Raw genomic sequence first — 57,671 nt, forward strand, 5'->3', positions numbered from 1 at the left:
GTGCGGATAGCCGCGTTCAGGTCGGCTGCTGAATCGGAAGGGTCATGGCGGGACATCACCGCCGAGTGTATGCGCCTGCGACGACGCCGTTTGGGGGCGACCCGCTGCGTCCGGTCAGGTGGCCGGACCGACTCCAGGTTGCTTGGGCTTGGCAGCGCCGGGCGCCGCGCCCGACGGGCCGGCGGGCTTGGGCGCCGGTGCGGCTTGCGAGGGTGCGGCGGCCGGGGGCGCCGGCGGGGGACCCGCATCCGGGGGCGGCGCCCCGAACGGTGGTGGCGCGACCGGCCGCGGGGGTGCGGCCGGGGGCGGCGGCGCGAACGGCGGGGGCGGCGCCCCGAAGGGCGGCGGGGGACCGGCGGCCGGCGTGCTCTGGGAGCTGATGCAGATCACCGTGCAGCCGGGGATCTGAGCCGGGGCCTGCTGGGGCGTGGGCGTCATCCACGGGAACATCGGCTGGGGACTGCCGAGCGCCGGGCTGCTCAAATCGATCAGCGGGACGCGAGCGAGCGGGTCGTCGAGCGGCAGGCCGTTGATGTTCATCGGCAGGTTGGGCCCGAGCCCTTCGGGGTGCTCGAGGTGCGCGTCGCCCAGCGGCGGCGGTGGACCCGTCATCGGCGGCAGGTCGACCGGCACGACGCCCGTGGCGTAGGCCGCCGCCCAGCCCAACACGTTCTGCGCGTAGGGCATCGAGTTGTTGTAGCGCAGGATCGCGGTCAAGACCTGCGACTGATCGCGCAGGTTGAGTCCGCCGCTGCACAGATACCGGGCGGCCGCCAGCGTTGCGTCGAAGATGTTCTGCGGATCCGCCACGCCGTCGCCCTTGCCGTCGGAGGCGTAGCGGGCCCAGGTCCCCGGCAGGAACTGCATCGGTCCCATCGCGCGGGCGTAGGTGACCCGGTTTCCGGCGCTGCTTTGGATGATGGTTTCGTTGCCGGGCAGCGTGCCGTCCAGGGACGGGCCGTAAATCGGGGTGATCGCGGTGCCGCGCGCGTCCACCGCGCCGCCGCCCGCGTGCCCCGATTCGATGCGCCCGATCCCCGCCAACAGGTTCCAGCTGACGCCGCAGCCGGGGACGGCGACGGCCATCTTCTGTTCCGCGCTGCGGTAGGCGGCCAGCGCGATACTTGGAATGCCAAGGGCGCCAGGCGCATTCACGATCATCGCGGGCGGCGGAGCCGACAACGCGGGCTCGGCGACGTGAAAGAGCGTGGGACCGCGGTCGATCGCGACGACGGCGGGCCCGGTGAGGTCGGGGAAAGTCGGGGACACGGCGGCCACCGGGGTGACGGCGGCGTGGACCGGGGGCATTCGCATCGGAAGCGAGGGGGCCGTTGCGCTGACCGCCCCCGCGAAAACCAGTGGAGTAATCATTGCCACGCCGAAAATCGGCTTGCGCGTGTTCCGAAGTGCTCGCTGCCGCACAGTCGCGGCGGCGGGGCTTTCACCCCGGCTTCCCCCAATGCGCACTCGACCGTCCTAGTTATGTGAGCTGGGTCCACTTTCTGTTAGCTCGGTGAACCAGATCACCATACATAACTCTTGTGACACGAGTGGCGCAATGGTGCAAACGGTTCTCACCTGGATTTCTTAGCCGTTCGATCGAGGCCGTCGCCGCCCTGAACCGGCTCGGCATCCGCGGTGCCCGGCTGCAGGTTTGCCAGGAGTTCGCGCAGGTCATCGAGCTCGTGGCGCAGGTATTCACGGGTCACCACCTCGCCCACGGCCAGCCGCACCGCGGCCAGTTCGCGGGCCAGGTACTCGGTGTCGGCCTTGGTCTGCGCCGCCCGACGGCGGTCGTCTTCGAGCGCCACCCGATCCCGGTTCTCCTGACGGTTCTGGGCCAGCAGGATCAGCGGCGCCGCGTAGGCGGCCTGGGTCGAGAAGGCCAGGTTCAGCAGGATGAACGGGTAGGGATCCCAGCGCAGTCCCACGGCGAACAGGTTCAGCGCGATCCACACGAAGACCACGATCGTCTGCAGCAGGAGGTACCGGCCGGTGCCGAAGAAGCGGGCGATCGACTCGGTGAACTGTCCGACGGTTTCGGGATCCAGCCGCGGCGAGTACCTGCGCGATGTCCGCGGGGTGTAGAGGCCTCGCGGAGCGGTGGACTTGCTCACGCGGATCCTCCCAGTCCTTCGAGGCGGCCTGCGGTGTCGAGGTCTTGCATGTCCACCCGCCAGTCGTGCGGCAGCAGGTGATCGAGCAGGTCGTCGACGGTGACCGCCCCCACCAGATGGTTCTGGTCGTCGACGACGGGCCCGCACACCAGGTTGTAGGCGGCGAGGTAGCGGGTCACCGAGACCAGCGGTGTCTCGGGCGTCAGCGTCAGCAGGTCGCTGTCGACGATCCCGCCGACCAGCTCGGCCGGCGGCTCGCGCAGCAGGCGCTGCAGCGCCACACACCCCAGGTAGCGGCCGGTGGGGGTGGCCGTGGGCGGACGCACCACAAACACCATGGACGACAGCGCGGCGGACAGGTCGGGGTCGCGGACGCGGGCCAGCGCCTCGGCGACCGAGGTGTCCGGCGTCAGCACCACCGGGTCCGAGGTCATCAGCCCGCCCGCGGTGTCGGGCGAGTGGGTGAGCAGCCGTCGCACCGTGGCGGAATCCCCGGGATCCATCCGCGTCAGCAGCATCTCGGCGTCGGTCGGATTCAGCACGCCCAGAAGGTCGGCCGCGTCGTCGGGATCCATCTCCTCGAGCACGTCGGCGGAACGCTCGGTGCCCAGCTGCGACAGCACGTCGGCCTGATCCAACTCGGGCAGCTCCTGCAGGATGTCGGCCAGCCGGTCGTCGTTGAGCGCCTTGAGCACCTCGTAGCGGCGCTTGGCCGGTAGCCCGCGGATGGCGTCGGCAACGTCGACGGGTTTGCGGCCCTCGAACTGATCCAGCAGCTGAGCCACGCCTTGGCCCGGCAGCGCCAGGGCCGACGGGGTCAAGCCCTGCACGTTGTGCCAGTCGACGACGTGCACGGGGCCGCGCCGCCCCAGCCGGCGCTGGCTGCGCACGGCGACCCGGCTGATCATCCAGTCCCGCGTTCGGGTCTGCTCGATTCCCAGGTCGGTGACCACCACGTCCAGCCCGGCCAGTTCCGGCAACTCGGGATCGTTGACCTTGACGACGGTGTCGAGCACCTGGCCGATCGCCAGCACCTCGCCGGGCCGCTGCACGAAATGGCGCAAGGAGACGTTGCCGGTACTCAGCGTCACGGCGTTGGGCTCGATGGAGGCGACCCGCAAGATCGGGATGAAGATGCTGCGCCGCGTGGCCAGGTCGACGACCAACCCCAGCACGCGCGGTTGCTGGCGCACGATGCTGATGCTGATGACGACATCGCGCACCCGGCCGACGGATTCACCGAGCGGGCCCAGCACCAGCATGCGCGACAGGCGCGCGATGTACACCCTGTTGACCGATCCCATGGAAGTAGAGCCTAGGCAGCCGCGGGTCTCATGGCAGACAGCCCGGCCCCGGCGCGCTTGACTAATGCGTGCGCATCGCGAAGAGCACGATCACAAAAGTCACCAGCAGCGTGGCGATTCCGATGACGATGCCGGCGACCGCCAGGCCGAAGCCGTCCTGACGGGTCCGCTTGATCTGATCCAGTGCGATCGCGCCCAGCACCATGGCAACGATCGAGCCGAGGCAGCACAGCAGGCCCGTGAAGGAGGCGACGAGCGAGGCGATCGCCAGCCCGTTCGTCCCGGGCTGCGCTGCCGTAGGTCCATAGCCGCCCTGGTAGTCCGGCGTCGGGTAATAGCCGCCCGGATATGCGGGCGGGCCGTAGGTGGGTGGGCCGCCGAAGGCCGGGGGCGGATAGGCCGGGCCGGCATAACCGGGCGGTTGCTCGTATCCGGGTGGGGGAGGAACGGGCGGCGGGTAGGACGGCGCATACCCGGATGAATAGTCGGACGAGTAACCCGGCCCGGGGTACGGCGGCGGTGCCGCTTCGGGCGGCGCGGCGGGCGGCTCCCAGGGCGCGGTCGGTTCAGGCTGCTCCGGGCGTCCGCCGTCGGCCGGCGCCGAGCCGGCCTTGTCGTCGTGGGCGCCCTCGTCGAAGCCACCCCCGGGAGCTGTCATGGTGTTCAACCTAACCCATGCGCAGGTGGTGGGTGCCGCCGCGAATCGCCGCCGGATCAACGCGGATGCCGCACCGCTTTCGGGGCGCACCGGAGCGAAATCCCCGGCCCGTCGCGCCGCCGGGGCGGGTTGGCGCCGCCGAACGCATGGCGTTTCCGCAGGTGACCAAACGTCGATAGGGTGAAGAAGCCCTGAGATGAAACCATGGCCGAGGCGGAGGACAATGAGCGGCGATGACTAATCCTTTCCAGCCCGGGCAGGTTCCCGGCGCGACGCCTGCGGGCGCGGCGGGGCGCCGCGGGGCGCCCGGCCTCCCGACGCCGCCGCGGGGCTGGCCGGTCGGGTCCTACCCCACCTACGCCGAGGCGCAGCGCGCCGTGGACTACCTGTCCGACCAGCAGTTCCCCGTGCAGCAGGTGACCATCGTCGGCGTCGACCTGATGCAGGTGGAGCGGGTCACCGGCAGGCTGACGTGGCCGAAGGTGCTCGGCGGCGGCGTGCTCAGTGGGGCGTGGCTGGGCCTGTTCATCGGCCTGGTGCTGGGCTTCTTCAGCCCGAACCCGTGGGGGGCGCTGGCCACGGGTCTGGTCGCCGGTGTGTTCTTCGGGTTGATCACGTCCGCTGTTCCGTATTCGATGGCCCGCGGTACCAGGGATTTCAGTTCGACCATGCAGCTGGTAGCCGGCCGCTACGACGTGCTCTGTGATCCGCAGAACGCAGAAAAGGCGCGGGATCTGTTGGCGCGCTTGGCGATCTGAGCCGCGCGCGAGAGGTGTGAATTGGTGATTCGTCGCGGGCGGGCGCGCCGGATAGGCGCGATCGCGCTCGCGACGGTGGTCATCGCCACGGCGGTATCGGCGTGCGGTCCCGGTAGCCATGGTGTCGTCATCAGCTTCTACACCACGGCCGCCGACAGCGCGACCTTCACGACGGTCGCCCAGGACTGCACGAGGCAATTCGATGGCCGCTTCGCCATCCAGCAGATCAGCCTGCCCCGCGCCCCCGGCGAACAGCGTCTGCAGCTGGCGCGACGGCTCACCGGTCGCGACCGGACGCTGGACGTGATGTCGCTGGACGTGGTGTGGACGGCCGAGTTCGCCGAAGCGGGTTGGGCGTTGCCGCTGTCCGACGATCCCGAGGGGCGCGCCGAGTCCGACGCCACGGTGGACACCCTGCCGGGCCCGCTGGCGACAGCGCGCTGGCGGGGCAAGCTGTACGGCGCTCCCGTCACGACCAACACCGAATTGCTGTGGTACCGGCCTGATCTGGTGCCCCAGCCGCCGCGTACCTGGGACGCCATGGTGTCCGAGGCCGGCAGGTTGCACGCCACGGGACAGCCCAGCTGGATCGGCGTGCAGGCCAACGAGGGCGAAGGTCTGGTGGTCTGGTTCAACACACTGCTGGCGAGCGGGGGCGGTCAGGTGCTCTCCGAGGACGGCCGCCGGGTCACGCTGACCGACACGCCCGCGCACCGGGCGGCCACCGTCGCTGCGCTGCGGGTGCTCAAGTCGGTGGCCGTCGCGCCCGGAGCCGATCCCTCGATCAGCCGGACCGACGAGAGCACCGCGCGCTTGGCGGTCGAACAAGGCCGGGCCGCGCTCGCCGTCAACTGGCCGTACGCACTGGCATCCCTGCTGGAGAACGCGGTCAAGGGCGGGGTGCCCTTCCTGCCGCTCAACCGGAATCCCATGCTGGCCGGCAGCATCAACGACACCGGCACCTTCGTGCCCGATGACGAACAATTCCGGATCGCGTATGAGGCCAGCCAGAAGGTGTTCGGGTTCGCGCCGTATCCCGGTGTCGCACCGGGCCGGCCGGCCAAGGTGACGATCGGCGGGGCGAACCTGGCGGTGGCCAGCACCTCGCGTCATCGCGCCGAAGCCTTCGAAGCGATCCGCTGCTTACGAAATCTGGTGCACCAGAAGCATGTTGCGATCGAAGGTGGGTTGCCGCCGGTGCGCGCGTCGCTGTATTCGGACTCGCAATTCCAGGCCAAATATCCGATGTACACCATCATCCGCCGGCAACTCACCGACGCCGCGGTGCGCCCGGCGACGCCGGCTTACCAGGGTGTGGCGATTCGGCTCGCCGCGACGCTGAGCCCGATCGCCCAGATCGACCCCGAACGCACCGCCGACGAACTCAGCGCTCAGGTGCAGAAGGCGATCGACGGGAAGGGACTGCTGCCGTGACCGCCGCAGTCTCCGAATCCCGCACCGCGCCAGCGTCTTCGGTGACGCGGCGGGGCCGGCCCTCGGAACGCAGATTGGCGTTTCTTCTGGTCGCCCCGGCGGGGGTTCTGATGCTGCTGGTGACGGCGTATCCGATCGGGTACGCCGTGTGGTTGAGCTTGCAGCGCAACAACCTTGCCGTCCCCAACGACACCGCGTTCGTCGGCCTGAACAATTACGTGACGGTCCTGACCGACCGCTACTGGTGGACCGCGCTGGCGGTGACCCTGGCCATCACGGTGGTCTCGGTCTGCATCGAATTCGTGCTGGGGCTGGCGCTGGCACTGGTGATGCACCGCACCGTGATCGGCAAAGGCCTGGTGCGCACCGCGGTCCTGATCCCGTACGGCATCGTCACCGCGGTCGCGTCCTACAGCTGGTATTACGCGTGGACGCCGGGGACCGGTTATCTGGCCAACCTGCTACCGCGGGGCAGCGCACCGCTGACCGACCAGATCCCGTCGCTGGCGATCGTCATCGTCGCCGAGGTATGGAAGACAACACCTTTCATGTCGTTGTTGTTGCTGGCCGGTTTGGCGCTGGTCCCCGAGGATCTGCTGAAGGCCGCCCAGGTCGACGGCGCCGGCCCGTGGCGGCGGCTGACCAGGGTCACCCTGCCAATCATCAAGCCGGCGGTGGTGGTCGCGCTGTTGTTCCGGACGCTGGACGCGTTCCGCATTTTCGACAACATCTACGTGATCACCAACGGCGCCAACAACACCGGATCGGTGTCGATGCTGGGCTACGACAACCTGTTCAAGGGCTTCAACCTCGGGCTCGGGTCGGCGATCAGCGTGCTGATCTTCGGATGTGTGGGTCTCATCGCGTTGCTGTTCATCAAGGTGTTCGGCGCGGCGGCCCCCGGGGGTGATGTCGATGGCCGCTGACCGGGCGGGCCTGTCGATCGGCGCGCGGCGCACCGCGGTCTGGGCCGTCATCGACACCCTGGTAGCGGTGTATGCGCTGCTGCCCGTGCTGTGGATCTTCAGCCTGTCGCTCAAGCCGAGCTCAACGATCAAGGACGGCAAGCTGATTCCGTCGTCGATATCGCTGGACAACTATCGCGGCATCTTTCGCGGTGACTTCTTCTCCTCGGCGCTGATCAACTCCGTCGGAATCGCCTTGATCACCACCGCGATCGCCGTGGTGCTCGGTGCCATGGCGGCGTACGCGATTGCCCGGCTGGACTTTCCGGGCAAGCGAGTGCTGGTGGGCGCCACTCTGTTGATCACCATGTTCCCCGCGATCTCGCTGGTGACTCCGTTGTTCAACATCGAACGCTTCGTGGGCTTGTTCGACACGTGGCCCGGGTTGATCCTGCCGTACATCACGTTCGGGCTGCCGCTCGCGATCTACACGTTGTCCGCCTTCTTCCGCGAGATCCCCTGGGATCTGGAGAAGGCGGCGACAATGGACGGCGCGACACCGGCTCAGGCGTTCCGCAAGGTGATCGTGCCGCTCGCCGCCCCCGGGGTGGTGACGGCGGCGATCCTGGTGTTCATCTTCGCCTGGAACGATCTGCTGCTGGCGTTGACCCTGACCGCCACCAAGGCGGCCATCACCGCGCCGGTGGCGATCGTGAACTTCAGCGGCAGTTCACAGTTCGAGGAGCCGACCGGGTCGATCGCGGCCGGCGCCGTGGTGATCACCGTACCCATCATCGTTTTTGTTCTAATCTTCCAACGACGAATCGTCGCCGGGCTGACCTCTGGCGCTGTGAAGGGATAACTCGATGGCCGAGATTGTGCTGGATCATGTCAGCAAGAGTTACCCGGACGGCGCGACGGCGGTGCACGACCTGAATCTCACGATCGCCGACGGCGAATTCCTGATCCTGGTGGGCCCGTCGGGCTGCGGCAAGACGACGACTCTGAATATGATTGCCGGGCTTGAAGACATCTCATCCGGTGAGCTGCGCATCGGCGGAGAACGGGTGAACGAGAGGGCGCCCAAGGACCGCGACATCGCGATGGTGTTCCAGTCCTACGCGCTGTACCCGCACATGACGGTGCGGCAGAACATCGCCTTTCCGCTGACGCTGGCCAAGATGAAGAAGTCCGAGATCGCACAGAAGGTCGAGGAGACGGCGAAAACCCTTGACCTGACCGAACTTCTGGATCGCAAGCCGTCGCAGTTGTCGGGTGGGCAGCGTCAGCGGGTGGCGATGGGCCGGGCCATCGTGCGTCATCCCAAGGCGTTCCTGATGGACGAGCCGCTGTCGAACCTGGACGCGAAGCTTCGGGTGCAGATGCGCGGCGAGATCGCCAGGCTGCAGAAACGGCTGGGCACCACGACCGTCTACGTCACCCACGACCAGACCGAGGCCATGACGCTGGGCGATCGTGTGGTGGTGATGCATTCCGGTGTCGCGCAACAAATCGGCACGCCGGACGAGCTGTACGAGCACCCCGCCAACCTGTTCGTCGCCGGGTTCATCGGCTCGCCCGCAATGAACTTCTTTCCCGCCACGCTGGTGCCCGTTGGACTCAAACTGCCGTTCGGCGAGGTCATGCTGACCCCGGAAATCCAAGACGTGATCGCCCGGCATCCGCAGCCCGCGAACGTCATCGTCGGGGTGCGACCCGAGCACCTGTCCGACGCCGCGCTGATCGACGGCTATCAGCGCATCAGGGCGCTGACCTTCGAGGTGAAGGTCGACCTGGTCGAGTCGCTGGGTGCGGACAAGTACGTCTACTTCTCCACCGCGGCGTGGGCGGCGCATTCCGCCCAGTTGGACGAATTGGCCGCCGAATCGGATGCTCACGAAAATCAGTTCGTGGCAAGGGTTCCCGCCGAATCGACGGCGGCCATCGGGCAGTCGATCGAATTGGCGTTGGACACCGGCAAGCTGGCGGTCTTCGATGCGGACACCGGCGCCAATCTGACCATCGCACCGGCCGGGGCGCCGTGACACAGCATGGGGATCGCGTGCGCGCGCATCTACGGGCGCACTTCAGCGACGCCGAGCCCGATGCGGCCAGCGTGACATTCCTGGGCACCGAGACCATCGAGGTGCTGCGTTTCCGCGAGCCGGACACCACGGTGCACTACGTCACCCTGGGCTGCTCCCGCCACCCGATGACCGAACCGACGCTGGATATCGCCGACCCGTTGCGCGGACCGCGGGCCGAGATCGTGCTGCAGCTGCGCGATCCCGGGCCGATCACCGGCATCGCGCGCAGCCTGGCCATCCTGGCCGCGGCACCGGCCGTCGACGGTGTGGTGCTGTGCGCCGACGCGCTGGTCGATCTCGGCACGCCGCTGTGGACGTCCCCGTCGGCGCGGGTGCCGTTCACCGCGGTGCTGTTGGGCCGCAGCGAGATTGGCGATCTGCCGCTGGATCCGCCCCGCGACCCCGTGCAGTTCCTGTCGGCGACCCCGATCACCGCGACCGAAGCCGCCTGGGTGCGGCTCAAGGGAGCCGAGGCGATGCGCCAAGCGTGGGACAACGACGGCGTCGACGTGCTGGACCCGAATCGCCCTGCCGCACAACCCGGTTGACGAGCCCGCGCCGCGCTAGAGCCAATTGTTGCGCCGGAACTGGAAGTACAGTCCCACGCAGGCGACGGTCATCACGGCCATGATCCCCGGGTACCCCCAGGTCCAGTTCAGCTCCGGCATGAAATGGAAGTTCATCCCGTAGATGGCGGCGACCATGGTGGGCACCGCCAAGATACCGGCCCAGGCCGCCATCTTGCGCATGTCGTTGTTCTGCTGCATCCCGACCCGGGCCAGCGCCGCCTGGATCAGCGAGTTGAGCATGTCGTCGTAGCTGGCGATCTGGTCGGCGGCCTCGGAGTGATGGTCGGCGACGTCGCGCAGGTAGCGGCGCACCTCTTTGGAGATGACGTCCTTGTTGTCCATCTGGATGCGATGGAACGCGGCCGACAACGGATTGACGCACCGGCGCAGTTCGACCACTTCGCGCTTGAGCAAATAGATCGGTTCGACGTCGATCTTGCTGCCGGGCGCGAACGCCAGCCCTTCGATGCCGTCGATGTCGGACAGCATCAAACTGCTCACCTCGAGGTAGTGGTCCACCACGTGGTCGGCGATCGCGTGCATCACCGCGTAGGGGCCCAGCCGCATCTGCTCGGGGTCGCCGTCCATCCGCTTGCGCACCTCGGACAGTCCGCCGTGTTCGCCGTGGCGGACCGTGACCACGAAATCCCTGCCGACGAAGACCATGATCTCGCCGGTCTCGACGATCTCGCGGGCCAGCACCACCGATTCGTGCGGGACATAGTTGACGGTCTTGAGCACGAGGAACAGGGTGTCGTCGTAGCGCTCCACCTTGGGCCGCTGATGGGCGCACACCGCGTCTTCCACCGCCAGCGGGTGCAGCCCGAACACGTCGGCCACTTCCTGCATCTCGGACTGGCTGGGCTCGCGCAGGCCGACCCAGACGAATCCCTCCTGCCCCTGCGTTTCGATCTCGCGCACCTTGTCCAGCGCGGCCGCGTAGCCGAGCTTGCCCGGCAACCGCTCGCCGTCGGCGTAGACGGCGCAGTCGACCAGCGTCTGCGTGGGCGGCTCGGGGGCCGGGGTCGGCTTCGGTTGCGGTTCGTGCGCCAGCGGGCGCAGCGCTTCGGGCAGTGCGTCAAAACCTTGGAACACATCCACCTCCCACCAAGCGCAGGTCCGACTCAGGCGGTGCTCCATGCTACGCGTCCCGGCTGTTCAAAGCGCGACGATCAGGTGTCGGGAAAGCCCTGGTAGTGGACCGGAGATCGGCGGCCGAGGAGAGTGCGCTAGTTTCGAGCCGAAACCCGAATCTGCACGAACTTCTCCACAAGGAGTACATCGAAGTGAGCGCAAGTCCTCTCAAGGTCGCTGTCACCGGCGCCGCCGGCCAGATCGGCTACAGCCTGTTGTTCCGCCTGGCGAGCGGCTCGTTGCTGGGCCCCGACCGCCCGATCGAGCTGCGACTCCTTGAGATCGAGCCCGCGCTCAAGGCGCTCGAGGGCGTCGTGATGGAGCTCGACGACTGCGCGTTCCCGTTGCTGTCCAACGTGGAGATCGGAGCGGACGCGAACAAGATCTTCGACGGCGTCAACCTGGCCCTGCTGGTCGGCGCGCGGCCGCGCGGCCCGGGCATGGAGCGCAGCGACCTGCTCGAGGCCAACGGCGCGATCTTCACCGCGCAGGGCAAGGCGCTCAACTCCGTCGCCGCCGACGACGTCCGCATCGGCGTGACCGGCAACCCGGCCAACACCAACGCGCTGATCGCGCTGAGCAACGCCCCCGACATCCCCAAGGAGCGGTTCTCCGCGCTGACCCGCCTGGACCACAACCGGGCGATCTCGCAGCTGGCCAAGAAGACCGGCGCCGCGGTGACCGACATCAAGAAGGTGACCATCTGGGGTAACCACTCGGCCACCCAGTACCCCGACATCTTCCACGCCGAGGTCGGCGGCAAGAACGCGGCCGAAGTCGTCAACGACCAGAACTGGATCGAGAACGACTTCATCCCGACCGTCGCCAAGCGCGGCGCGGCCATCATCGACGCGCGCGGCGCGTCCTCGGCCGCCTCGGCCGCTTCGGCGACCGTGGACGCCGCCCGCTCCTGGCTGCTGGGCAGCCCGGAGGGTGACTGGGTGTCGATGGCGGTGTACTCCGACGGCTCCTACGGCGTGCCCGAAGGGATCGTGTCGTCGTTCCCGGTGACCACCAAGGACGGCAACTGGTCGATCGTGCAGGGGCTGGAGATCGACGAGTTCTCCCGCGGCCGCATCGACAAGACCACCGCCGAGCTGGTCGACGAACGCAGCGCCGTCACCGAACTGAAGCTGATTTAGCGTGGTCTGGGTCGTCCTTGTATGACCCACATCACCAATTAGGCCTACTAATGGGTAGTCAGTACCCTGAAGCGCGTGTCCGAATTGCTTGAATCGATACAGACGCACGCCGAGCAGGGCGTGATCACCGACGCGGAGATCTTCGAGGCACACGTAGGCGGCAAGCTTTCGGTAGGCCTCACGTCGCCTCTGGACACCCAGCGCGCGTTGTCGATCGCCTACACGCCCGGCGTCGCACAGGTCAGCCGGGCGATCGCCGCCGACCACACTCAGGCGGCCCGCTACACCTGGGCGAACCGGCTGGTGGCCGTGGTCAGCGACGGCAGCGCGGTGCTGGGCCTCGGTGACATCGGGCCCGCCGCGTCGCTGCCGGTGATGGAAGGCAAGTGCGCCCTGTTCCAGGCGTACGGCGGGCTCAACGCCATCCCGATCGTGCTGGACACCAAGGATCCCGACGAGATCGTGGAAACCCTGGTGCGGCTGCGCCCGACGTTCGGCGCCGTCAACCTCGAGGACATCTCCGCCCCGCGCTGCTTCGACATCGAGCGTCGCCTCATCGAGGCGCTGGACTGCCCGGTGATGCACGACGACCAGCACGGCACGGCGATCGTGGTGCTGGCCGCGCTGATGGGTGCCAGCAAGCTGCTCGGCCGCGACATGACCTCGCTGAAGGTGGTGGTCTCCGGGGCCGGCGCGGCCGGTGTCGCGTGCACCAATCTCCTTATGGTGATGGGTGTTTCGGACATCACCGTGCTCGACTCGCGCGGGATCCTGCATCCGGGTCGCGACGACATGAACGACGTCAAGGTGGCGCTGGCGCAGCGCACCAACCCCGCCGGCCTGACCGGCAGCCTGGCCGAAGCCGTCCGGGACGCCGACGTGTTCCTCGGATTGTCGGGGGGCGTGGTGCCCGAAGAGATGATCGCCACCATGGCGCCGGGCGGGATCGTGTTCGCGCTGTCCAACCCCGACCCCGAGATCCACCCGCAGATCGCCGCCAAGTACGCCTCGGTGGTCGCCACCGGCCGCAGCGATTTCCCGAACCAGATCAACAACGTGCTGGCCTTCCCCGGGGTGTTCCGCGGCGCGCTGGACGCCGGCGCCCGCCGGATCACCGAAAAGATGATGGTCGCCGCGGCCGAGGCGATCTTCTCCGTCGTCAGCGACGACCTGGCGCTCGACCGGATCGTCCCCAGCCCGCTGGACACCCGGGTCGGCGACGCGGTCGCCACCGCGGTGGCACTGGCCACGGAAGCCGCAGACACGGCCGTCGCCGCGGGGTGAGAATCGGCAGGCTGGCGGTGCCGCTGCTCGCCGCCGTACTCGCCGTCGCCGGTTGTGCGACCGACACCGGTGACCGTCGCGCCCGCACCGAAGTGGTGGTCGGTTCCCGGCCCGACCCCGACTCGGCGCTGCTGGCCGGCGTCTACGTCGCCGCCTTGCGGTCCTACGGATTCGGTGCGCGCTTCCAGCCGACCGCCGACCCGAAGTCCCAATTGGATTCGGGCGCAGTCACCGTCGTTCCCGCCTTCACCGGCCGCGTGCTGCAAGCGCTGCAACCCGGCGCGACGGCGATGTCGGACAAGGACGTCTACCGCGCGATGATCGCCGCGCTGCCCGAGGGCGTCGCGGCGGGCGACTACACCACCGCGGCGGAGGACAAGCCCGTGTTGGTGGTGAGCCAGCCCACCGCCAAGGCCTGGGGCGGCAGCGATGTCAGCGCGGACCTGGCCACGCTGCCGCGCCACTGCGACGGCCTCGTCGTCGGCACCGTGGGCGGACACCGGGAACCGTCGACCATCGGCCCCTGCCGGCTCGCCGCGCCGCGTGAATATCCCGATGGCGCAACGATGTTCGCCGCTATTCGGGCCGGTCAGCTGACCGCGGGGTGGACCACTACGGCCGACCCCGGCGCTCCCGGCGACCTGATCGCGCTGGCCGACGGCAAGCCCGCACTGATCCGCGCGGAGAACGTGGTGCCGCTGTATCGACGCAACGCGCTCAGCGAACGACAGTTGCTGGCGATCAACGAGGTGGCCGGCGTGCTGGACACCGCCGCCCTGGTCGAGATGCGCCGCCAGGTGCGCGCCGGTGCCGACCCGCAGGCGGTGGCGGGCGGCTGGCTGGCCGAACACCCGCTCGGCCGCGGATAGTCGCCAGTCAGCGCTTGGGCAGCAACCGGGTGACGAAGTCCCGGACCCGGCTCATCACGGGGCCGCCGACCAGTCGCTCGTAGTTCGGTCCGGCAAGCCGCACCAGCAGGTCCATCGCCTTGACGTCCGGACCGACCAGCACCCGCGCCTTGTTCTTGCGCACGCCGTCGAGGATGAGCTGGGCGGCTCGCTGCGGGGTGGTCTTGGCCTGCTGCTCCTCGAACACGGTGGCCAACTCGGCGTGGTCGAGGCCCTCGACACCGGTCGCGTTGCGGGCGAACGCGGTCTTGATGCCGCCCGGATGCACCGTCGTCACCCGCACCGGGTGACCGGCGTGCGCCATCTCCTGGTGCAGCGCCTCGGTGAAACCGCGGACGGCGAACTTCGCCGAGACGTAGGCCGCCTGGCCGGGCGCCGAGAACAGGCCCAGCGCGCTCGAGATGTTGATGACGTGCCCGTCGCCGGAGGCGATCAGGTGGGGCAGGAAGGCCTTCGTGCCGTTGACCACACCCCAGAAGTCGACGTCGATCACCCGCTCGATGTCCTTGAACCGGCTGTCCTCGATGGAACCGATGAAGGTGATGCCGGCGTTGTTGTAGATCTGGTTGACCTGACCGAAGTGCTCGTTGACGGCGTCGGCGTAGGCCAGGAAGGCTCCGCGTTCGGTCACGTCGAGCCGATCCGACTTGAAGGCCGCGCCGATCGCCGCCAGCTGTTCGGCGGTCTTCGCCAGTCCCTCGGTGTCGACGTCGCTGATCGCCACCTTGGCACCCGCCCGGCCCAGCTCGACCGCCAACGCCTGGCCGATACCGGAACCCGCCCCCGTGACCACGGCGACCTTGCCGGCGAACGTATCCATGCAAACTCCCTTGACCAGGCTTGACCGCTTGACGCTAATCGTTACCAGCGATGCTGGCTACAGCAGGGCGAAACGCTGAATCAGCGGCCCTCGACACTGAGAGATCGATCACTGCTTGGGCATCAGCCGGCCCATCACGGGGCCGAAGAGCTGCTGGTAATACGGGCCCGCCAACCGCACCATCACGTCCAGGAGTTTGGCGTCCGTGCCGACCAGAACCCGCGCCTTCTTCTTGCGGACCGCGTCGAGGATGATCGTGGCGGCGCGCTGCGGGGTGGTCCTGGCGAGCCGCTTGTCGAACAGCTTGGCCAGTTGCTCGGGGTCGAGGCCCTCGGCCGCGGTGGCGTTGCGGGCGATCGCCGTCTTGATGCCGCCGGGATGCACCGTGGTGACCGCCACCGGGTGGCCGGCCGCCGCCATCTCCTGGCGCAGCGCCTCGGTGAAACCCCGCACGGCGAACTTCGCGGAGTTGTAGGCCGCCTGCCCGGGCACCGCGAAGAGCCCGAACACGCTGGACACGTTGACGACGTGCCCGTCGCCGGAGGCGATCAGGTGCGGCAGGAACGCCTTGGTGCCGTTGACGACACCCCAGAAGTCGACGTCCATCACCCGCTCGATGTCCTTGAACTGGCTGACCTCCACGTCGCCGGTGAAGGCGATGCCGGCGTTGTTGTAGACCTGGTTGACCTTGCCGAAGTGCTCCTTGACCGCGTCGGCGTAGGCCAGGAAGGCCTCACGCTCGGTCACGTCGAGCCGATCCGACTTGAAGGCCGCGCCGATCGCCTTCAGCTGCTCCTCGGTCTGGCCTAGACCCTCGAGGTCGACGTCGCTGATCGCCACCTTCGCCCCCGAGCGGGCCAGTTCCAGGGCGAGCGCCTGCCCGATACCCGAACCCGCGCCCGTCACCACCGCGACCTTGCCGGCGAACCCTTGCATGAGCACCCTTCCTTCTCGGCACGTTTGCGTCGAGGCTAGCCGGTACCAGCGGTCCCTGATACCCGCGGGTGGCCGAAGCCCGTCAGGCGAAGGCCGTGTCGAGGATCTCCTGCTGCTCGACGGCGTGCACCTTCGATGAGCCCGACGACGGCGCCGACATCGCCCGGCGCGAGATGCGCTTGAGCCCGGTCAGCTTGTCGGGCAGCAGCTCGGGCAGCTCCAGCCCGAACCGCGGCCAGGCGCCCTGGTTGGCCGGCTCCTCCTGGACCCAGAAGTACTGCTGCACGTTGGGGTAGCGGTCCAGCGTTTCGCCCAGCCGGCGTTTGGGCAGCGGGGCCAGTTGCTCGATCCGCACGATCGCCACGTCGTCACGGCTGTCCTTGGCCTTGCGGGCCACCAACTCGTAGTAGAGCTTGCCGCTGGTCAGCAGGACCCGGGTGACCTTGCTGCGGTCGCCGATGCCGTCCTCGTAGGTCGGCTCTTCGAGCACCGAGCGGAACTTGATCTCGGTGAAGTCCCTGACGTCGCTGACCGCCGCCTTGTTGCGCAGCATCGACTTCGGGGTGAACACGATCAGCGGACGCTGCACGCCGTCGAGCGCGTGCCGCCGCAACAGGTGGAAGTAGTTGGACGGCGTCGAGGGCACCGCGATCGTCATCGAGCCCTCTGCCCACAGCTGCAGGAAGCGCTCGATGCGGCCCGAGGTGTGGTCGGGGCCCTGACCCTCGTGGCCGTGCGGCAGCAGCAGCACGACGTTGGACAGCTGGCCCCACTTGGCCTCACCGGAGCTGATGAACTCGTCGATGATCGACTGCGCGCCGTTGACGAAGTCCCCGAACTGCGCCTCCCACAACACCAGGGCATCCGGATTGCCCACCGTGTAGCCGTACTCGAAGCCGACGGCGGCGTACTCCGACAGCGGCGAGTCGTAGACCAGGAACTTGCCGCCGGTCGGGGTGCCATCGGCGTTGGTCGCCAGCAGCTTGAGCGGCGTGAACTCCGCGCCGGTGTTGCGGTCGATGATCACCGAGTGCCGCTGGGAGAAGGTGCCGCGGCGGGTGTCCTGCCCCGACAGCCGCACCAACTTGCCCTCGGCCACCAGCGAGCCCAGCGCCAGCAGTTCGCCGAAGGCCCAGTCGATCTTGCCCTCGTAGGCCATCTCGCGGCGCTTCTCCAGCACCGGCTGCACGCGCGGGTGAGCGGTGAAGCCGTCGGGGAGCGCCAGGAACGCGTCACCGATGCGGGCCAGCAGCGCCTTGTCCACCGCGGTGGCCAGCCCCGCCGGCAGCATCTGGTCGGCCTCGACCGATTCGCTGGGCAGCGCGCCGTGTTTCTCCAGCTCGCGGACCTCGTTGAACACCCGCTCCAGCTGGCCCTGGTAGTCGCGCAGCGCGTCCTCGGCTTCCTTCATCGAGATGTCGCCGCGGCCGATCAGGGCTTCGGTGTAGCTCTTGCGCACCCCGCGCTTGATGTCGACGACGTCGTACATCGCGGGGTTGGTCATCGACGGGTCGTCACCCTCGTTGTGGCCGCGCTTGCGGTAGCACAGCATGTCGATGACGACGTCCTTCTTGAACTCCTGCCGGAAGTCGACGGCCAGCTTGGCCACCCACGCGCACGCCTCCGGGTCGTCACCGTTGACGTGGAAGATGGGCGCCCCGATCATCTTCGCGACGTCGGTGCAGTACTCGCTGGACCGCGAATACTCCGGCGCGGTGGTGAAGCCGATCTGGTTGTTGGCGATGATGTGGATGGTGCCACCGACGCGGTAGCCGGGCAGGTGGGTCAGGTTCAGGGTCTCGGCGACCACGCCCTGGCCGGCGAACGCGGCGTCGCCGTGCAGCATCATCGGCACCACCGAGAACGCCTTTTCGTCCCCTTGGTCCTCGGCGCCGTGGTCCAGCAGGTCCTGCTTGGCGCGCACCAGACCCTCCAGCACCGGGTCGACGGCTTCCAGGTGCGACGGGTTGGCGGTCAGCGACACCTGAATGTCGTTGTCGCCGAACATTTGTAGGTACACGCCGGTGGCGCCCAGGTGATACTTGACGTCCCCGGAGCCGTGCGCCTGCGCCGGGTTGAGGTTGCCCTCGAACTCGGAGAAGATCTGGGAGTACGGCTTGCCGACGATGTTGGCCAGCACGTTGAGCCGGCCGCGGTGCGGCATACCGATGACCACCTCGTCGAGCCCGTGCTCGGCGCACTGGTCGATCGCCGCGTCCATCATCGGAATGATGCTTTCCGCACCCTCCAGCGAAAACCGTTTCTGCCCAACATATTTGGTTTGCAGGAAGGTTTCGAATGCCTCGGCCGCGTTCAGCTTGCTCAAGATGAACTTCTGCTCGGCCACCGTCGGTTTGACGTGCTTGGTCTCGACCCGCTGCTGTAACCATTCCTGCTGTGCGGGATCGAGGATGTGGGTGTACTCGACGCCGATGTGGCGGCAGTAGGCGTCGCGCAGCAGGCCCAGCACGTCGCGCAGTTTCTTGTATTCGCAACCGGCGAACCCGTTGACTTTGAAGACCCGGTCCAGGTCCCACAGCGTCAGGCCGTGGTTGAGGATCTCGAGGTCGGGGTGGCTGCGGAATCGGCTGCCGTCCAGCCGCAGCGGGTCGATGTCGGCCATCAGGTGGCCGCGATTGCGGTAGGCCGCAATCAACTCCATCACCCGGGCGTTCTTGTCGACGATCGAATCCGGGTTGTCGGTGCTCCAGCGCACCGGCAGGTACGGGTTGCCCAGCTCCCGGAAGATCTCGTCCCAGAACGCGTCCGACAGCAGCATCTCGTGGATGGTGCGCAGGAAGTCGCCGGACTCCGCGCCCTGGATGATGCGGTGGTCGTAGGTCGAGGTCAGCGTGATCAGCTTGCCGATGCCCAACTCGGCGATGCGTTCCTCGCTGGCGCCCTGGAACTCCGCGGGGTACTCCATGGCGCCCACGCCGATGATGGCGCCCTGGCCGTTCATCAGCCGCGGCACCGAGTGCACCGTGCCGATGGTGCCCGGGTTGGTCAGCGAAATGGTCACGCCCGCAAAGTCTTCGGCGGTCAGCTTGCCATCGCGGGCGCGCCGCACGATGTCTTCGTAGGCGGTGACGAACTGCGCGAACCGCATGGTTTCGCAGCCCTTGATGCCGGCGACCACCAGGGAACGCTTGCCGTCCTTGCCCTGCAGGTCGATGGCCAGGCCCAGATTGGTATGGGCTGGTGTGACGGCGGTCGGCTTGCCGTCGATCTCGGCGTAGTGCCGATTCATGTTCGGGAACTTCTTGATCGCCTGCACCAGCGCGTAGCCCAGCAGGTGGGTGAACGAGATCTTGCCGCCGCGGGTGCGCTTGAGCTGGTTGTTGATGACGATCCGGTTGTCGATCATCAGCTTGGCGGGGACGGCGCGAACGCTGGTCGCCGTCGGCACGTCCAGCGACGCCGACATGTTCTTGACGACGGCAGCCGCGGCGCCGCGCAGCGTCTGCAGCTCGTCGCCCTCCGCCGGCGGGGGAGTGGCGGCTTTGGCCGGCCGCGGCGCGACCCCGTTGCCGGCGGCCGTGCTGACGGGGGGTGTGGGTTTGGCGGGCTCCGGGGTCGGCTGGGGCGCCGGAGCCGGCTGCGCCGGCTGTGCCGGTGCCGGGGCGGCCGCCGGTGCGGCGTCACCGCTGGTCGGGGCGGTCGGCGCGGGCTCGTTGGCGGGCTCGGGGTTGTAGTCGACCAGGAATTCGTGCCAGCTCGGATCGACCGACGAGGGGTCGTCGCGGAACTTGCGGTACATCTCCTCGACCAGCCATTCGTTTTGCCCGAACGGTGAACTTATGTTGCTCACGACCGCAGTTCGCCTCAATCCTTCTGTTCCGCAAGCGCATTCCCGCGGCGCCTGCACCCTCGTCGGCCCCGGATGGCCGAGCACCTCACACCGATGGCGGTACCCATTGTTTCCGCCCTATAAAGGCTAACCTTTCGCCGCCGATCCGCCAGGTTGAAGGGGGGCCGGGGGCCCGTCCCGATGGCGGCGACCCGCCGCGGCCGCGGGTGCGATCGCCGCTAACCGGCTTCGTGGACCGGGGGCACCAGATGCAGCGCGCGGGGCCAGCGGGCGGGCGGTGCGCCGAAAGCCCGGTTGGCGTTGCGAATCATCTTCTTGCCGGCGAGGTAGTTGCCGATGGCGCCCACCACGACCCCGATGCCGACCGGCAGCAGTTTGCCGAACAGCAGGGCGCCGCGGCGCAGGGTGTACTTGCGGACCCACGACTTGAGCAGTCGCGAGTTCAGCTTCGACATCGACGACAGCGGCAGGGCGGCCAGGCTCTCGGAGATCCAGCCGCCGTTGGTGCGGCCCGGGCCGACCAGCTGGGCGACGGCGTGCTTGCTGTTGTCGCCGACCAGCACCGCCAGCACCAGCGCGCGGCGTCGCTCCCGGTGGTCGGCGGGGATGTCGTAGACCACGGCCACCGCCAGCACCAGGAACGCGGTGGCCTCCAGGAACGTCACTGTCTCGGCGGCGGCGGCGGACAGGGCGCTGATCGTGCCGATGCCGGGGATGGTCGCCGCGGCCCCCACGGCAACGCCGCCGGCCGTCACGACCGCCAGGTATCGCTTGTGCAGCTTGGCGAGGATCTCCGCCGGGCCGGCATTGGGGTGGGCGTTGCGCAGCCGCGTCACGTAGGCCTCCGCGGCCGGGCCCTGCAACCGCGAGCTCCGCTCGATGACCTGCGCCAACGCGCGCGCGGACATCTTGGGCCGACCGTTGTCGGCGGTCGGCGCCTGTCCCGTGTCGGACATCGCGAAAAACCGGTTCGGCGACTTGTTCCGTCGAGCCCGCATATTGTCTCTCCTGCAAATGGCGTTAATTCAGGCTAACGCGCCCGCGGCGAATCCTGACGCGTTATGCCCGCCGATCCCATCCTCGGCCGCCGGCCTATTGCCTCACCGGGAATAATGCAGGCTGGATGTCTGCGACGGTCCCTGCCGTTTCTCGGTCCCATGCTGTTACCCGCCGGGTATCACCTGCGTGGGCTGGTCCGGTCGATCAGACGCGGCCGAGACGGCTGAACAGCGTCGTCGGGAGCGGAACGAGGTGGGGTGGATGACCACGGCTACGCCCCGCGCGCCCGGGGGAGGGCGCGCGCGATCGGCGTCGCCCCAGACCGCCCACCGCTGGGACTTTCTCACCCGGAGCTCACCGCAGTCGCGGAACCCCTGGAACCCGCTGTGGGCGATGATGATCGGCTTTTTCATGATCATGGTCGACTCGACCATCGTCGCCATCGCCAACCCGACCATCATGGGCAGCCTGCGCATCGGCTACGACACCGTGGTCTGGGTGACCAGCGCCTACCTGCTGGGTTATGCGGTCGTGTTGCTGGTGGCCGGGCGCCTGGGCGACCGGTTCGGACCCAAGAATCTCTACCTGATCGGCCTGGTGGTGTTCACCGCCTCCTCGGTGTGGTGCGGGCTGGCCGGCAGCGCCGCCATGCTGATCGCGGCGCGCGTCGTGCAGGGTGTCGGCGCCGGGCTGCTGACCCCGCAGACCTTGTCGACCATCACCCGGATCTTCCCGGCGGAGCGGCGCGGCGTCGCGGTGAGCCTGTGGGGTGCCACAGCCGGGGTGGCCAGCCTGGTGGGCCCGCTGGCCGGCGGTGTCCTGGTCGACGGGCTGGGCTGGCAGTGGATCTTCTTCGTCAACGTTCCCATCGGCGTCCTCGGGCTCGGACTGGCGTATTGGCTGATTCCGGTGCTGCCCACCCAGTCGCATCGCTTCGACCTGATCGGTGTCGCGCTGTCCGGGGTGGGGATCTTCCTGATCGTGTTCGGGCTGCAGCAGGGGCAGGCCGCGCACTGGCAGCCCTGGATCTGGGCGTTGATCGTGGCGGGCGTCGGCTTCATGACGGCCTTCGCGTTCTGGCAGTCGCTCAACGCCCACGAGCCGCTGATTCCGTTGGTGATCTTCAGCGACCGCGATTTCAGCCTGTGCAACGTCGGGGTGGCCATCGTCTCGTTCACCGCCACGGCGATGATGCTGCCGCTGACGTTCTACGCGCAGGCCGTGTGCGGGCTCTCGCCGACGCGCTCGGCCTTGTTGATCGCGCCGATGGCGATCGCCAACGGTGTCTTCGCACCGTTCGTCGGCCGGATCGTCGACAAATACCATCCGCAGCCCGTGCTCGGTTTCGGCTTCTCGGTGCTGGCCATCGCGCTGACGTGGATCACCTTCGAGATGACACCGACGACGCCGATCTGGCGGCTGGTGCTGCCGTTCTTCGCGATGGGCGTCGGGATGGCCTTTGTTTGGTCACCGTTGACCGCCACCGCGACGCGTAACCTGCCGCCGCACCTGGCCGGCGCGGGCTCCGCGGTGTACAACTCCGTGCGCCAGCTCGGCGCGGTGCTCGGCAGCGCCGGCATGGCCGCGTTCATGACCTGGCGGATCACCGCCGAGATGCCGCGCCAGCCGTCCGGCGACGCCGTCGGCGAGGACGCGCTCAGTTTGCAGCTGCCCGGATTCCTGCGCGACCCGTTCGCCGCCGCGATGTCGCAATCGGTGCTGTTGCCGGCGTTCATCGCGTTGTTCGGCATCGTCGCCGCGCTGTTCCTGGTGGGCTTTGCGCCGTGGTCGGGCGATGGCAGCGGCGGCGACGACGCGCTGCAAGCCGACGACGACGTCGTCGACGACGACTATGACGACGATGAGTACGTCGAATTCGTTTTGGTGCGCGAATCCGACGTCGAGCCGACACGCGTTCCCGAGCCACCCCGGCGGCCCGTCGAACGCCCGCGCCCCCCGTCCACCGCGGTGCCGCGGCGCGGACCGGCCGCGCAGGCTCAACCGATCGGCCACGCCCACAACGGGTCTCATGTGGATAGCGGCAAGCGCCTCCGCCAGGTGGCGGTGCGGCGCTCGCCAAAGCCCCTTGCGCCGGGCGACCGGCCCACCCGGCCGCCGCGGCGGCCCCACAACGGCGCGGCGGGACGTTTTCTCCCCGATGGTGAGTCGCTGCGCGGTCACCATCACCGCTCCGATCCGGACGACGATCCCACCGGCTCGGGCCGGCACTCCTCCACCGGTTAGCCGGTCACCGCAGATCCGGCTGGGTGAGCGCCAGGAAGGCGCCCAGGTCGATCAGGCCCGCGGGTGTGGCGGGCAGATACTCGGTCAGCGACGGCGAGCGTACGATCACGGCCGCATACTGAGCCCGGCTTACCGCGACGTTGAGCCGATTCCTGTTGAGCAGGAAAGAGATTCCCCTGGGCACCACATCCATCGACGACACGGTCATCGAGATGAAGACGACCGGCGCCTGCCCGCCCTGGAACTTGTCGACCGTCCCCACCCGCACCCCGTCGAGCGACGCGGCGGCCAACCGGCGGCGTAGCAGCGCCACCTGGGCGTTGTAGGGCGCGAGCACCAGTACATCGGTCGCGGTCAGCGCCCGGGTCCCGTCTTCGTCGGTCCACGACCCGCCGAGCAACCGGTCGATCTCGGCGACGATCGCGTCTGCCTCCTCGGGGCTCTCGGTCGAGTTGCCTTGGTGCTCAACCGAAAACAACTGCACACCGGCCGGATACCCGTCGAGGCGGCGGGCGGCGGTGCATTCGTGGGAGCGCAGCCTGTCCTCGTAGGAGAGCGCAGACACGGCGGCGCAGACGGCCGGATGCATCCGATACGAGAGGTCCAGGAAGTACCCGCGTTCGTCGGGAAGGGTGCGCTGACCGTCGACCAACCACTCCAGCGCCGAGGTGTCCACCGGCTCCGGATGCGTGCCCTGGCTGACCTGTGGCAACTGCTGAGGATCGCCGAGCAGCAGCAGATTGGCGGCGGCTGGGGCCACGGCGATGGTGTTGGCCAGACAGAATTGGCCGGCCTCGTCGATGACCAGCAGGTCCAGGCTTCCCGGCGGAATCCGATTGGCGTTCGCGAAATCCCATGCGGTCCCGCCGATCACACACCCCGGCGTGTCGGCGAGAAACGCGGCGTACGCGCCGCCGTCGATCTCCCGCCACCGCGGTGCCCGATGGTCGTAGCGCTTCTTGGCGATGCGTTGCGGATCGAGCCCGGCATCGATCACGCAGTCCAGCACGTTCTCCACGGTGGCGTGCGATTGCGCGACGACACCGACGCGCCAGCCGCGCTGGGTGACCAGGTGGTGAATCACCCGGGCGGCGGTGTGGGTCTTGCCGGTACCGGGCGGCCCGTGCACCGCCAGGTACGACGAATCCAGATCCAGTAGCGCCGCGGTGATGTCGGCGACGGTGTCGCCGCCGCGCGGCAGCCGCGCGCCGCCCCGCGTGCGCGGCGCGCGGCGCAGCAGCACGTCGACGATGGCGGTCGGCGGCAGGTGCGGCAATCCGCCGGCCGCCGCGGCCGCGGTGGCCTCGATCGACTCGCGCAGGGCCGTCGTCGGGATGGGCGGACCGGGAGTCAGCGCGAACGGCAGTTGGTGAAAGGTGTTGCCGTCGTTGCCAACCCGTTCGAGAACCACCACTTCGGTGGGGACCGCCACATCGTCGGCCTCGACGACCGAGGCACGCCCGGCCGCACGCCGGTCCGGGTTGTCGCTCATGCCGGGCGGCGCCGGGGGGTCGTAGAGCGCGAAGACGTCGCTCTTCAAGTCACCGCGCGCCAGCTCACCGCGTAGCCGCAGCCGCCGCTGCGGCTTGCGTGCGCGGGGCGGCGTGTGCCAGTCGACGCTGACCGACGCGTGCTCGGCGACGAACACGTCGGTGTTGTCCGCCCACTCCTCGATGGGGAAGTTCAACCGGTCGAAATGCGCCCACCAGAACGGTTTGTCCTCGCGCCGGTGGTAGCCGCGCGCCGCGGCCAGCAGCGCCACCGCGACCTGCTGCGGGGTGCGGTCGTCGATGCCGGCCGCGCCGCTGAACGCCGACAGCGTCACCGCCAGCCGGTCGCGGTCGTCGACGGTGTTGCCGTCGGGCACCGGTTGGGCGCCGATCGGGACGACGCCAGATTCGTAGGCGCGCAACATCAGCCAGTTCCGCAGTTCCTGGGTCGAGCGGCAGTCGTAGTGGTTGTAGTCCTCGATCTCCTTGAGCACGGATGCGGCCTCGTCGCCGCGCCCGTCCTCCTGAAGTTCGCAGTACCGGGCGTAGGAGGTGATCGACCCGGTGGCCGTGGTCACGTCGCCGGCGCGCAGTTGGGCGCCCATGTAGAGCGGCTCGAGCGCCTTGAGGCTGAACGACTCCGCGCCAACCCGAATGCTCCTGCGCACCAACGGGTAAAGGTCCACTAGCGTGCCGCTGCGCAGCAGTTCGTCGACTTCGTCTTCGCCCACACCGTAGCGCCCGGCGAGTCGCAGCAAGGCGGTCTTCTCGTAGGGCGCGTAGTGGTAGATGTGCATGTTGGGGCGGCGCTTGCGGCGCTTGGCCACCAGCGCCAAGAAGTCGATCAGGGCCTTGCGTTCGTCGGCCCGGTCGTGCGCCCACAGCGGGCGGAACTTGCCCGTCGGCCCGGCTTCCAGCACCCCGAACAGGTATTCCAGCCCCCAGTCGCGACCGTCGGTGGTCCACAGCGGGTCGCCCTCGAAGTCGTAGAACAGGTCTCCCGGGTCGGGCTCGGGCAGCAGGGCCAGCGGTTGCGGGTCGATCACCTCGACCTGGGGGACACCGGTTTCACGTTGGCGTACTTGCAGTTTCGCCTGGATGGTCAGTTTGTCCAGCACGCCGCCCGCCAGGCCGGGCACGGCCCCGCGATGCTCGGCCAGCTCGGCGACCGTGCTGATGCCCGCGTCAAAGAGCTTGTCGCGCTGGCTCACTCGCAGGCCGGCGACCAGGAGCACGTCGTCGGCGGCCCGCAGCTGTTCGAGGCACAACGGGCAGTGAAAGCAGGCGGCCACGCCCTCGTCGTCCCAGCGCACCGCCGCGCCGCCGGCGTAGTGGTCGTCGAGGAGGCGCTGCAGCCGGGCGCGCTGGGAGCGGTAGACGGGGATCAGATCGCAGACGCGGTGGTGCACCGCGGTCCCGTCGCCCAGCCGCAGTTCGGCCTCCGGGGCGACCGGGACGCCCGAGGCGCCCAGCGCGTCGGCGTAGGCGGCCACCTGCAACAGCGCGGTGACCTTGGCCGAGCGGGCCAGTTTGGTGTCCACGACCCGATACCGCTCGCCGTCGCGGACCAGAAAATCGGCGAAGCCGACGAAGCGGCCGTCGAACATGGCGGCTTGATAGATCACGGGCGCGCGGTCGGCGACGGCCCGCCGGGTGGCGTCGGCGGCCGCCGTCAGGCCGGCGGGCGTATAGGCGGGTCGGCCGATGATCGCGACGGCCTGCCCGAACCGGTCGCGCAGCGAGGCCAGTTCGCGCCGCTCGTGTTCGCTACCGAGGGCGGCCGTCCGCGTGAGCAGTTCGTCCTCGACGGTGACCGCGGGTCCGCGGCCCAGCTTCGCGTCGAAATCCCGCAGCAGCGCGTATTCGCAACGGGCGGCGGCGGCCAGATCCGATGCGCTGTAAACGATGCTGTCGCCGGAGACCAACACTGGAGCCACAGTAGGCCAGCGCCCCGACATGGCGGTCGCGCCGGGCGGGCGCGCCCCGGATCAGTGCGCGGGCGTGTTGCCGATGAGTTCGACCGCGTTGCCGTTCCAGTGGAATTTCACATTGGTGTTCAGGCCGTTGATCCCGCTGGGGTAGGTGAGGGCCACCGTGTCGCCCGTGGTTTGCGCCGGGTCGATGCCGTTGAAACCGTAGGTGTCGGGCACGCCCTGCGGAATGAACTGGCCGAGATGAAACAGCACCGCGCGGGTGGTCGGACTGACCGCGTTGGTGTTGGCCTTGATGATGACCGCCGATAGCTGCGCGCACTGGTTGTAGTTGCCGGCCAGCGGTTCGGGGTTCCAGGGCTGCTGGCTGCGCGGGTCGCGGGGCAGCTCGGAGACCACCTTCGCGATGGTGGGCGAGGCGAGGTTGACCGCGCAGGGGTCGGTCGGCGGGGCGTTACCGGGCTGGGCGGCCGCCGACGGGATGGCCGGAGCCGTGATCGACGCGGTCTCCGACGTCGACCTGGGCGGCGGCGTCTTGGCGACGGTGGAGTCTCCCGAACCGCAGCCGGACAGCGTGAAGGCGATTAGGGCGACGGCGACCGAGCCGGTCAGTGGCTCGGTACGGCAAGGCAGCGACCACACATCTCGGGACCGTACCGTCATCCGGTGCGCGGCCGTGGCAGGCATGGCCGGGTGTGCGGATGATCACCCCGCGCGTCCAACGGCGATCACGCTCAGCGCTCAGCGTCCGCTGAGCTCGCGATCACCACGGGGCCTTCGGGTGGTGACCCGCACCGCTCAGCGTCCGCTGAGCTCGCGATCACCACTAGACTCCTTGGACGATGACCCACCCGGACAGCTCGACTGAAGCTGCCTCACCGACGTTTGCCGACCTGCAGATCAATCCCTTGGTCCTGCGGGCGATCGCCGACGTCGGCTACGAATCGCCCACCGGCATCCAGGCCGCGACCATCCCGGCGCTGATGGCGGGCTCCGACGTCGTCGGGCTGGCCCAGACCGGCACCGGCAAGACCGCCGCGTTCGCGATCCCAATCCTGTCCAAGATCGACGTCACCAGCACCGCCACCCAGGCGCTGGTGCTCGCCCCGACCCGGGAACTCGCCCTGCAGGTGGCCGAGGCGTTCAGCCGGTACGGAGCTCACCTGCCCAAGATCAACGTGCTGCCGATCTATGGCGGCTCGTCCTACGGCGTGCAGCTGGCCGGGCTACGCCGCGGCGCCCACGTGGTGGTCGGCACACCGGGCCGGGTGATCGACCACCTCGAGCGCGGCACCCTGGATCTGTCCCACGTCGACTACCTGGTGCTCGACGAGGCCGACGAGATGCTCACCATGGGCTTCGCCGAAGAAGTCGACCGCATCCTGTCCGAGACCCCGGAGTACAAGCAGGTGGCGCTGTTCTCCGCGACCATGCCGCCCGCGATCCGCAAGATCACCACCAAGTACTTGCACGATCCGCTCGAGGTCAGCACCAAAGCGAAAACCGCTACCGCCGAGAACATTTCGCAGCGCTACATCCAGGTCGCCGGCCCGCGCAAGATGGACGCGCTGACGCGGGTGCTGGAAGTCGAGCCGTTCGAGGCCATGATCGTGTTCGTCCGAACCAAACAGGCCACCGAGGAAGTCGCCGAAAAGCTCAGGGCCCGAGGTTTTTCCGCGGCCGCCATCAACGGAGACATCCCGCAGGGCCAACGCGAGCGGACCGTTGCCGCCCTGAAGGAGGGCAGCATCGACATCCTGGTCGCCACCGACGTGGCCGCGCGCGGGCTGGACGTGGAGCGAATCTCGCACGTGCTCAACTACGACATCCCGCACGACACCGAGTCGTACGTGCACCGGATCGGGCGCACCGGCCGGGCGGGGCGGTCGGGAACCGCGCTGCTGTTCGTCTCCCCGCGCGAGCGCCACCTGCTCAAGGCGATCGAGAAGGCGACGCGCCAAACGCTCACCGAGACCGAATTGCCCACCGTCGAGGACGTCAACGCCCAGCGGGTGGCCAAGTTCGCCGATTCCATCACCACCGCGCTCGGCTCGCCCGGAATCGACCTGTTCCGCAAGCTGGTTCAGGACTACGAACGCGAGCACGACACCCCGATGGCCGACATCGCCGCCGCGCTGGCGCTGCAATCCCGCGACGGCGAGGAATTCCTGATGGCGCCCGAACCGCCCCCGGAGCGGCGCGAGCGGCGCACCGAACGTCGCGACCGTCCCGAAAGGCCAAGAAATGCAAAGCCGTTCGCGACCTATCGCATCGCGGTGGGCAAGCGGCACAAGATCGGCCCCGGCGCGATCGTCGGCGCCATCGCCAACGAGGGCGGGCTGCATCGCAGCGATTTCGGACACATCGCGATCGGGCCGGATTTCTCCCTGGTGGAATTGCCGGCCAAGTTGCCCAAGTCGACTTTCAAACGCCTTGAGCACACCCGTATCTCGGGGGTACTGATCAACTTGCAACCGGAACGCTCGTCCGCCAAGCCGCGCAGCCGAGACGGTGGGAAGCCGCGCAGGAAACACGACGGATGACGCTGTCCGAGGAGCAGGACGCCCAGGGCGGCCTGGAGCAGACCTCTCGCGTCGATCGGGTCGCCTCGCTGACCGGGATCCGCGCGGTCGCCGCGCTCCTCGTCGTCGGGACCCACGCGGCCTACACCACCGGCAAATACACGCACGGCTATTGGGGTCTGGTCGGTTCCCGGATGGAAATCGGTGTGCCGATCTTCTTCGTGCTCTCCGGCTATCTGTTGTTCCGCCCGTGGGTGAAGGCGTCGGCGAAAGGCGGTCCGCCGCCGTCGCTGAGTCGCTATGCGTGGCACCGGGTTCGGCGCATCATGCCCGCCTACGTCATCACGGTGTTGTTCGCCTACGTCCTCTACCACTTCCGCGACGCGGGGCCCAACCCCGGCCACAGCTGGCTGGGGCTGGCGCGCAACCTGACGCTGACGCAGATCTACTGCAACGGCTACCTGGGCAAGTATCTGCACCAAGGGCTGACCCAGATGTGGAGCCTTGCGGTGGAGGGCTCCTTCTACGTCATCCTGCCGCTGCTGGCCTACCTGCTGCTGGTGGTGATCTGCCGGCGGCAATGGCAGCCGAAACTGGTGCTGGGCGCCCTGGCGGGTCTGCTGTTGATCAGCCCGGCCTGGTTGGTGCTGGTGCACACCGATCACTGGTTTCCCGACGGGGCGCGGCTGTGGTTGCCCACCTATCTGGCGTGGTTCCTCGCCGGCATGATCCTGACCGTGCTGCAGGAGATGGGGGTGCGTGGCTACGGGTTCGTGGCCATCCCGTTGGCGGTCATCTGCTATTTCATCGTGTCCACGCCCATCGCCGGCGCGCCCACGACGTCCCCGGCGACGCTGAGCGAGGCGTTGTTCAAGACGTGCTTCTACGCCGTCATCGCCGCGCTCGCGGTGGCGCCGTTGGCCTTGGGGGATCACGGCTGGTACTCGAGACTGTTGGCCAGCCGCCCGATGGTGTGGCTGGGGGAGATCTCCTACGAGATCTTTCTGATTCATTTGATCACCATGGAATTCGCGATGGACTACATCGTCGGCGCGCGGGTCTACACCGGTTCGATGCTGTACCTGTACGTCGCGACGCTGGTGGTGACGATTCCGCTGGCGTGGCTGCTGCACCGGTTCACCCGCGTGCGGGACTGACAGATCAGTCCCGGGCGGAAACCGGCGTCACGATCGGGACGACGAACTCCTCGATCATCGCCCGCTCGTCGGCCTCGTCGCGGCCCGGGTAGGTCAGCAGCGAAACGATCACCCGCACCATCCAGCGGCCGCGGCGCTCGATGACGGCGGGATCGTCGGGCCCCAGGGAGTGCAGGAACGCCACCGCCAGGGCCGCGATGACGTCGGACCGCCCGGCCAGTTCGCCACCCACCGGCGGGCGGGTGGTGGCAAACCACGATGCCAGCGCGGGGCTTTCGCGAACCATCTCCAGCGTGACGAGGATGCTCGCGATCAACCGTTCCCGCGGGTCCTCGATGTCGCCGGTGCGCGCGATGATCTCGCGGCCCAGCCGGTGGGTTTCGCGGTGGACGTAGGCGGTTCGCAGCGCCTCGCGGTTCTCGAAATACCGGTACAGCGTCGCGCGGGAACAGCCGGCCGCGCGGGCGATTTCGTTCATGCCGATCGAGTCCGAGTCGCGCTGCGTATACAGCTGCTCGGCCGCGTCGAGGATCCGGTCGGCGGCCGCTTCGGTCCGGTGCGTACCCAGCCAGTCGTTGCCGGGCATCAGGACTTCATCTCAATCGGCACCGACAGCGGCCGCCGCACGTAGCTGCCGCCGGCCCAGACGATGCCGGATTCGTCCACCTCGAAGTCCGGGCAGCGGGCCAGCAGTTCGGTCAGCGCGACGCGGGATTGCATCCGCGCCGCGGCGGCGCCCAGGCAATGGTGTGCGCCGTGGCTGAACGTCAGGATGTTGCGCGGGCATCGCGTCACGTCGAGTTCGGCTGCATCCGAACCGTATTGGCGTTCGTCGCGGTTGGCCGAACCGTAGAGCAACAGCACCCTGCGCCCGGCCGGGATGGTCGTCTCGCCGACGGCCACGTCCCGGGTCGCCGTGCGCGCCAGCCCCTGCACCGGTGAGGTCATCCGCAGCAATTCCTCGACCGCGTCGGGAATGCGACCCGGGTCGCCCACCAGCAGCCGACGTTGGTCGGGCCGTTCGTGCAGCAGCGGCATCGAACCGCCGAGCATGCCGGTGACGGTGTCGTTGCCGCCGGTGACCATGGTGAAGGTGAACGCCAGGATCGACAAGGTGCCGGCGACGTCGCCGTCGGCACCCACCCCGGCGGCCACGAGGTGCGAGATGGTGTCGTCCTCGGGCTCGCTCCGGCGCCGTTCGATCAACCCCGTGAAGTAGGCCATCATCGAGCCGACCGCGTCGCCGACGGTTTCTAGGGCGCCGGCGACGCCGCCCTCGGCGGTGTTGGCCGCGACGATGGCCTGGGTCCAGCCGTCGAATTGGGCCCAATCCTCCTCGGGCACACCGAGATAGTGGGCGACGACCATCGACGGCAGCGGTTTGAACAGCTCCGCGACGATGTCGCCGCCGCCGGCCGAACGCAACCCCTCGATGCGCTCGACGACGAATTCGGTGACCTTGGGTTCCACGGCCTCCACCTGCCGCGGGGTAAAGCCCCGCGACACCAGCTTGCGGAACTGCGTGTGCACCGGTGGATCCTGCATCACAAATGGTGGATTGTCCTGCAGCCCAATCAGTTCCAGGTCGTCATAGTTGACGGTCAGACCCTTGGCCGAGGAGAACGTCTCGTGGTCGCGGGCCGCGGCCCACACGTCGGCGTGCCGGGAGAGCACGTAGTAGTCATGCTCGGGATGGTTGGGCGGCACGACGTGATGCACCGGGTCGTGGTCCCGCAACGCGCGGTACATCGGCCACGGATTAGGCCAGGTGTCGGCGGTGGCCAGCTGAAAAGCGACCGGGGCCTCGTGAGACATAACAGCAGCCATGTCTCATTCGTACGACAGTCGCGGCAATATGTCAACTACCAAAGCTCGCCAGCGGCGCACGCGGGCGTCGAGAGAATCCTCGCTTGCCTGCTTGGCAAATAAGGTTGGCATTTCCGTCAATCGTCGGCATGTTCGGATGCATGAGTGAGACATGGGATTGTGTGATTGCCGGAGGCGGTGCCGCGGGCCTTAGCGCCGCACTGGTGCTCGGACGGGCTCGGCGGCGCACACTGCTGGTGGATACCGGCACGCAGAGTAACGGGGCCGCTCATGGAATAGGTGGTCTGCTGGGCCACGATGGCCGGCCGCCCGCCGAGTTGTACTCTGCGGGCCGGGCTGAGTTGGCCAGGTATCCGAGCATTGAGATTCGGGACGGCGAAATCATCGCAGCAGAGCACGGTTTCGTCGTCGAGCTGGCCGACGGGCGGCGCGAGCGCACCCGCGCGGTGCTGTTGGCTACGGGTATGGAATACCGCGCGCCGAATATTCCGGGGCTACAGGACCTTTGGGGACGGTCGGTGTTTCACTGCCCGTTCTGTCATGGCTGGGAGGTCCGTGATCAACCACTCGCTGTCGTGGCCGATGGTGAGCGGGCGGTGCATTCGGCGTTGCTGCTGCGCGGCTGGAGCGATGACATCGTCGTCCTCACCAACGGTCCAGCCACGCTGGCTGCGGAGCACCATCGGCTGCTCGGCGCGGCGGGGATCGCCGTGGATGAGCGGCCTATTGCTCAATTTGCCTCGCATGCAGGTGGCTTGACGGCAGTTGTGTTCGGCGACGGCTCCCGCATGACACGCGCCGGTGCCCTGGTGGCCGCGACGCTGCATCAGCGTTCCACGCTGGCCGCCCAATTGGGTGTCGCCGTTGCCCCGCCGGGACCGATGGCCGCCGACGCCCCTGCAGTGGATTCCTTCCAACGCACGTCGGTGCCCGGCGTCTTCGCGGCCGGTGACCTCTGCGCCCAGATGCCGCAGGTGGCCGCGGCGGTGGCCAGTGGCTCCCTGGCCGGCGCCGCCGTCGTGCAGTACTTGTTGAGCGGCGATGTGGGACTGCCTACGCCGCCCTGGCCCACGTTCGCGGCGACCGACGACGAATATGCCGATGCCCGAACATGGTGAAACGGTGGCGCTGGCTCTGAGGGCTGAATCCTTCGCACTCTGCGAGCGCCGAGTGTGCGGCCAGCTGCACGCTCGAGAAACGACTAAATCCCCGACCCCGGGTTCAAAATGCCCAGGGGATCCAGCGCCTGCTTGATGCGGTGGTTGAGGTCCATCACCTCTGGCCCCAGATAGCCCGCTAGCCAGGGCCGCTTCAGCCGTCCGACGCCGTGCTCGCCGGTGATGGTGCCGCCGAGCCCGACGGCCAGATCCATGATCTCGCCGAACGCCAGCTGCGCGCGCTCGGTCATGTCGGCGTCGGCGGGGTCATAGACGATCAGCGGGTGGGTGTTGCCGTCGCCGGCGTGGGCGATCACCGAGATCATCAGGTCGCGTTCGGCGGCGATGTCCGCGATCCCGGTGACCAGCCGGCCCAGCGCCGGAAGCGGCACCCCGACGTCTTCGAGCAGTAGCGATCCCTTGGCTTCGACGGCCGGGATGCAGAACCGCCGGGCCACGACGAACGCCTCGCCCTCGTCGGGATCGTCGGTCGAAAACACTTCCGTCGCAGCATGTTCCGCGAACACCTTGGCCATGATTTCGGCGTCCTCGCTGCCGGCGCGGCCGCGCTCGTCGGACCCGGCCACCAGCATGGCGGCCGCCCCGCGGTCGAGATCCATGCGCAGGGTGTCCTCGACGGCGTTGATCGCCACCGAATCCATGAACTCCAGCATCGAGGGACGCAGCCGCGCGGTGACGCCGAGCACCGCCTCGACCGCGTCTTCGACGGTGGCGAAGCTGGCCACCACGATGCTGGACGCGTTCTGCTTGGGCACCAGTCGCAGCGTGACCTCGGTGACGACGCCCAGCGTGCCCTCGCTGCCGACGAACAGCTTGGTCAGCGACAGCCCCGCGACGTCCTTGAGTCGTGGGCCGCCCAGCCGCACGGCCGTCCCGTCGGCCAGCACCACCTGCATGCCCATCACGTAATCGGTGGTGACGCCGTACTTCACGCAGCACAGCCCCCCGGCGTTGGTGGCGATGTTGCCGCCGATGCTGCAGATCTCGAACGACGACGGGTCGGGCGGATACCACAGGCCGTGTTCGGCGACGGCCTTCTTCACCTCGGCGTTGAACAGGCCGGGCTGGCAGACGGCCGTCCGGGTGACCGGGTCGACGGTGATGTCGCGCATCTTCTCCGTGGACAGCACGATGCCGTTGTCCAGCGCGGTGGCCCCGCCGGACAGGCCGCTGCCGGCTCCCCGCGTCACCACGGGCACCCGGTGGGCGCTCGCCCACCGCAGCACGGTCTGCACGTCTTCGGTGCGCCGCGGCCGCACCACGGCCAGCGGTTTGCCGGCCGACGGGTCGAAGGCGCGGTCCTGGCGATAGCCCTCGGTGACGGTTGGGTCGGTGACCACCATCCCGTCGGGGAGATCGGCGATCAGACTGGCCAGGGCGTCAGAGCTCACGGCCCGATACTAAGCCCGCGTCACGGACCCGGGTCCTCGGCGAACTCCGGTGCGCGGTCCAGTTCGCGCAGCGACGGCAGCCGGCAGGCGATGAGGCCGATCAGCAGGATCGGCACCGCCAGCACCAGGAACGTGACCTTCAGGCCGGCCGCGTCGGTCAGCGGACCGGCGACCAGCAGGCCGACCGGGCCGGCCGCGTAGGTCAACCCGGTCATCACGCCGACCACTCGGCCGCGCAGCCGGTGCGGGGCCCGGGTCTGCATCATGTAGTTGTAGATCGGCTGGATCGGTCCGTAGACCAAGCCGGTGATGGCGCACAGCACCAGGATCACGGGTAGCGGCGGGAGGAACGCCACCCCGACCGTCGCCGCGCCGAAGGTGAGGGTCGCCGCCAGCACGGCCGCGCGCCGCCGCAGCCGGTTCGACAGTGCGGCATAGCCGATCGCGCCCGCCACGCCGCCGAATCCGATCGCCATCAACGCCCAGCCCAGCTGCGCGGGTTGGTGCTGGTCGGAGAAGTATTTGGGAAAAAGCACGCTTTCCATCGGCAGGTACAGCGCGGTGACGGTCAGGTCGATCAGGCCCAGGGTCCGCAACACCCGCAGGTTCCAGACGAAGCGCAGGCCTTCGGCGATGCCGGACAGCCACCCCTCTGGGCGCGTCTCGTGCGCCGGTTTGCCGGCACCCTCGAGCCGCAGCGACCCGATGGTCAGGATGGACAAGCCGAATAACCCCGCGGTCACCCACATCGTGTTGATGCCGCCGACCGTGGCGATCATCAGGCCGCCGATGCCCGGGCCCACGATGAATCCCAGATTCAGGATCGCCTCGTAGACGCTGTTGGTGCGGGCCAGCGACCAGCCCGCGCGGGCGGCGGCCTCGGGCAGCATCGACTCGCGCGCGGTCGCGCCGGCCGGGTCGAACGCGGCCGCGAAGAAGGCCAGGACGGCCAGCACCGCCAGGTTCAGCGCGTCCGCGCCGAGCCACCAGGCGATCAGCGGCACGGCGGTCACCGCGGTCGCGGAGAGCGAATCGGAGACGAGCGACACGCGCCGGCGCCCGAAGGAATCGACCGCGGCGCCGGCGACCAGGGTGGACAACACCAGCGGCAGCGTCATGGCCAGGGCGACGGCCGAGGCGTCGCGCGCGCTGTCGTGGTGCTGCAACGCCAGCCACGGGAACGCGACGATGGAGATGCCGCTACCCGCGGTCGCCGTCAACGTGGCGAACAGGATCAGGAACGCTGGGCCGCCGGTTTTCATGGGAATATCGCCGCTGAATGTATGCCATAGCCCTGTTTGCGGCGACCGATTATTTGCTCTCGTGCAGGATGTTCATGTGCTCGCCCACCCACGTACCGGCCAGGTGTTCGGCTCACCGGTGGGTGCCGGCACCGGATGGCCGGGCGATCCGGCCACACCGCAGACCCCGGTGGCGGTCGACGCCGCCGCGGTCGCCGAGCTCGCCGAGCACGCCGGCTCGATTCCCGAAATCGACGCTCTGGTCAGCGTCTGCCGGGCGTGCCCGCGGTTGGTCGAGTGGCGCGAGGACGTCGCGGTCGTCAAACGCCGAGCCTTTGCCGATCAACCGTATTGGGGCCGGCCGGTGCCCAGCTGGGGGTCGGCGCGGCCCCGGTTGTTGATCGTGGGGTTGGCGCCCGCCGCCCACGGCGCCAACCGCACGGGGCGGATGTTCACCGGCGACCGCTCGGGTGACCAGTTGTACGCGGCGCTGTACCGGGCCGGGCTGGTGAACCAACCGACCAGCGTCGACGCCGCGGATGGCTTGCGGACCAAGCAGATTCGCATCGTCGCGCCGGTGCGGTGCGCACCTCCCGCGAACGCCCCGACGCCGCAGGAGCGCGACACCTGCTGGCCCTGGCTGCAGGCCGAATGGCGGTTGGTCTCCCAAGATGTTCGGGTGGTCGTGGCCCTGGGCGGATTCGGCTGGCAGATCGCGCTGCGGCTGCCGGGCGCCACGACCGGGCGCAAGCCCCGCTTCGGCCACGGCGTCGTCGCCGACCTGGCGCCCGGGGTGCGGCTGCTCGGCTGCTACCACCCGAGCCAGCAAAACATGTTCACCGGTAGGTTGACACCAGCAATGCTCGACGACGTCTTCCGCGACGCTAAAGAACTGGCAGGAATCAAGTGACCGAAGTTCTGGTATCGGGCGCCAGCGTGGCGGGTACGGCGGCCGCGTTTTGGCTTGGGCGGCATGGCTTTTCGGTGACCGTGGTCGAGCGCCATCCGGGGACGCGCCCGGGCGGCCAGGCCATCGACGTGCGGGGGCCGGCGCTGACGGTGCTCGAACGGATGGGCTTATTGGGTGCAGCCCAGAAGCGCAGAACGCAAATCCGGGGCTCGTCCGTCGTCGACCGGGACGGCAACGAGTTGTCCCGCGACACCGAATCGACGCCCACCGGCGGGCCCATCGACAGCCCCAACATCGAGCTGTTGCGCGACGACTTGGTCGAATTGCTCTACGGCGCAAGCCAATGGACGGCCGAATACCTCTTCGACGACACCATCACCGCGCTGGACGACGACGGGTCGGCGGTCCGGGTGACCTTCGAGCGCGCCGCGCCGCGCAGTTTCGACCTCGTCATCGGCGCCGACGGATTGCACTCCACCGTGCGGCGTTTGGTCTTCGGGCCGGAGGACGACTTCATCGACAGGCTGGGCACACACGCGGCGATCTTCACCGTGCCCAATTTTCTGGACCTCGACTACTGGCAGATGTGGCACTACGGCGACTCCACCATGGCCGGGGTCTACAGCGCGCGCAACAACGCCGAGGCGCGGGCCATGTTGGGTTTCATGGACACCGAGCTGCGCATCGACTATCGCGACACCGAGGCCCAATTCGCCGAGTTGGAGCGGCGGATGGCCGGCGACGGCTGGGTCCGCCCGCAACTGCTGGAGTACATGCGCGGCGCGTCGGACTTCTACTTCGACGAGATGTCACAGATCAAGATGGATCGCTGGGCGCGGGGCAGGGTGGCGCTGGTCGGCGACGCCGCATACTGCTGCTCGCCCTTGTCGGGCCAGGGCACCAGTGTCGCGCTGCTGGGTGCCTACATCCTGGCCGGCGAGCTCAAGGCGGCCGCCGAGGGCGAGGCGGTCGATTACGAAGCGGGCTTCGCCAACTACCACCGCGAGTTCAGCGACTACGTCAAGCGCAACCAGTGGCTGGTGGTGGACAACATTCCGGGCGGTGCGCCGATCCCCCAAGAGGTGTTCGACCGCATCGTCGCCTCGATCACCCTCAAGGAGTACTGAGCCGCGCGGGAACGTTTGCCGGCCCGCACGCGTTGACGCCATCGTGCGTCTTTCCGTCCTCGACCTCATCCCGGTGCGCAGCGACCAGACCACCGGCGACGCGCTGGCGGCCACCGTCGCGCTGGCCCAGGCCGCGGATCGGCTGGGCTTCACGCGTTACTGGGTCGCCGAACACCACAACATGCCGTCGGTGGGTGCCACCAGCCCACCGGTGGTGCTCGCCTACCTGGCCGCGCAGACCTCGCAGCTTCGCCTCGGCTCGGGTGGCGTGATGCTGCCCAATCACGCGCCCCTGGCGGTGGCCGAGCAGTTCGCGCTGCTGGAAGCCGCCGCCCCCGGCCGCATCGACCTCGGCATCGGCCGCGCACCCGGCTCGGACCCGGTGACGTCTTACGCGCTGCGCGGCGGACGCGACGATCGTGACATCGAGAACTTCCCCGAGTACCTCGACGACGTGGCGGCGCTGATGAGCGCCCGAGGCGTGCGGGTTCCCTTGCGCTCCGGTGATTACACCCTCAAGGCCACCCCGGCAGCGGCGGGCGAGCCGCGGCTGTGGCTGTTGGGCTCGTCGATGTATTCGGCACATCTGGCCGCCGCCAAGGGGCTGCCGTATGTGTTCGCACATCACTTCTCCGGCAACGGAACCGAAGAGGCGCTCGAGGTCTACCGTTCGCGATTCAAGCCCAGCGAGCTGACCGCCGAGCCGCTGACCTTCTTGACGGTCAACGCCGCGGTTGCCGAAACACGCGAAGAGGCAACGGCTTTGATGCTGCCCAACCTGCAGATGATGGCCCGGTTGCGAACCGGGCAGCCGCTCGGGCCGGTTCCGCTGGTCGAGGAGGCCGCGGTCGCCGAGCTGACCGGCCAGCAGCAGCGGATCGTGGAGAGCGGATTGCGGCGCGCCGTCCTGGGAGCACCGGCGGAGGCCGCCGAACAGATCCGGGCACTGGCCGACCGGTTCGGGGTCGACGAAGTCATGGTCAACCCGGTGGCCTCGGCCCGCCGCGGCACCGATTCCGACACCGCACCGGCGCGGGTCGCGACGCTCGAGCTGTTGGCCAAAGAGCTGTTCTGAAGCCTCGAGCGGTCACGCTCAACCGTTGGACTGGCTCGGGTGGGGGTTCGGTGCGTGGTTGGCGATCCAGTCCCGCAGCTCATCCGGCGGCAACGGCGGGGTGTGCACGAAGCCCTGGGTGATGGTGCAGCCGTACCGGCGCAGGGCGTTCAGCGTGGCCTCGTTCTCGACCCCCTCGGCCACCAGGTCGGCGCCCAGGTTGGATGCCAGCGCCACCGTCGAGCGCACGATGGCGACCGACCGCGCGTCGTGCGCCAAGCGCGATACGAAAATCCGGTCGAGCTTCAGCTCGTCGACCGAAACCTCTTGCAGCCGAGCTAAAGACGACCAACCGGTACCGTAATCGTCGAGCGAGATCCGGATTCCCAGGCCCTGCAGCGCGGCGACGGTGTTGCGGGAACGCACGGAATCGACAAGTGCGCTCTCGGTGATCTCGAGGATGAGCGCCTCGGCGGGCAGGTCGTAACTGGCGAGGAGTCGCTCGACGGTGCCGACGAGTTCGATGTCCAGCAGATTGGTCGTCGACAGGTTCACCGCGACCGTGAGCGGCATGCCTTGCTCACGCCAGGACCGGACCTGGGCGAGAGCCATGCCGAGGACCCGATTGGAGATCTTGCGCATCAGCCCGGCGCCCTCGGCGACGGACAGGAACTCCTCGGGCAGCAGCGTCCCGCGGCGGGGATGCTGCCAGCGCAGCACCGCCTCGACGCTGTGGACGCTGCCGTCTCGGCCGTCGATCTTGGGTTGGTAGTGCAAGCGCAGCTCGTCGGTATCGAACAATGCCGAGCGCAGTTCCTCGATGAGGTTGGGGTCGTTGTGGCGACAAACGTCCAACGACGAGTCGTAGACCGCGATCTTCGTGCCCGATGATTTGGCATGCGCCATGGTGGTTTCCGCGCAGTTCAGCAGATCCTGCGGATGGTCGCAGTGGTCGGGGCTTAGCGCGATCGCGACGCGGGCTTCGACCTGCACGGTGACCGGATCCAGCGCGATCGGCTCACCCAGTGCTTCGAGCAGCCTTCCCGCCGAGGCGCTGGCCGCGGTGAGGTTGGCCCCATCCGAGAGGAGGACGGCGAATTGGTCATCGCCCACCCGGGCCAGCAGGTCGTCGCGGCGCACGCTGCCGGACAACCGATTTGCGATGTGGCACAGCAGTTCATCACCGAATTGCCTGCCAATCGAGTCGGTGATCTCGTGAAAATCAATCAGGCTCAACAGCAATAAGGCCCGACGTGGCTGCGCTCTGTTCGGCATCGACGCGGTCCTCGGCGACGCCGAGGCGGTTAACTTCGTCAAGGCCGCTGTCATCGAGCGCCTGTTCGGCAAGGCCGTCAACTCGTCGGTCGTGGCGTGCTCGTCGCCCACCTCGAGCAGGCTCGCATCCCGGAAGGTCAGCGCGAACCGGCCCGCCCCCACCACCAGACTCAGCGCCGCCAGTGTCGCGGCGGTCCGCGAATGGTATGCCACGACAATGACGCCCAGCGCCACGACGGCGGACGCCACCGGGGTGGCGTAGGGCCCGATGCGGCCACGGGTTGGTGGCGTGGCCGACGACGATCTGGCCCAACTTGCCATCGCGATGAGCAACGACGACGCGGCCCAGCAGGCGTCCAGCAGGGAACCGGCCCGATACAAGCCGGCGGACGTCTCGAACAGATACGCCGCGTCCGCGAACGCGAAGAGGACCAATCCGGCCACCAGCAGTGCCCACCGAATCTCGTTGCGCCAGCCAAGGATTGGCAACATTCCTGCGGCCAGCGCCAGCAGAACCAGATCGCTCCACGGATAGACAAGGCCGACCCATACCGTTGCCGGGGCGCGTACCGCGGCCGCGCGGATCGGTCCCGTCATCAGCGCCGCGGCCACCGCCCCCAACGTCAGGGCGCAGATGACCGAGTCGAACTGAATCGCGATCGGCAGCCGTTTGAGCCGTGCCCGCATGAGCAGCAGCAGCCCGGCGTAGACGAAAGGGTAGTACGCGAGATACTCCGGATCGGCGACGGACGGGGATCGGCCGCTGGGCACCCACACGGCATAGACGACATCGCCCACGGCCGAGCACGCCATGCCGGCGGCGATCAAAGCCCAGGCCAACCGGTCAGCCGAAACGCCGTATGCGCGAAGGGCAATCAGTCCTGCCGCAACCACGGTCAGCGCCGTGTAGAGGGCCGCGGCGGAGAAGATGCCGTGCCCGGCATCGGGGCGGACGGCACTGGACACGGTGAAGGCGACCACTCCGATCGTCAGCAGCGCGAAGGCGGTCCGGACGCCCCGCGGGGGCCGGCGCTCAGCGTCGAGCGCATCCTCGGATGGGGGCGGTGCGGCGGTCGCGACCTCGGCGACGGGTCGGGAGTTCCGTGGCATCCCGCCGTCACCGTCAAGAGCGCGGGCCGCAACCGCGGATCGGATCGAACTCGGCGCCGCGGAGAACGCGTAGGGCAGCGGCAGGTCGGGCATGAAGCTGCGAATGCATTGGCCGCCTTCGCGTTTGGCGGCGTACATGGCCAAGTCGGCGTGTCTGAGCAGCTGATCGACCGTGCAATTGGCCGCGCCGGTGGCCACCGTGAATCCGATGCTGGGCCGCACCGTGATCGGAATGCCTTCGATCAGAATCGCTTCGGTGAAGGCGTCGAGAATGCGATGCGCGGCCGCCTGCGATTCTTCGACGGAAGCTTCGATGAGCGCGGCGAATTCGTCGCCGCCGAGCCGCGCGATGGTGCCCTGTTCCCCCAGCGCGGCGGTGAGCCTGCCGGCTACCCGGACCAGCAGTTCGTCGCCGGCGGGATGGCCCAGGGCGTCGTTGACCGATTTGAAGTTGTCGAGGTCCAGACACAGCACCGCGATCGGCGTGCCGTCGGGACGGCGACGCGCGATCGCCTGGTCCAGCCGGTGCAGGAACAGCGCCCGGTTGGCCAGACCGGTCAGGTGGTCGCGGAAGGCCTCCCGCGCGACCTCGGACAACAGATTCTGGTTTTCGACCAGGACGACGAATTGCCGGGCCAAGACGGCGGCCACCAGGATGCCCAGGGCCGCCAGCATGGGTCCGTTTATCGCATCGCCCGCAGCGTGCGCCCAACCCACCGTCGCGGCCAGGATCAGCGGTAGGTAGGGCAGCCACAGCCGGGCGCGGAACTCGATCTCATCCGGTGAGGCCGGCGCGGGGCGCTGGTGCGTGGCACCCACTGCGGCCAGCGCCAGCATCCCCAGCCCCGCCACCCGCATCATGTCCCCGACATCACCGGTGTGATAGCTGCCGATGCCGGCATAGAAGACCAGCATCATGTCGGCAACGCTGATCGTCGCGACACCGGCGGCGACCAGACTCCGGCTCGGCCGGTCGCCCGGGCGCGCCCGCGACAGCATCAGGATCGCCGTCGTCAGCAAGACGATGTCGTTGAAGATCTCCGCCAGCGTCGCCAGCCGGGTGCCCGTCCGCTCCTGCAGCTGCGCTTCGACGACGAACACCCAGGAGATGACGAACAGCGAGGTCGCCACGATGAGGCCGTCGAGCAGCAGCCGCCGGGGGCTGTTGCGCGACAGCTGGGACAGCAGCATCAGCGACACCATGGTGCCGAACGGCCACAACAGCAGCACGATCTCCGACGCCGCCGGATGGGCGGCGTGCTCGACCTCGGGTCGCACGTCATAGACCGCCCAGATGATCTCGCCCACCGCCCAGCCGAGCTGGGCCGTCACCAGCGCCAGCCACCCGTAACGCTGGCGCCCGGACGTGTGATGGGCCGCGCGGCCTGCGCATCCCGCGCCGATCACCAGACAAGCTGCGGTGACGAACTCGTTGACCGGCCGAGTCCCGTACGGGCCATGCAAACCCCGGAACGAGGACAGCAACAGCAGCAATTCGGCGACGCCGTATGCGGCGGCGAGGGTCCAGCCCGCACGCGCGGGCACCCCCGACCGCCGCCACGGATTTACCGCCCAGCGCTTCATCACCGCTCCAGCCAATCCCCTGCTATGTGGCGAAGAAACGAGCGACCTCACCACGAGTTACTGGGCATTAAACCGCTGCCGACGTTCGCGAAGTGCGGCTTTAGCCAGGTTGGGGCAGCGTGGAACGGTCGCCGATCGGCTCAATCGGGCTGACTTGCGTCGATGCGGGCCAGCGCGTTGCGCAGAATCTGGCCGGTGGCGTCCCGGTCGGGGTCGCGGCGCAGCAGCATTCCCTTGGCCATCGACAGCTTGTCGCCGTTGCGGCGAGGCAAAACGTGCAGGTGGATATGCAACACGGTCTGGAAAGCCGCGCGACCGTCATTGACGGCGATGTTGGTGGCGTCGGCCAGTTCGGTGGTCCGCGCGGCCCGGGCGATGCGTTGGCCGAGGGTGACCATCCCGGCCAGGGTCTCCGGCGCGGTGTCGGTGAGGTCGACGCTGTGCCGCTTGGGCAGCACAAGCGTGTGGCCGCGGGTGAACGGGCGGATGTCGAGGATGGCCAGGTAGTCGTCGTCGTCGTAGATCCGGATGGCCGGCGCTTCGCCGGCGACGATCGCACAGAACACGCAGGACATGTCGCCCACGGTACTGGTTGCTTCGCCACGGCCACGCCGAGACCAGCCGCGAATCGCGGGATACGCTGCCGCGGTGAACGATCTCGCCTTCGCCGGCGCGGCGGCACAAGCGCGCATGCTGGCCAACGGTGAACTGACCGCGCCCGAGTTGCTCGAGGTCTACCTGGAGCGGATAGCGCGGCTGGACAGCCAGCTGCGGTGCTACCGCGTGGTGCTCGCCGATCAAGCTCGCTATGAGGCCGCCGTGGCGCAGGAGCGCCTGGACGCGGGCGAACGACTGCCGCTGCTCGGCGTGCCGATCGCGATCAAAGACGATGTCGACGTCGCAGGGGAGGTGACGACGTTCGGCAGCGGCGGACATCGGCCGGCCGTCAGCTCCGACGCGGAGGTGGTGCGCCGGTTGCGCGCCGCGGGCGCGGTGATCATCGGCAAGACCAATGTGCCCGAGCTGATGATGATGCCCTACACGGAGTCGATGACCTTCGGCGCCACCCGCAACCCGTGGAATCCCACCCGCACCCCGGGCGGCAGTAGCGGGGGAAGCGCCGCCGCCGTCGCCGCCGGGTTGGCCGCGCTGGCCCTGGGATCCGACGGGGGCGGCTCGATCCGCATCCCGGCGACGTGGTGCGGGCTGTTCGGCCTGAAGCCGCAGCGCGACCGCGTGTCGCTGGAACCGCACGACGACGCCTGGTACGGGCTGAGCGTCAACGGCCCGATCGCGCGGACGGTGCTCGACGCCGCCGTGTTCCTGGATGCCACGTCGACGGTGCCCGGCCCCGAAGGGGAGTTCGTCACGGCGGCGGGTCGCAGTCCCGGCCGGTTGCGAATTGCCTTGAGCACCAAGGTGCCAACCCCGTTGCCGGTCAGGGTGGGCAAGGCGGAGTTGGCGGCGGTCGATCAGGCCGGTGCGCTGCTGCGCGATCTCGGCCATGACGTCATCACGGCCGATCCCGAGTATCCGGCGTCGGCGATGTTCGCCAACTACCTGCCCCGGTATCTGCGCGGTATCTGCGACGACGCGGACGCCCTGGCCCATCCGGAACGTCTCGAGGCGCGCACCCGCAACATCGCCCGAATGGGTTCGTTCTTCTCGGACCGGCGGATGGAGGCCATCCGGGCCAATGAGGGGGCGGTGGTCTCGCGGATCCAGGCGATCTTCGACGACGTCGACGTCGTCGTCACGCCCGGCACCGCGACGGGCCCGTCGCGCATCGGCGCCTATCAACGCCGCGGCGCGGTGTCGACACTGCTGCGGGTCGGTCGATACGTTCCCTACCAACAGATTTGGAACCTGACCGGACAGCCCGCGGCGGTGGTGCCGTGGGACTTCGACGGCGACCGCCTGCCGCTGTCGGTCCAGCTCGTCGGCAGGCCATATGACGAGGCGACGCTGTTGTCGCTGTCGGCGCAGATCGAAGCGGCCCGGCCGTGGGCCCTTCGGCGACCGCCGGTGTCCTGACGGGCGCCTAGCAGCGGTGCGCTCATCGCCTCACATCATGACTGGCCCGCGTTGTAGGTTGACGACGTGCACGACGGAGCCGACCAGGACATCGAGGATCTGCTCGAGGGGCTCGAGGGAACCGCGCGCATGGAACGCGCCGATCTGGTGCGATGGCTGCTCGAGCAGGGCATCACCCCCGAGGAGATCCGGACCACCAATCCGCCCCTGCTGTTGGCCACCCGCCATCTCATCGGCGACGACGGCACCTACGTGTCCACCCGGGAGATCAGCGAGACCCACGGCATCGACCTGGGGCTGTTGCAGCGCGTGCAGCGCGCGATCGGCCTGGTCCGGGTGGACGACCCGGACGCGGTCGTACACATGCGCGCCGACGGCGAAGCCGCCGCCTTCTCCCAGCGATTCGTCGAGCTGGGGCTCGATCCCGAACAGGTGGTTCTCGTGGTTCGGGTGCTGGCCGAAGGCCTGTCGCGGGCCGCGGAAGTCATGCGCTCCACCGCGCTTTCGGCGATCATGCGACCGGGTGCCAGCGAGCTCGAAATCGCCAAGGCGTCAAAGGCTTTGGTGAGCGAGATCGCGCCCATGCTCGGCCCGATGATCGAGCACATGTTGTTCATGCAACTGCGCCACATGATGGAAACCGAGGCGATCAATGCCGCGGAGCGAGCCGCCGGCGAGCCGCTGCCCGGGGCGCGCCAAATCACCGTTGCCTTCGCGGATCTGGTCGGTTTCACCCGCATCGGCGAGGCGGTGTCACCCGAGGAGCTGGGGCATCTGGCCAACCGGCTGGCCAACCTCGCCCGGGACATGACGGTGCCGCCGGTGCGATTCGTCAAGACTATCGGCGACGCGGTGATGTTCGTGTGTCCCGATCCGCTGCCGTTGCTCGACGTCATCGTGAAACTCGTCGAGGCCGTCGACACCGACAACGACTTTCCCCGGCTGCGCGCGGGGGTGGCCTCCGGCATGGCGGTCAGCCGCGCCGGCGACTGGTTCGGCAGCCCCGTCAACGTGGCCAGCCGGGTCACCAACGTGGCGCGCCCGGGCACGGTCCTGGTCGCGGATTCGGTCTGGGACGTCATCGGCGACAGCGGTGAGTTCTCCGGCTCGTTCGCCGGCGCCCGGCGCCTCAAGGGCATCAAGAACGAGGTGAAGCTCTTCCGCGTCCGGCGCGGCGACGGCGACTGATGGCCCGCCGCCCGGGCGAGAGAAACGTGACCGACGCATGGGCAGGCCCGGTGCGACTCTAGGGGGCGTGTGACTACGTCTTATGCGTGTCCTACGCGGCCGGATTCCTACCCCGTGTTCCAGCGCTTCGAATTGGTCGCTTCCCGGGCCTGCTTCGCTAACCAAAATACGCCGACCAACAGCCCGGATCAACGGGTTTTCGCCAGTCGGTCCGAGTCCTCGAGGGCCACTGTCCGGCGTCGCCGCGTCGCCGGCAATCCCGCCCGTCACGGCCGTCGTTTCGCTCCCGGTGAACGGCCATTCCCTTACGCATGCAACGGTGTAATCATGTAATCATGAAGGCTCATCACGCACACAGGCGGTATGGCCGCCCCGGCGGCTGGCAGCAAGCCCAGCAACCTGACGCCAGCGACGCCGCGGAGTGGTTCGCCGGACGTCTCCCGGAGAACTGGTTCGACGGCGACCCGACGGTGGTCGTCGACCGCGAAGAGATCACCGTCATCGGCAAGCTCCCGGAGCCCGAGAGTGCGGAAGGCGAAGCGAGCGAGGCCCGCGCGGCCGGGCGGGCCTCGCGATTCCGCGAAGACACCCGCTCGGAGCGTATGCACATCGCCGACGAAGCGCAGGACCGCTACGGACGCAAGGTTTCGTGGGGCGTCGAGGTCGTCTCCAAGGCGGGCACCGAGCGAATCCTGTTCACGCACATCGCCGTACCGGTCATGACCCGGCTGAAGCAACCCGAACGGCAGGTGCTCGACACGTTGGTGGACGCCGGCGTCGCCCGGTCACGCGCCGACGCCCTCGCCTGGTCGGTCAAGCTGGTCGGTGAGCACGCCGAAGAGTGGCTGGCCAAACTGCGCGGCGCGATGTCGGCGGTCGACGACCTACGCGCGCAGGGCCCCGATCTTCAGTCCTGACGGGGCCGTCGCGCCTCAGCCCTCGGGCTTCTCGCTGTCGATCTTGGCGACGATCTTGTCGGCGATCTGGGCGCCCTGATCGCTGATGCGGTATCCGCAGGCGTTGATGTCGACGACGACGTTGTTGGCCACGCTGAGCGCGCGCTGGCACTCCCAGCCGTCGGCGCCCTCCTGGGTGTCCATCAGCGTGATCTTCGGTGGGCTGCCCTGAAGCTGCGCGAACGTCCACCGATACGTCTTGCTCTTGTTGGTCACGGTCACCGTCTTGCCGGCGCAACCTTTCCACTTCTCCGCCGAGGTCTGCACGAAACTCTTGGCCTTGTCGGTGGAGGGAAACAGCACCACGGCCTGGTTGACCCAGTGGTCGTAGTTATCGCCGGCCTCCGAGGACACCAGTCCGCTGACCGCCGAATAGCCGGTGCCCGCGTAGACCGGATCCTGCGTGGTGTAGAGCGCCCCTTGGCAATCGGGCGCGGACACCGTCACCGAAGAGCTGTCCGTCGACGTGATGGGCTTGCCCGGCTGCATCGACGACGAGCCCATCACTGTGTTGACGTCGGCCGGGCCGAGCAGCAGGCCGCTGAGGCGTTCGGGCCCCAGCGGGGCGGCCTGGGGTGGTTGCGGCTTGGGTCGAACGACAAGCCAGATGCCCACCCCGGTCGCGATCACGACGAGCACCACGGCGACGGCCGCGATGATGGGCCAGATCGAGCGGTGCGGTTTGGGCGGGGGCTGACCCCAGGGCGTTGAGCTGGTGAACTGGGGCGGGGTGCCCCAGTTGGCGTTGCCGCCTTGGTAATACGGCGCACCGGCCGCCGGGATGGGCCCGCTGGTGGGGGTCCAGGCCTGGCCGCCCTGCGACGGTATGGGACCCGAACTCGGGGCCGGCGGCGGGTCGAACGGCGACGGCGGCGGGGTGTTGAACGCGGGCCCGAAGGGCTGCGGGGGCACCGCAGCGGCGCTGGCCGGCGCGCCGGGGTACTCGGCGGTGGGCAGTGCGGCTTCCTGACTGCGGCGCAAGATGGTGGCCGCGCGGTCCTGGTCGGGGTTGCTCAGCGCTTCCCTGGCGGCCAGGGCCAGGTCGCCCGCGCTGGCGTAGCGCTCCTCCGGCTTTTTGGCCATGCCGCGGGCGATCACCGCATCGAAGGCCTTTGGGACGCCCGGGCGCTGCGCGCTGGGCGCGGGAATGGGGTCCATCAGGTGAGCGGAGACCAGCACGCCCGCGCTGTCGGCGCGGTAGGGCGGGGACCCGGTCAAGCACTCGAACAGCACACAGGCCAGCGCGTAGATGTCGGCGCGGTAAGTGACTTCCGCGTCCGAAAACCGTTCCGGCGCCATGTATTTCCAGGTGCCCACCGCGGTGCCGAGCTGTGTCAGCTTCTCGTCGGTGGTGGCGCTGGCGATGCCGAAGTCGACCAGGTAGGCGAAGTCGTCGCGGGTGACCAAGATGTTCTGCGGTTTGATGTCGCGGTGCATCACCCCGGCGGCGTGCGCGGCATCGAGCGCGGACGCGATCTGGGTGATGATGGCGACCGCGCGCGGTGGGGTCAGCGGGCCGAAGCGTTTGAGCACGCTGTCCAGGTCGGTGCCCTCGACCAACCGCATCTCGAGGAACATCTGGCCGTCGATCTCGCCGTAGTCGTGCACCGGCACCACGTGCGGTTCCTGCAAACGACCGGCGGTGCGGGCTTCGCGCTTCAACCGCTCGCGAAACACGGGGTCCCGGCTGAAGCTTTCGGAGAGGAGTTTGACCGCGACCGTCCACTCTTTGACGGTGTGTTCGGCCTCGTAGACCTCACCCATCCCACCGCGGCCCAGCAGCCGCTTGAGGTGGTAGGGGCCAAACATCGACCCCGCCCGTGAGGACTGCTCGTCACTCATTCCTCATCCTTCCAACCCCAACCCCTGGCCTGCCGTTCTCTTTCGAGACCGTGCGGGCAGAGACACGATCGCAACCCGTGACTGAGCAATCATGACGGTAAGCGCGCAGGCGTCCCACCGCACGATAACCGGAACAATTGCCGCGCGTGTCAGCGCGGGTCGGCTCGCCGAGGTCTCAGGTCTCGTCGGCGCTGTCGGCGGGGAGCTGGAAGGTGAATTCGTGGTCGCAGATCCGCACGCGGTCGCCGTCCTGCAGCGTGGCGGCGGCGTGGATGCGTCGATCCTGGACGTGCACGCCGTTCGAGGACCGCAGGTCGTCGATGATGTAGCTGCTTCCGGTGTCGACGATGACGGCATGGTGACGGCTGACTTTGGGGGAGTCGAGCACGATGTCGTTGTCGCTAAGCCGCCCAATGGTTGTCGATCCTTGGAGCGGATAACTGCGCCCCGTCACCTCGTGCAGGTAGGCGACCGCCTTCTTGTCGGTCGGGTAGTGCTCGAGCACGGTGATCGCGACGGCCGCGGTCGTCATGGCGTTTTTCTTCACGTCCAGCGGCTCTTGACGCAGGATCTGGTCGTTGAGGGCGCGCAGATTCTGGCCGGGGTCGATGCCGAGGTCGTCGGCCAGCGATTTCTGCACGCGCCGGTAGGCCGCCAGCGCGTCGGATTGACGGTCGGTGAGGTAGTAGGCGGTCATCAACTGAGCCCACAGCTGCTCGCGGTAGGGATGTTCGGCCGTCAGGGCTTCCAGTTCGGTGATCACGGTAAAGGCACGCCCGCAGGCGATTTCGGCCTCGGCCTGCGCGGTGTGGGCCAGGATCTTCTCCTCGACGAGGGAAGTGGTGAAGGCGTCGACGAACCGAAAACCGTCCAGGTCCTCGAGCACCGGGCCGCGCCATTCGGCCAGGGCCGCCGACAGGTGCTGACTGGCCTGCTCGAATCGGCCGGCGGCCGCGGCCTGCACGCCGGCGTTCTTTTCGGCGATGAACCGGCCGAGATCGCAATGGTCGTTGGAGATGTTGAGCCGGTACCCCGGTGGTGCCGCGACCAGCACCGCGCGCGGGTCGACGCCGGCCCCGGTCAGCAGCTTGCGCAGGTTGGACACGTAGGAGTGGATGCTGGCCCGTGCCCCCGACGGTGGCGACTCGTCCCATAAGGCGGTGATGAGCCGGTCGACGCCGACCGGGTTGTTGCGGTTCATCAGCAGCATGGCCAGCACCGCCCGCTGTTTGGGTGTGCCCAACGGCACCAGGGTGCCGCCAACGCTCATCTCCAACGGTCCGAGCAGACCGAATTGAAGATCGTCGTCCGCCATCCCGCCTACCAGCCTTTCCGCGTCCGCGGCGTCGGATGTCCTGAGCTCACCATTGTGATTGTGACGGCAAGCCGGCAGATTCGTTACGAATCCCGACAAACCGGCCAGCTCCGGCGGCATGTCGTCCCAACTATCAGCCCGCAACGGCACTCGGCGCGATGCCGGGCCTGAAATGCGTTCGTACCCAGCACGATAATCGGTGCGTCGCACGAATTGACTTGCGCCGTCGTCACATATCGGTCGACGGGCGGGCGCCGGCGGAGTCCGGCGCCCCACGGCTCAGGCGGGCTGACCGGAGAATTGCGGGCAGTAGGCCTGGGTCGCCGCCATGACCACGTGCGCCGCCTGCGGCGGAGTCAGGCTGGTGTGCCGAAAGATCTGGACGGTAACCGCCATCGGCGTGTGGCCTGCGGCCAGTTCGGTGCACACCTGGTGGCCCGTCTGCACGGCGGCCTGGGTCGACGGGAAAGACACGCCGAGGCTTTGCATCTGGCTCAGGAATGCCTCGTCGGCGGTCTGCACTGCGCTGGCGGCGGCGGTGCCGGCGAAGCCAAGGGCGGCGAACCCCACGGCGGCGGTGCCGATTGCGGTGGTGGCCATCTTCGTGATGCGGCGTGAAAACATTGCTGCCACCCCTTTCAGGTGCGTTATTGAGTAGGACGATCCCAGGGTCTCGTTTGTTCCTTGGTGTCTTCTCAATAACTTCTTGGTAGCGATCGCGGGCGCTTATCAATGCGCGCGCCAGACGCGCGGCATTACGCCTGTGTCATCGCGTAATACGCGCCGCGCCGGGCCAGCAGGTCGGCATGATTGCCCTGTTCGACGATCCGGCCGGCCTCGACCACCACGATGCGGTCGGCGTCGCGGATGGTCGAAAGTCGGTGCGCGATAATGAAACTCGTGCGATCGCGGCGCAGCTCGCACATCGCGTGCTGAATGAGGGCCTCGGTGCGGGTATCGACCGAGCTGGTCGCCTCGTCCAGGATCAACAACTGCGGGCGGGCAAGGAACGCGCGCGCGATCGTGATGAGTTGCTTCTCGCCGGCGCTGATGTTGCCTCCGTCACCGCTGATCCGGGTCTGGTAGCCGGCCGGCAACGTCCGGACAAACCGGTCGACGTAGGCGGCCTTGGCGGCTTCGAGCACCTCGTCCTCGCCGGCGTCGGGACGTCCATAGGCGATGTTCTCCGCGATCGTCCCCTCGAAAAGCCAGGTGTCCTGCAGCACCATGCCGATGCGCGACCGCAGCGACCGGCGGTCCAGCGTGCTGATGTCGACACCGTCGAGCAGGATCTGGCCCGCGTCGACGTCGTAGAACCGCATCAGCAGGTTCACCAGCGTGGTTTTGCCCGCTCCGGTCGGTCCGACGATCGCCACCGTGCTGCCCGGTTCGGCCACCATCGACAGGTCTTCGATCACCGGGGTGCCCGGGCGGTACGAGAAGCTCACGTGGGCGAATTCGACGCGCCCACGAGGCTGCGGGGAGGAGTCGGCCGGGACCGGATCCGGCGCTTCCTCGGGTTCGTCGAGCAGCGCGAAGATGCGCTCGGCGCTGGCCACCCCGGACTGCAGGGTGTTGTACATGCCGGCGAGCTGGCTCAGCGGTGAGTTGAACTGCCGCACATATTGAATGAACGCCTGGATATTGCCCAGGGTGATGTGGCCGGTGGCGACCTGCAGGCCGCCCACCACCGCGACGGCGACGTAACCGAGGTTGCCGATGAACGTCGTCGCCGGTGCCACCAGCCCGGAGAGGAATTGAGCGCCGAAGCTGGCCCGGTAGACGTCGTCGTTGAGGGTGCGGAACTGCTCGCGCGCCGCCGCCTGGTGGCCGAACGTCGTGACGACCGTGAAACCGCTGTAGGTCTCCTCGATGTGGGCGTTCAGGCGCCCGATGCTGGTCCACTGCGCGACGAACAGGCGGTGCGAACGTCGCGCGATAGCGCGCGTCGCCAACAGCGACAGCGGCACCGTCAGCACGGTGATCATCACCAGCAGCGGCGAGATGGACAGCATCATCGCCAGCACCGCCACCACGGTCAGAACCGACGTCAGCAGCTGGCTGATCGTCATCGCCAGCGACGATTGGATGTTGTCGACGTCGTTGGTGACCCGGCTCAGCACCTCGCCACGCTGGCGTCGGTCGAAGTAGGACAGCGGCAGCCGATGGATTTTGTCCTCGACATCGGAACGCAGAGCCACCATGGTGCGCTGCACGGTGACGTTGAGCAGCCGGGCCTGCATCCACATCAGCAGCGCGGAAGCGAGATAGAGGGTCAGCGCCAGCGCCAGCGTTCGTGCGACCGCCCCGAAGTCCACGCCCTGCCCCGGCGTCACGTTCATCCCGGACAACAAGTCGGCGAAGGTGTCGGCGCCTCGGCCCCGTGCGGCCGCGACGGCCTGGGTCTTGGTCATTCCGGCGGGCAGCTGGCGCCCGATGACACCGTTGAACAGCAAATCGGTGGCGTGGCCCAGGATTCGCGGGACGACCACCCCGATGGCCGTGCCGGTGACACCCAGCGCGATGACCGCGATGCACAGCTGTCGTTGCGGCGCAAGCCGTTTCACCAGGCGGGCGGCCGAACCCCAGAAGTCACGAGAACGGGTTGCGGGGGCCTGCGGGTTGGCGGCCCGGGTGGCCGCGGGGGTCACGGCGTGCCCCCGACTCGACCGGATCGCACGGCGCCGACGGACTGCGAGTCGGCGAATTCGGCGTAGGCGGTGCAATCGGCCAGCAGCGATTCGTGAGTGCCGGCGCCCACCAGATTGCCGTTGTCGATCACGATCACCTGGTCGGCTGTGGACGCGATCGAAATCCGTTGTGTGACAACGATGACGGTGGCGTCCCGGGCAGCATCCCGGAGCGAGGCACGCACCCGCGCGTCGGTGCGCGCGTCGAGCGCGGCGAAGGAGTCGTCGAACAAATAGATGGCCGGGCGGCGGATGACCGCCCGGGCGATGGCGATTCGCTGCCGCTGCCCGCCGGAGAAATTGACGCCACCTTGGGCCACCCGCATCTGCAACCCGTCATCGTGGGCCCGCACGAAATCGTCGGCGCCGGCCACCCGCAACGCCTCCCACATCTGTTCGTCGGTAAGCACTTGGTGCGGGGCGGCGCCATAGCGCAGGTTGTCCGCGACCGTCCCGGAGAACAGGTAGCCGCGCTGGGGGACCAGTCCGATCGCCGACCACAGCCGCTCGGTCTGGTAATCGCGGACGTCGATGCCGTCGACCGAGACGGACCCGCCGGTCACGTCGTAGAGCCGGCAGATCAGCGACACCAGCGTCGACTTTCCCGAGCCGGTGCTGCCGACGACGGCGGTGGTGGTTCCGGGCAGCGCGGTCAGCGAAATGTCCTGCAGCACAGGGCGGTCGGCGCCCGGATAGGTGAATGTCGCGCCGTCCAGGCGCACCGCTCCGGTGATGGCGCCGCGCGGGGACCGCGGGTTCGGGGGATCGGTGACCGCCGGGCGGGTGGCGAGCACCTCGGTGATCCGCTCGGCGCACACCGAGGCGCGCGGCAACACCACCAGCGTCATCGTCGCCATCAGCACCGCCATCAGGATCTGGGTGAAGTACGCCAGGAAGGCGGTCAGCGAACCGACCTGCATCTGGCCGCGGTCGATGCGCAACCCACCGAACCAGATCAGCGCGACGCTGGACACGTTGATGGTCAGCGTGGTCACCGGCAGCATCAACGCTTGCCAGTTGCCCGCGGTCAGTGCGGTGTTCGACAGGGCGGTGTTGGCGCGGGCGAAGCGGTCACGTTCGAAACCTTCCCGGGCGAACGCGCGGACCACCCGGACGCCGGCCAGCTGGTCGCGCATCACCCGATTGATACCGTCGATCAGGCCTTGCATGCGGCGGAACAGGGGCAGCATGTGCGACATCACCCAGTAGTTGGCCACCGCCATGATCGGCACGCTGACCAGCAGCAGCCACGTCAGCGCGGCCTCCTGGCGGATGGCCATGACAATCCCGCCGAGGCACATGATCGGGGCCGTCACCAGCACGGTGCCGCTGATCTGGACCAGGTACTGGATTTGCCGCACGTCATTGGTGCTGCGCGTGAGCAGCGTCGGCGCTCCGAACCGGGCGGTCTCGCGTTCGGAAAAGGTGGTGACGTGCTCGAACATGGCGGCGCGCAGGTCGCGGCCGAAGCCCATACCGGTGCGCGAGCCGAAATAGATCGCCCCGATCGAGCACAGCACCTGCACCGCGGTGACCCCGAGCATGACCATGCCCAGCCGGACGATCGTGGTGGTGTCGCCCTTGGCGACGCCCTCGTCGATGATGGCGGCGTTGACGGTCGGCAGATATAGCGACGCGAGGTTGCCGATCAGCTGCAGCACCATCAGCACCGCCACCAGCCGTCGGTACGGCTGGATGTACTGGCGCAGCAGTGCCAGGAGCATGGGGTAACTGTCGCATACCGTCCCCGCCAACCGCCGGACGGTCAAGGTCGGCACCCCACTTGTTTGCGGCCCCGAAATACCTGCTCAGGCGCGTCGGTGGTTGACCCGCTGGGCTGCCGCTACAGTGCATCGTGTGGACCAGCAGCGGGCGGAACGGAAGCAGGGTAGCGGTGCGGCGTAGCACGAGGGCGCTGGCTCTCGTGGCGTCAGCATTGACGATCCTGATCCCCGCGGCTGCGGGCTGCTCCGATTCCGGCGGCAACAAACCGGGCGCGACGGCCTCGTCGACGCCGCAGAACGGCCAGGGCAACCACGGTGCGATGTTCCCGCAGTGCGGCGGCATCAGCGACCAGACCGTGGCGGAGCTCACCAAGGTCACCGGGTTGATCAACACCGCCCGCAACTCCGTCGGGTGCCAGTGGCTCGCCGGGGGCGGCATCCTGGGGCCGCACTTCTCCTTCTCCTGGTATCGCGGCAGCCCGATCGGTCGGGAGCGCAAGACCGAGGAACTTTCGCGTGCCAGCGTCGATGACATCAACATCGACGGCCACGGCGGTTTCATCGCCGTCGGCAACGAGCCCAATCTGGGCGACTCGCTGTGCGAGGTGGGCATCCAGTTCTCCGACGACTTCATCGAGTGGTCAATCAGTTTCAGCCAGAAGCCGTTCCCGCCGCCGTGCGACATCGCGAAGGAACTGGCTCGTCAGTCGATTGCGAATTCGAAATGATGGCCTCGACGCGCGCGGGATCGCGCGGCAGAATGAGCGCCCGCCTCGCCGTGGCCGTGCTGATCGCGGCGCTGTTGGTGGTGACGGGCTGTTCCCGCTCGATCGGGGGCAACGCGGTCAAGGCGGGTGGCAATGTGCCCCGCAACAACAACTCTCAGCAGCAGTATCCGAACCTGCTCAAGGAGTGTGAGGTCTTGACCAGCGACATCCTGGCCAAGACGGTGGGCGCCGACCCGCTCGACATCCAGAGCACATTCGTCGGCGCGATCTGCCGCTGGCAGGCGGCCAACCCGGCCGGCCTGATCGACATCACCCGGTTCTGGTTCGAGCAGGGCAGCCTGTCCAACGAACGCAAGGTCGCGGAGTTCTTGAAGTACAAGGTCGAGACGCGTTCGATCGCCGGCATCGACTCGATCGTGATGCGGCCCGACGACGCGAACGGCGCGTGCGGCGTGGCCAGCGATGCCGCCGGGGTGGTCGGCTGGTGGGTCAACCCGCAGGCGCCGGGCATCGACGCGTGCGGTCAGGCCATCAAGCTGATGGAGCTGACGCTGGCCACGAACTCCTGATCGGGCAATCGGACTAGCGCGGCACCTCGAAGCCGATCAGCGTGGCCACGCCGAGTTCCACGTCTTTCCACGCGCCCGGCACGGTGAGCACCGCGATCGCCGACGTGGGGAACTTGGCCGAAATCCTTTCGGCGGCACCGACGTTCGTGTTCCTCGCACCGCTGAGCCCCAGCGCCAGGGCCGACATCGTCGGTTCGTGCCCGATGACCAGCAGCGTGCCGACGGCGTCGTCCACCGTGTTGATCTCGTCGATCAACGTGCCGGGGGTGCTGGCGTAGAGGCGCTCGCTGTATCGCACCGGCGCGTCGATGCCGGTGTTGAGCAACGTCTCCCGGGTGCGTGTCGCCGTGGAACACAGCACGCCGTCGATGGGCGGCGCATTGGTGCGCATCCAGTCGCCGGCCAGTCCGGCCTGCCTGATTCCCCGCGGCGCCAACGGCCGGTCGTGGTCGGCGACGCCGGGCGGGTAATCGGACTTCGCGTGCCGCATCAACAGCAAGGTGCGCCGGCCAGTCACGAGCAATCAGATTAATCAGTGCGGCACGCGGTCGTCATCCCCGTCGCCGTCGCGCAGTTTTTCGGGGTGGTGGGAGGTGTGGGTTGGCAGACGACGGGGCCGAGCTCGGCTGCACCCGGTAGGCATAGCGGGGTGGAGATGGTCGGTCGACGGGCAGCACGGTCTCTGACGCCGACGGCCAGGACCGGCCGAGGGGACGAATCCTAATTCCTCTGCGAATATGTCCCGGGCGTTGTAGAACTTGGAATAGCAGTCACCCGCTCGAGGCACGCGCTGCCATTGCCGAAGCCAGAAGGCGTTACAGTGAAAGAGTCGTTGCGCACGGGAATTCGATTACTTGTGGCACCGGGAGTTACCTTCTGGGTGATCCTCAATTCGCCGGCAGCCTGGGCCGGGCCGGGCGGCAACCTTCCGGGCCCCGGCGTGTGCGACTATCCCGGTGTTGGCGGAAGTACCTTCGAGGCGGGAGCCACGACGTACTACTGCGATTTTCCTACCGAAGAGAACAGCACGCACTGGCACTGCGAATACGGCGGATGGAACATGGGCGGTCCAGGTGGCAACGCCCCCATCGGTGGAAGTTTCATGGGTTTCGGGTTGACCATTCCCGCAGGCGATTTCGGGGGTGCTTCCGGTAGCTGTTCATGGCGCTGGCCGGACAACACGATCGGCCCTGCACCGAATCCGCCGGGCGCGTGGAAGAACTATCTGGTGCCCAAGCCGCCACCGCCCGAACACCGGGCACCCCCGCCTCCATCGGCTGAGCCAGAGTCCGGGCCACCACCAACCATGAATCCGAATCCCGGCGATGAGCCACAGACGCCGGCCTACACCAACCCGGCGTTTCCGAATCCCGGCAGGCCGGTGAACCCGCCAAGTTAGCTTGGGTCGCAGCCATCTCCTACGTCGCTTTCCCCACCTTCACCGTGCCGATCTGAAGGCATTGCGGCAGTTCCCACGTACCGAGACTGACCGCACCGGCTTGTGCAGGTCTTCTGGTCTAGATTCACACTGGCGCAACTCATCTGCGGCACGGTCGCCAGGGTTTCTGACCGCGGGCTCGAGTCGGTGTCGGCCCGGATTCGACCCGCCGATCGACAACCCCAGGACCTGGCCGGATTTCTCACACCAAGACCTGCCGATCGAGGTCCCGCGTCTTGTCGGTGCGCAGACCTAAACTCGCGATGCCCCGGTAAACACG

Annotated in this window: 46 protein-coding genes (1 of these 46 only partly in view); 22 read left to right on the plus strand and 24 right to left on the minus strand. The window is 68.2% G+C overall.

Annotated features, from left to right (window positions below; genetic code table 11):
* The 5 genes from AC5Y5B_RS05935 to AC5Y5B_RS05955 all read right to left on the minus strand — a co-directional run.
* Positions 1-56, minus strand: partial view of an Mrp/NBP35 family ATP-binding protein gene (locus tag AC5Y5B_RS05935; RefSeq protein WP_112633074.1) — the 5' end (the start) only. 1,102 nt of this gene lie to the left of the window's left edge; only the first 56 of its 1,158 coding nucleotides appear in the window; it begins with the start codon at positions 54-56; the stop codon falls past the left edge of the window.
* A 58-nt stretch (positions 57-114) separates the two neighbouring features.
* A complete protein-coding gene (locus AC5Y5B_RS05940) occupies positions 115-1,467 on the minus strand; it encodes a lytic transglycosylase domain-containing protein (RefSeq protein ID WP_289176282.1) in 1,353 nt (450 codons plus the stop codon).
* Between the two features lie 107 nt (positions 1,468-1,574).
* A complete protein-coding gene (locus AC5Y5B_RS05945) occupies positions 1,575-2,117 on the minus strand; it encodes a DUF1003 domain-containing protein (protein WP_500004325.1) in 543 nt (180 codons plus the stop codon).
* Complete coding sequence (locus AC5Y5B_RS05950) at positions 2,114-3,421, minus strand: magnesium transporter MgtE N-terminal domain-containing protein (protein ID WP_112634999.1); 1,308 nt, start codon at positions 3,419-3,421, stop codon at positions 2,114-2,116. Before AC5Y5B_RS05950 ends, AC5Y5B_RS05945 begins: the two co-directional genes overlap by 4 nt.
* A gap of 61 nt (positions 3,422-3,482) precedes the next feature.
* A complete protein-coding gene (locus AC5Y5B_RS05955; protein WP_112635000.1) occupies positions 3,483-4,079 on the minus strand; it encodes a DUF4190 domain-containing protein in 597 nt (198 codons plus the stop codon).
* 233 nt (positions 4,080-4,312) lie between these two features.
* Between AC5Y5B_RS05955 and AC5Y5B_RS05960 the strand changes: the two genes are divergently transcribed.
* Genes AC5Y5B_RS05960 through AC5Y5B_RS05985 form a run of 6 tightly spaced genes read left to right on the plus strand, consistent with a single transcriptional unit; the run spans position 4,313 to position 9,811 of the window.
* A complete protein-coding gene (locus AC5Y5B_RS05960) occupies positions 4,313-4,837 on the plus strand; it encodes a YflT domain-containing protein (protein WP_066880302.1) in 525 nt (174 codons plus the stop codon).
* A 21-nt stretch (positions 4,838-4,858) separates the two neighbouring features.
* Positions 4,859-6,271, plus strand: coding sequence for an extracellular solute-binding protein (locus tag AC5Y5B_RS05965; RefSeq protein ID WP_112635001.1), 1,413 nt, complete (start codon positions 4,859-4,861; stop codon positions 6,269-6,271).
* Positions 6,268-7,197: a carbohydrate ABC transporter permease gene (locus AC5Y5B_RS05970; RefSeq protein ID WP_430920060.1), complete on the plus strand. Its 930-nt coding sequence runs from the start codon at positions 6,268-6,270 to the stop codon at positions 7,195-7,197. Before AC5Y5B_RS05965 ends, AC5Y5B_RS05970 begins: the two co-directional genes overlap by 4 nt.
* A 16-nt stretch (positions 7,198-7,213) precedes the next feature.
* A complete protein-coding gene (locus tag AC5Y5B_RS05975; RefSeq protein ID WP_165821887.1) occupies positions 7,214-8,038 on the plus strand; it encodes a carbohydrate ABC transporter permease in 825 nt (274 codons plus the stop codon).
* Positions 8,039-8,042: 4 nt separating this feature from the next.
* The gene (locus AC5Y5B_RS05980; protein WP_112635002.1) at positions 8,043-9,221 is read left to right on the plus strand and encodes an ABC transporter ATP-binding protein; all 1,179 of its coding nucleotides are present in this window, start codon (positions 8,043-8,045) and stop codon (positions 9,219-9,221) included.
* Positions 9,218-9,811, plus strand: a complete 594-nt coding sequence (locus tag AC5Y5B_RS05985; RefSeq protein ID WP_112635003.1) for a suppressor of fused domain protein — start codon at positions 9,218-9,220, stop codon at positions 9,809-9,811. The genes AC5Y5B_RS05980 and AC5Y5B_RS05985 overlap by 4 nt, the downstream gene beginning before the upstream one ends.
* Positions 9,812-9,826: 15 nt before the next feature.
* Here the strand turns inward: AC5Y5B_RS05985 and corA are convergent, their stop codons facing one another.
* A complete protein-coding gene (gene corA / locus AC5Y5B_RS05990; RefSeq protein ID WP_112635011.1) occupies positions 9,827-10,927 on the minus strand; it encodes a magnesium/cobalt transporter CorA in 1,101 nt (366 codons plus the stop codon).
* 191 nt (positions 10,928-11,118) lie between these two features.
* On the opposite strand from corA, the gene AC5Y5B_RS05995 reads away from it, so the two are divergent.
* From AC5Y5B_RS05995 to AC5Y5B_RS06005, 3 genes are all read left to right on the plus strand, one after another.
* Positions 11,119-12,108, plus strand: coding sequence for a malate dehydrogenase (locus AC5Y5B_RS05995; RefSeq protein ID WP_112635004.1), 990 nt, complete (start codon positions 11,119-11,121; stop codon positions 12,106-12,108).
* A 75-nt stretch (positions 12,109-12,183) separates the two neighbouring features.
* Complete coding sequence (locus AC5Y5B_RS06000) at positions 12,184-13,392, plus strand: NAD(P)-dependent malic enzyme (protein WP_112635005.1); 1,209 nt, start codon at positions 12,184-12,186, stop codon at positions 13,390-13,392.
* The gene (locus AC5Y5B_RS06005) at positions 13,389-14,261 is read left to right on the plus strand and encodes a glycine betaine ABC transporter substrate-binding protein (RefSeq protein ID WP_112635006.1); all 873 of its coding nucleotides are present in this window, start codon (positions 13,389-13,391) and stop codon (positions 14,259-14,261) included. Before AC5Y5B_RS06000 ends, AC5Y5B_RS06005 begins: the two co-directional genes overlap by 4 nt.
* 7 nt (positions 14,262-14,268) lie before the next feature.
* Here AC5Y5B_RS06005 and AC5Y5B_RS06010 read toward each other — a convergent pair whose 3' ends face one another.
* The 4 genes from AC5Y5B_RS06010 to AC5Y5B_RS06025 all read right to left on the minus strand — a co-directional run bounded on the left by AC5Y5B_RS06010 (position 14,269) and on the right by AC5Y5B_RS06025 (position 20,865).
* A complete protein-coding gene (locus AC5Y5B_RS06010) occupies positions 14,269-15,120 on the minus strand; it encodes an SDR family NAD(P)-dependent oxidoreductase (RefSeq protein WP_112635007.1) in 852 nt (283 codons plus the stop codon).
* Between the two features lie 108 nt (positions 15,121-15,228).
* The gene (locus AC5Y5B_RS06015; RefSeq protein WP_112635008.1) at positions 15,229-16,056 is read right to left on the minus strand and encodes an SDR family NAD(P)-dependent oxidoreductase; all 828 of its coding nucleotides are present in this window, start codon (positions 16,054-16,056) and stop codon (positions 15,229-15,231) included.
* A gap of 82 nt (positions 16,057-16,138) precedes the next feature.
* Positions 16,139-19,867, minus strand: a complete 3,729-nt coding sequence (locus tag AC5Y5B_RS06020; protein WP_289176283.1) for a multifunctional oxoglutarate decarboxylase/oxoglutarate dehydrogenase thiamine pyrophosphate-binding subunit/dihydrolipoyllysine-residue succinyltransferase subunit — start codon at positions 19,865-19,867, stop codon at positions 16,139-16,141.
* Positions 19,868-20,085: 218 nt separating this feature from the next.
* Positions 20,086-20,865 carry a hypothetical protein gene (locus AC5Y5B_RS06025; RefSeq protein ID WP_112634245.1) on the minus strand — a complete coding sequence of 260 codons (780 nt, stop codon included), beginning with the start codon at positions 20,863-20,865 and terminating at the stop codon, positions 20,086-20,088.
* A 262-nt stretch (positions 20,866-21,127) separates the two neighbouring features.
* On the opposite strand from AC5Y5B_RS06025, the gene AC5Y5B_RS06030 reads away from it, so the two are divergent.
* Positions 21,128-23,110: an MFS transporter gene (locus AC5Y5B_RS06030; RefSeq protein WP_112634244.1), complete on the plus strand. Its 1,983-nt coding sequence runs from the start codon at positions 21,128-21,130 to the stop codon at positions 23,108-23,110.
* Between the two features lie 4 nt (positions 23,111-23,114).
* Here AC5Y5B_RS06030 and AC5Y5B_RS06035 read toward each other — a convergent pair whose 3' ends face one another.
* Positions 23,115-26,528, minus strand: coding sequence for a TM0106 family RecB-like putative nuclease (locus AC5Y5B_RS06035; protein WP_289176284.1), 3,414 nt, complete (start codon positions 26,526-26,528; stop codon positions 23,115-23,117).
* Between the two features lie 60 nt (positions 26,529-26,588).
* Positions 26,589-27,194 carry an LppP/LprE family lipoprotein gene (locus tag AC5Y5B_RS06040; protein WP_112634246.1) on the minus strand — a complete coding sequence of 202 codons (606 nt, stop codon included), beginning with the start codon at positions 27,192-27,194 and terminating at the stop codon, positions 26,589-26,591.
* A gap of 179 nt (positions 27,195-27,373) precedes the next feature.
* On the opposite strand from AC5Y5B_RS06040, the gene AC5Y5B_RS06045 reads away from it, so the two are divergent.
* Complete coding sequence (locus tag AC5Y5B_RS06045; protein WP_500004341.1) at positions 27,374-29,074, plus strand: DEAD/DEAH box helicase; 1,701 nt, start codon at positions 27,374-27,376, stop codon at positions 29,072-29,074.
* Positions 29,071-30,210, plus strand: coding sequence for an acyltransferase family protein (locus AC5Y5B_RS06050; protein ID WP_500004343.1), 1,140 nt, complete (start codon positions 29,071-29,073; stop codon positions 30,208-30,210). The genes AC5Y5B_RS06045 and AC5Y5B_RS06050 overlap by 4 nt, the downstream gene beginning before the upstream one ends.
* A gap of 4 nt (positions 30,211-30,214) precedes the next feature.
* Here AC5Y5B_RS06050 and AC5Y5B_RS06055 read toward each other — a convergent pair whose 3' ends face one another.
* Together AC5Y5B_RS06055 and AC5Y5B_RS06060 are read right to left on the minus strand one after the other, a co-directional pair.
* On the minus strand, positions 30,215-30,796 hold the full coding sequence (locus tag AC5Y5B_RS06055) for a TetR/AcrR family transcriptional regulator (RefSeq protein ID WP_112634241.1): 582 nt from the start codon (positions 30,794-30,796) through the stop codon (positions 30,215-30,217).
* Positions 30,796-32,037, minus strand: coding sequence for a cytochrome P450 (locus AC5Y5B_RS06060; protein WP_165821843.1), 1,242 nt, complete (start codon positions 32,035-32,037; stop codon positions 30,796-30,798). Before AC5Y5B_RS06060 ends, AC5Y5B_RS06055 begins: the two co-directional genes overlap by 1 nt.
* 140 nt (positions 32,038-32,177) lie before the next feature.
* Here AC5Y5B_RS06060 and AC5Y5B_RS06065 point away from each other — a divergent pair, with 140 nt between their 5' ends.
* Positions 32,178-33,155, plus strand: a complete 978-nt coding sequence (locus AC5Y5B_RS06065) for an NAD(P)/FAD-dependent oxidoreductase (protein WP_500004757.1) — start codon at positions 32,178-32,180, stop codon at positions 33,153-33,155.
* 83 nt (positions 33,156-33,238) lie between these two features.
* On the opposite strand, the gene AC5Y5B_RS06070 is transcribed toward AC5Y5B_RS06065, so the two are convergent.
* Positions 33,239-34,606 carry an FAD-binding oxidoreductase gene (locus tag AC5Y5B_RS06070; RefSeq protein WP_500004346.1) on the minus strand — a complete coding sequence of 456 codons (1,368 nt, stop codon included), beginning with the start codon at positions 34,604-34,606 and terminating at the stop codon, positions 33,239-33,241.
* A 20-nt stretch (positions 34,607-34,626) separates the two neighbouring features.
* Positions 34,627-35,868, minus strand: coding sequence for a multidrug efflux MFS transporter Tap (gene tap, locus AC5Y5B_RS06075; protein WP_500004348.1), 1,242 nt, complete (start codon positions 35,866-35,868; stop codon positions 34,627-34,629).
* 61 nt (positions 35,869-35,929) lie between these two features.
* Between tap and AC5Y5B_RS06080 the strand changes: the two genes are divergently transcribed.
* The 3 genes from AC5Y5B_RS06080 to AC5Y5B_RS06090 are packed head-to-tail and all read left to right on the plus strand — an operon-like array spanning position 35,930 to position 38,959.
* Positions 35,930-36,757: a uracil-DNA glycosylase gene (locus tag AC5Y5B_RS06080; RefSeq protein WP_112634235.1), complete on the plus strand. Its 828-nt coding sequence runs from the start codon at positions 35,930-35,932 to the stop codon at positions 36,755-36,757.
* On the plus strand, positions 36,754-37,884 hold the full coding sequence (locus tag AC5Y5B_RS06085; RefSeq protein WP_500004350.1) for an FAD-binding protein: 1,131 nt from the start codon (positions 36,754-36,756) through the stop codon (positions 37,882-37,884). The genes AC5Y5B_RS06080 and AC5Y5B_RS06085 overlap by 4 nt, the downstream gene beginning before the upstream one ends.
* 43 nt (positions 37,885-37,927) lie before the next feature.
* A complete protein-coding gene (locus AC5Y5B_RS06090; RefSeq protein ID WP_500004352.1) occupies positions 37,928-38,959 on the plus strand; it encodes an LLM class flavin-dependent oxidoreductase in 1,032 nt (343 codons plus the stop codon).
* 18 nt (positions 38,960-38,977) lie between these two features.
* Here AC5Y5B_RS06090 and AC5Y5B_RS06095 read toward each other — a convergent pair whose 3' ends face one another.
* The gene (locus AC5Y5B_RS06095) at positions 38,978-42,907 is read right to left on the minus strand and encodes a diguanylate cyclase domain-containing protein (RefSeq protein WP_500004758.1); all 3,930 of its coding nucleotides are present in this window, start codon (positions 42,905-42,907) and stop codon (positions 38,978-38,980) included.
* A gap of 140 nt (positions 42,908-43,047) precedes the next feature.
* Positions 43,048-43,482 carry an HIT family protein gene (locus AC5Y5B_RS06100; RefSeq protein ID WP_112634231.1) on the minus strand — a complete coding sequence of 145 codons (435 nt, stop codon included), beginning with the start codon at positions 43,480-43,482 and terminating at the stop codon, positions 43,048-43,050.
* Between the two features lie 73 nt (positions 43,483-43,555).
* On the opposite strand from AC5Y5B_RS06100, the gene AC5Y5B_RS06105 reads away from it, so the two are divergent.
* The 3 genes from AC5Y5B_RS06105 to abmR all read left to right on the plus strand — a co-directional run bounded on the left by AC5Y5B_RS06105 (position 43,556) and on the right by abmR (position 47,046).
* The gene (locus AC5Y5B_RS06105) at positions 43,556-44,941 is read left to right on the plus strand and encodes an amidase (RefSeq protein WP_500004354.1); all 1,386 of its coding nucleotides are present in this window, start codon (positions 43,556-43,558) and stop codon (positions 44,939-44,941) included.
* A gap of 66 nt (positions 44,942-45,007) precedes the next feature.
* Complete coding sequence (locus AC5Y5B_RS06110; protein ID WP_112634229.1) at positions 45,008-46,129, plus strand: adenylate/guanylate cyclase domain-containing protein; 1,122 nt, start codon at positions 45,008-45,010, stop codon at positions 46,127-46,129.
* Positions 46,130-46,464: 335 nt separating this feature from the next.
* Positions 46,465-47,046: an ATP-binding transcription factor AbmR gene (gene abmR, locus AC5Y5B_RS06115; RefSeq protein ID WP_112634228.1), complete on the plus strand. Its 582-nt coding sequence runs from the start codon at positions 46,465-46,467 to the stop codon at positions 47,044-47,046.
* A 15-nt stretch (positions 47,047-47,061) separates the two neighbouring features.
* On the opposite strand, the gene AC5Y5B_RS06120 is transcribed toward abmR, so the two are convergent.
* The 5 genes from AC5Y5B_RS06120 to AC5Y5B_RS06140 form a co-directional block, all read right to left on the minus strand.
* Complete coding sequence (locus tag AC5Y5B_RS06120; RefSeq protein WP_500004355.1) at positions 47,062-48,927, minus strand: serine/threonine-protein kinase PknH/PknJ; 1,866 nt, start codon at positions 48,925-48,927, stop codon at positions 47,062-47,064.
* A gap of 175 nt (positions 48,928-49,102) precedes the next feature.
* Positions 49,103-50,242 carry a BTAD domain-containing putative transcriptional regulator gene (locus AC5Y5B_RS06125; RefSeq protein ID WP_500004357.1) on the minus strand — a complete coding sequence of 380 codons (1,140 nt, stop codon included), beginning with the start codon at positions 50,240-50,242 and terminating at the stop codon, positions 49,103-49,105.
* Positions 50,243-50,521: 279 nt separating this feature from the next.
* Positions 50,522-50,866 carry a DUF732 domain-containing protein gene (locus AC5Y5B_RS06130; protein WP_112634225.1) on the minus strand — a complete coding sequence of 115 codons (345 nt, stop codon included), beginning with the start codon at positions 50,864-50,866 and terminating at the stop codon, positions 50,522-50,524.
* Between the two features lie 131 nt (positions 50,867-50,997).
* Positions 50,998-52,893 carry an ABC transporter ATP-binding protein gene (locus tag AC5Y5B_RS06135; RefSeq protein ID WP_500004359.1) on the minus strand — a complete coding sequence of 632 codons (1,896 nt, stop codon included), beginning with the start codon at positions 52,891-52,893 and terminating at the stop codon, positions 50,998-51,000.
* Entirely contained in the window at positions 52,890-54,656 is a 1,767-nt protein-coding gene (locus AC5Y5B_RS06140; protein WP_112634223.1) for an ABC transporter ATP-binding protein, read from the minus strand. Before AC5Y5B_RS06140 ends, AC5Y5B_RS06135 begins: the two co-directional genes overlap by 4 nt.
* 170 nt (positions 54,657-54,826) lie before the next feature.
* Here AC5Y5B_RS06140 and AC5Y5B_RS06145 point away from each other — a divergent pair, with 170 nt between their 5' ends.
* Positions 54,827-55,384, plus strand: coding sequence for a DUF3558 domain-containing protein (locus AC5Y5B_RS06145; protein WP_112634222.1), 558 nt, complete (start codon positions 54,827-54,829; stop codon positions 55,382-55,384).
* Positions 55,385-55,416: 32 nt separating this feature from the next.
* Positions 55,417-55,953, plus strand: coding sequence for a DUF3558 domain-containing protein (locus AC5Y5B_RS06150; protein ID WP_165821842.1), 537 nt, complete (start codon positions 55,417-55,419; stop codon positions 55,951-55,953).
* 13 nt (positions 55,954-55,966) lie between these two features.
* Here AC5Y5B_RS06150 and AC5Y5B_RS06155 read toward each other — a convergent pair whose 3' ends face one another.
* Positions 55,967-56,470 (minus strand): SixA phosphatase family protein, encoded by a 504-nt coding sequence (locus tag AC5Y5B_RS06155; RefSeq protein WP_112634220.1) that lies wholly within the window; start codon positions 56,468-56,470, stop codon positions 55,967-55,969.
* A gap of 303 nt (positions 56,471-56,773) precedes the next feature.
* Here AC5Y5B_RS06155 and AC5Y5B_RS06160 point away from each other — a divergent pair, with 303 nt between their 5' ends.
* Positions 56,774-57,352, plus strand: coding sequence for a hypothetical protein (locus AC5Y5B_RS06160; protein WP_165821841.1), 579 nt, complete (start codon positions 56,774-56,776; stop codon positions 57,350-57,352).
* The last annotated feature ends 319 nt before the right edge of the window (positions 57,353-57,671 follow it).

The organism is Mycobacterium sp. NGS33, assembly GCF_059812885.1.

What these genes read in the sequence shown, in the direction of transcription:
- AC5Y5B_RS05950 (WP_112634999.1), bottom strand. Translation starts at nt 3,421, where the DNA reads ATGGGATCGGTCAACAGGGTGTACATCGCGCGCCTGTCGCGCATGCTG.
- AC5Y5B_RS05955 (WP_112635000.1), bottom strand. Translation starts at nt 4,079, where the DNA reads ATGACAGCTCCCGGGGGTGGCTTCGACGAGGGCGCCCACGACGACAAG.
- AC5Y5B_RS05960 (WP_066880302.1), top strand. Translation starts at nt 4,313, where the DNA reads ATGACTAATCCTTTCCAGCCCGGGCAGGTTCCCGGCGCGACGCCTGCG.
- AC5Y5B_RS05980 (WP_112635002.1), top strand. Translation starts at nt 8,043, where the DNA reads ATGGCCGAGATTGTGCTGGATCATGTCAGCAAGAGTTACCCGGACGGC.
- AC5Y5B_RS06010 (WP_112635007.1), bottom strand. Translation starts at nt 15,120, where the DNA reads ATGGATACGTTCGCCGGCAAGGTCGCCGTGGTCACGGGGGCGGGTTCC.
- AC5Y5B_RS06015 (WP_112635008.1), bottom strand. Translation starts at nt 16,056, where the DNA reads ATGCAAGGGTTCGCCGGCAAGGTCGCGGTGGTGACGGGCGCGGGTTCG.
- AC5Y5B_RS06025 (WP_112634245.1), bottom strand. Translation starts at nt 20,865, where the DNA reads ATGCGGGCTCGACGGAACAAGTCGCCGAACCGGTTTTTCGCGATGTCC.
- AC5Y5B_RS06030 (WP_112634244.1), top strand. Translation starts at nt 21,128, where the DNA reads ATGACCACGGCTACGCCCCGCGCGCCCGGGGGAGGGCGCGCGCGATCG.
- AC5Y5B_RS06040 (WP_112634246.1), bottom strand. Translation starts at nt 27,194, where the DNA reads ATGACGGTACGGTCCCGAGATGTGTGGTCGCTGCCTTGCCGTACCGAG.
- AC5Y5B_RS06045 (WP_500004341.1), top strand. Translation starts at nt 27,374, where the DNA reads ATGACCCACCCGGACAGCTCGACTGAAGCTGCCTCACCGACGTTTGCC.
- AC5Y5B_RS06050 (WP_500004343.1), top strand. Translation starts at nt 29,071, where the DNA reads ATGACGCTGTCCGAGGAGCAGGACGCCCAGGGCGGCCTGGAGCAGACC.
- AC5Y5B_RS06055 (WP_112634241.1), bottom strand. Translation starts at nt 30,796, where the DNA reads ATGCCCGGCAACGACTGGCTGGGTACGCACCGGACCGAAGCGGCCGCC.
- AC5Y5B_RS06060 (WP_165821843.1), bottom strand. Translation starts at nt 32,037, where the DNA reads ATGGCTGCTGTTATGTCTCACGAGGCCCCGGTCGCTTTTCAGCTGGCC.
- AC5Y5B_RS06065 (WP_500004757.1), top strand. Translation starts at nt 32,178, where the DNA reads ATGAGTGAGACATGGGATTGTGTGATTGCCGGAGGCGGTGCCGCGGGC.
- tap (WP_500004348.1), bottom strand. Translation starts at nt 35,868, where the DNA reads ATGAAAACCGGCGGCCCAGCGTTCCTGATCCTGTTCGCCACGTTGACG.
- AC5Y5B_RS06095 (WP_500004758.1), bottom strand. Translation starts at nt 42,907, where the DNA reads ATGAAGCGCTGGGCGGTAAATCCGTGGCGGCGGTCGGGGGTGCCCGCG.
- AC5Y5B_RS06100 (WP_112634231.1), bottom strand. Translation starts at nt 43,482, where the DNA reads ATGTCCTGCGTGTTCTGTGCGATCGTCGCCGGCGAAGCGCCGGCCATC.
- abmR (WP_112634228.1), top strand. Translation starts at nt 46,465, where the DNA reads ATGAAGGCTCATCACGCACACAGGCGGTATGGCCGCCCCGGCGGCTGG.
- AC5Y5B_RS06120 (WP_500004355.1), bottom strand. Translation starts at nt 48,927, where the DNA reads ATGAGTGACGAGCAGTCCTCACGGGCGGGGTCGATGTTTGGCCCCTAC.
- AC5Y5B_RS06125 (WP_500004357.1), bottom strand. Translation starts at nt 50,242, where the DNA reads ATGGCGGACGACGATCTTCAATTCGGTCTGCTCGGACCGTTGGAGATG.
- AC5Y5B_RS06130 (WP_112634225.1), bottom strand. Translation starts at nt 50,866, where the DNA reads ATGTTTTCACGCCGCATCACGAAGATGGCCACCACCGCAATCGGCACC.
- AC5Y5B_RS06140 (WP_112634223.1), bottom strand. Translation starts at nt 54,656, where the DNA reads ATGCTCCTGGCACTGCTGCGCCAGTACATCCAGCCGTACCGACGGCTG.
- AC5Y5B_RS06150 (WP_165821842.1), top strand. Translation starts at nt 55,417, where the DNA reads ATGAGCGCCCGCCTCGCCGTGGCCGTGCTGATCGCGGCGCTGTTGGTG.